This window comes from Haloferula sp. BvORR071, assembly GCF_000739615.1.
GTDB lineage: Bacteria > Verrucomicrobiota > Verrucomicrobiia > Verrucomicrobiales > Akkermansiaceae > Haloferula.
The window spans coordinates 57,672-113,265 of record NZ_BATP01000004.1; the positions used below are offsets into that span (position 1 = coordinate 57,672).

Genomic DNA, 55,594 nt, shown 5'->3' on the forward strand with positions numbered 1-55,594 from the left:
GGAGATCCGTGAGGTCGCCGCAGCCTTTCTAACAGGTGACCGCGCGATGGCGGAGATCCGGCCTTAACAACGGTCCTCTTCGCCTGGCCGATTAAAAAAGCCGGGCCCCTCGCGGAGCCCGGCTTGAGATGATCTACCGATCGGCAGTCCGCGCTTAGCGCACCTTGAAGTGCACCGTGGTGCGGAGCGTGCTGCCTTCGATGCGCTGGTTGATGCCCATGCTGTCGAATTCGCCGAAGGCCTCGAGGCCCTTCTTGATGCGCGGCAGCTCGGCCTTGAACTCCTCGAAGTTCGGGCCCATCACGCCTTCGCCGTTCTTCTCGAGCAGCGCCACCCAGTCGGTGGTGAAGCTGCGCAGGGCGTCGAAGTCCAACTCGAACCAAGCGCCCGTGCGGTCATCCCCGGCACTGTCCGCAGCGGCGGCCAGATCGAGCGCGTGGACCTTGGAGGTCGAGAGCACGAACCACTTGTCGCCCACCGTCACAGACGGCAGGAAGTCGTCATTGAAGAACGGGAACGAGAAGGACCAAGTGGTCAGGCCGTTGCGCTCGGAGCTCATCGGCTTCTGCATCGGGATCTCGGTGCCAGACATCTCGCTGACGGACTTGAGGACATTGCGCAGCGAGCCATCGAGCTTCTTCCACGAATCCTTGAGCTTGGCGCGGTCGGTCACCGGCGAGATCGAGGAGATGCGGATGAACTTGCCGGCATCCACCAGCTCCTGCGGGATCTGCGGAATGGCCGGCATGGAACCCTTCAAGTCGATGACGAAGGCATGCTCGGTGCCCAAGCCGCTCTGCATGGTCTGCAGCGAGTCCCACATCCCGATCGTGTCGGTGCGGAATTTCTCGTTGAAGAGCCCGAAGCCCTGCTGGAACTGCTGCAAGTCCGAGTCGTCCACCTTGAGGCCGGCGATCTTCTCCGCCATGGAATAGGCGGTCTCGATCAGGGCTTCGCCATACTCGTTGGCGCGCTTGGTGTATTCCGGGCTGTTGATCCAGTTGCCGAAGAGCAAGGTGCCCTCGCCGCCACCGAGCTTGGAGAGCTTGTGCTTGGCGGTGAGATCGAAAGCCCCGCGGTCCACGCCGCCGAAGAACTCGAACTTCACGCCTTGATCCAGCACGGCGACCATGCCGCCGGCCTCCGCCTTGCAGAGACCGACCAGGGCATCTTCCTTCTCACCCAGGACATCCAGCAGTTGCGCCAGATCGCGGGTATCGCCGAAGGCAGTGGTCGCGCCGAGGCCATCGCGGATGCCGAGGGCCATATCCTTGAGGCTGCCGGAGATCGTGGCCTTGCCGACTTCCTTGTCAGCATAGACGAAGCCGACGACCTTCTTGCCCTTGAAGCCATCCACATAAGAGATCGCGTCGTTCGCGGCGAGCGAGTCCTCGACCTTCTCGACCAGCGGCACGTTCTCCTCGTTGTCGCCAAGATAGAGCATCAGGTAATTGTCCAAGGCGCCCTGAGCGATGACGATGTCCTTCTTCTTGATCGAGGCAATCACCTTGTCGGCATCTGCCGGAGCCAGCATCTGGTCCAAGCTTTCGCGATTCTGCTCAAGCTGCGCACCGAGGAAGCTGCCGAGGATCTTGACGCCCTTGAAAGCGACACCGCCCTTGGTGAATTCCAGCGGCTTGGCTCCCTCGCCGAGATTGGCGGCGACCATGTCGAGACCAGAGACCAGCTGCTGCTGCGCCATCTCCAGGCTCTCCTTGTCGACAGCCTTGATCCCCGTCAGCACGGGCGGGATAGAGAGCCGATCGATGAGGTCGAGCTCCTTGCCAATGTCCTTGGCCATGGCCGACAGGACATCCGGATTGGTCGCACCCGGATTGAATTCGCCGTTCTTGATCCCTTCCCCGAAGGACTGGGTAAGCATGCGGAACTGATAGTAGTTCGTGCGGCGGCTGAGGTTCATCAGATTCGCCAGTTGCGGGGCGCTGCCCTTGCCGGTCGCGATGAACATTTCCTGGCCAATGAACTTGCCGGCTTCCTCCATGCCCTCGGCGATTTCCGCTTCGGGATCCTCGCCTTCGGCTGCCGCCGTTTCGCGGATGAAGCCCCAAGTTTTCAGGCTGCGCAGGCGCTTCACGATCTCCTTGCCGTCGTAGATTCCCAGCACGCTTTCGGTGTCCTTGGAGAGCCGGCCGACGATGCCGAGCATGGCAGCGCGGTCAGCAGCACTCATGGCGCTAACTGCGGGAGCGGGCGCGCCAGGCGCCGGAGCAACCGCTGCGGAAGGAGTCGGGGAGGGAGCGGGAGGTGCCGACGCTTCCTTCTTGTTATCACAAGCGCCTAGGACCAGCGCGGATGCGGGGAGGACGGACCACCATGTACGGAACGATTTCATTACCCACCCAACCTACGGGAATCCACGAAGCTAGGGCAATTCCAAAGCAGAACCGATTTCACATGCGAAAAAAGAGCCGGGACAGCGCGTCCCGGCTCAGAAAATCCAGTCTGATAGCCCCAAGCCCTAGTTCGGCGCGGCAATCGGGCGGACCCAGATATTCCGGAACTCGATCGGGTCGCCGTGGAATTGCAGGGCGATCGGACCGGTTTCCGGGTGATTGTCCGGATACTTGGCCAGTTGGCGATACTGGGTGGGGCCGATCAGCTTGCGGGCATTCTGGACCACGATCCCATTCACCAGCACGGTCGCCACGGCGGGTTCGGTGACCTTGCCGCCGTCCAGCTTGGGCGGGGTGAAGAGGATCTCGTAGCTCTGCCATTCCCCCTGTGGGCGGATGGCATTCACCAGGGGCGGGCTCTGGCCATAGAGCGCGCCGGCGGTGCCGTCCGCATAGGTCGGGTTATCGTGGCTTTGGAGGATCTGCACCTCGTAGAGGCCCATCAGGAAGATCCCGCTGTTGCCGCCGCCTTGGCCCTTGACCGGGCGCCCCGGGGGCACGCGCCACTCGATGTGAACTTGCACCGGACCGAATTTGTCCTTGGTGGTTAGCATCCCGGGAGACGCCGTGAAACCGCCGTCCTTGACCGGCCACATGGGCTTGCCCTCGCTGTTGACCCACGCATCCAGCGACTTGCCGTCAAAGAGCACCTTGGCGTCCGCTGGCGGCTTGACCTCCACGGCCCCGGCATTTTCCACCACCGGCGGCTGGGGACGGCTGCCGTCATGCACTTTCCACGGCGTACCGGGGATTTGCGGGGTGCCGGGATCAATTCCCGGACCTTCCGCTGCCATTGCCATACCCCCGGCTGCAAAGCAGCCGGCCATCGCCGTCCATCGGAGTGCGCGCATGTTGTGAGAGATCAGGTGGCAGAACGTCTGGAATGGCGCAATCTTTCGCTGTGTCCGTGACATCGGAGTTGCGGACCGGAAGAGATTGTGAAAAATTTCACAAGCGTCCGCGCCATGAGTAACACCACCCTTCCACAGGGCCGCAGCGAGCGGTTCCCATTCGAGCTTGTCCGGCCCCAGTTGGAACGTGTGGAAGCCTCCATCCGCGACCAAATCCGGGCCTTCGACCCGGCGGTGGAGCCCTACGTCAGTTACGTCTGCAATACCTCGGGCAAGCGCATCCGCCCTGCCCTTTCGATTCTGGCCGGCGGGGCCCTCGGCAACGTCGAGGACGGCCACGTGAAGCTCGGGGTGATCCTGGAGCTGATCCACATGGCAACGCTGGTGCACGATGATATCATCGACGGCGCCACCACCCGCCGGATGGTGCCGACCGCGAATGCCAAGTGGGGTGCCGGCCTCTCGGTGCTTCTTGGCGATGCGCTCTTCTCGCACTCGCTGGCCTTGGCCACCGAGTTCAATGACATCGGGATTTGCCGCAAGGTGGGCCTCGCCTCGAAGGAAGTCTGCGAAGGCGAGATCATCCAGACCCAGCGCCGCTTCGACCTGACCCTGACCAAGGCCGACTATTTCCGGATCATCGAGATGAAGACCGGCGCACTCTTCGCCGCCGCTACCGGCATCGCCGCCGCGATCTCGGGTGCCGATGAGCAGACCGAGGCCAAGCTTTATGACTACGGTCTGAAGCTCGGCACCGCCTATCAGATTTACGATGACTGCCTGGATCTCGTCGGCAGCGAGGAGACCGTCGGCAAGACGCTCCGCACTGACCTGGAGAAGGGCAAGCTGACCCTGCCAATCCTCAACCTGCTCGAAAGCGCCAGCGAATCGCAGCGCTCGAAGTTGACCAAGCGGATCGTGGCCCAAGAGCCGCTCGACCTGCCGGTGCTCGTCGGCATCGCCGAGTATGAGGGTGCCGTGGAGTCTGCCGTGGATACCGCGCAGGACATGCTCGCGACTTGCCGGAACCACCTAGTGGGTCTGCCGGGAAGCGAGTATGCCGAGGCGCTCGGGCAGATTACCCGTTTCCTCGGGGCCTTGTTGGAGAAGTGCCGGAAGTAAAACGCAGAATCATCAATCACCCATCTTCCGATCATCAAGCGGAGTGATTGGGAGAGTGAGGCTGTGGCATTTGAACGGCAGCTTCCTCTTGGAGGCGACCCGTGGGCTGCAAAGCCAGATCTCTATCAGACCGCCTCCGCCGTGTAAATGGAGGCCACGCCGCAGCTCAGCGGCTTCGCTTCAGCATCCTTGAAGCCTTGGGCTTCGATCAGATCGCACATGGCCTTGCCCATCGGGAACTCCTCGATCGAGCCGCCGAGGTATTCGTAGGCATCCTTCTGGCCGGTGAGCAGGCCAGCCATCTTCGGCAGGACGTTGTGGAGATACCAGCGGTAGGGCTTTTTCAAGATGCCTTCCGGTAGGGAGAAATCCAGGACCAGCAGGTGGCCACCGGGCTTGAGCACGCGGCGCATCTCGCGGATGGCCTCGCCGTAGTTCACCATGTTGCGCAGGCCGAAGGCAACAGTGACGACGTCGAATTCGGCGTCCTTGAATGGCAAGGCCATCGCATCGGCCACGAGGGTGCGGGACAGGCCGCGGCGGCTGGCGTGGGCCAGCATCTCCGCGCAGAAGTCGCTACCGGTGACTTCCGCTTGCGGGCAGACGTCCTGCATCTCCAAGGCGAGATCACCGGTGCCGGTGGCGACGTCGAGGATGCGCTGCGGCTTCCATGCCTTGACGATCCGGGCGACCTTGCGCCGCCAGAGGATGTCCGTGCCCATGCTGAGCACGTGGTTGGTGGTCACGTAGCGGTCGGCGATGCGGGCGAAGGCATCGCGGACGTAAGAAGGGTCTTGGATTGTTCCGGCTCCCATCGTCTCGCTTGGTCAGGGAAGAATGTCGCCGTAGATGCCGGGATCACTGCCGGGAACCTCAATGGCTCCGCAGGCCTTTTCATAAAACTCGCGCGGGCCGACACCGCCGATGAAGGCGTAGGCGTAGCCCTGCTCGCGGAGGGCTTCAAGCGACTTGAAGAGCAGGGCCTTGCCGATGCCAGTGCCGCGGGCAGCTTCCGAGACACCGGTGGGGCCGAAGAAGCCGCGGGCGGTGGTGTCGTAGCAGGCGAAGCCGAGGACCGCCTTGTCCTTGGTGGCGATGAAGCAGGCGATCGGCTGGCGGCTGAGGGCGACGCCGACCTCGCTGACCCACTTCGGGGAGAAGTGCGTGCGGGCGAAGTCCTCGACGGTGTGCTTCTCGAAGGCCCGCGCCCGGCGCAACACGATCCCCTGCTCTTCCACCTTCCGGTAGATTTCCCCGCTCTCCGGCAGGTCGTAGAGCCGCACCAGCATGTCGATCATTGCGCTCTCCCTAGCGCATGGGGACCAGCGGGCAACCCGAAAAGCCGGGCAGACCATCGTGGGGCCATTTCCCATGGACATTTCCCAGCTGATGGCTGTTGATAGATAGCGGAAATGGCTTCCTATCTGCGCTTCGAGAACGTCACCCGGCGCTTCGGCTCCTTTACTGCCGTCAACAATGTCACGCTCGACATCGAGCATGGCGAGACCTTCTCCCTGCTCGGGCCCTCCGGTTGCGGGAAAACCACCCTACTGCGGATGGCTGCGGGCTTCGACAAGCCGGACGAGGGCCGGGTGCTTTTGGACGGCAAGGACATCACGCCCCTGCCACCCGAGCAACGGCCGGTAAACACGGTCTTCCAGAGCTACGCGCTCTTTCCACACCTCTCCATCCGCGACAACATTGCTTTCGGCCCGAAGATCGCCAAGTGGGCGCCGGAAAAGATCTCCCGCGGCGTGGACGAGATGTTGGAACTGGTGGACCTCAAGGCCCATGCTGACAAGAAGCCATCGCAGCTCTCCGGCGGCCAGAAACAGCGCGTGGCTCTTGCCCGTGCCCTGGTCAACAAGCCGAAAGTCCTACTGCTCGACGAACCGCTGGCCGCGCTGGACCTGAAGCTTCGCCAGCGTCTTCTGGTGGAGCTGGATGCGATCCACGATGAGGTGGGCATCACCTTCATCTACGTGACCCACGATCAGGGCGAGGCGATGTCGATCTCCGACCGGATCGCGGTGATGAACAAGGGTGTGATCGAGCAAGTCGGCCCGCCGGTGCAGATCTACGAAGCTCCGCGCACCTCTTTCGTCGCGGCCTTCATCGGTGACACGAACTTCCTCGACGGCAAGATCATCGATTGCATCGACAGCCGCTTCTCGCGCTGCGAGGTGAAGGGCTTCGGCAGCATCGTGATTGATAACGACAAGCCGGTCAGCAAGGGCGATCGGGTCCATCTATCCCTGAGACCCGAGAAGCTGATCGTTTCGCGAGAACAACCGACGACCAAAGAAACGGACAACGCGATCGCCGGCAAGGTGGAGGATGTGATCTACTACGGCTCCCATACGCGCTACTGGGTCCGCTGTGGGGACTGGAAACTGTGCGCGGAAATGCAGCACCGGCAATATCAACTCGATGAGACACCGCCGAAGTGGGGTGATCAGGTGTGGCTGAAGTGGCACGCGAATGATGGCTTCCTCCTCGAGCAATACCGCGAGGAAGACGAAGGAATGCTCACCTTGCCTGACGCCGTCTGATGAACAAGGAACGCAAAGCAGAGATCCTCTCCACCCTCCCCAGCCTCGGCTGGCTGGTGATGTTCGTGCTGATTCCGGTTATCACCATCTTCGCCATCGCATTTCGCCCCGCGCTGCCGGCGGGTGGGATTGGTGAAGGCTGGAGCTTGGATGCATTGAAGGCCTTGGGCGATCCGAGCTATCCAGCTTTGTTCGCACGCACGATCATTATCAGCGGATTGACGACGCTCGCATGTCTCGCCGCAGGATTACCGGCGGCCTATGCGATGGCGCGGCTCACCCCAGCCTGGCGCTCGCGGATGCTGCTGCTGGTGATTGTCCCGTTTTGGACGAACTTCGTGATCCGCGTCTTCGCCTGGCAGCAGATCCTGCACGCGGAGGGTTACGTGGCGAAGTTCCTGCGTTCACTGCACATCATCGGGGAAAACGACCGTCTGTTAGGGAATACCTTCGCCGTGGTGCTGGTGAGCTTCTACACCTACCTGCCCTTCGCGATCCTGCCGCTCTTTGCCGCTGCGGAGAAGTTCGATTTCGGCCTGCTCGACGCGGCCCGTGATTTGGGGGCGAAGGCAGGCAAGGCATTCTTCGCGGTCTTCGTGCCGGGCATCAAGCAGGGCATCATCACCGCCTTCCTGGTGGTCTTCATCCCCAATCTCGGTTCCTACGTGGTGCCGGACATGGTGGGCGGCACTGGCACCCAGATGATCGGCAACAAGATCGCGCAGCGCAACTTTACCGACCGGAACTTGCCTGAAGCCGCAGCGCTCTCCGGGGCTCTCGCCCTGCTGGTGCTGGCGCCGATGTTCATCCGCCGCCGCGAGAAAACCGCCGCCACCGCCTGACCACTTCCCGCCATGCGACCGAGCAAAGTTCCTCTCATCACCCTGATCCTCGTGCTGGTGTTCTTCTACCTGCCGATCGGATTCCTGGTGATGAACTCCTTCAACAAGTCGCGCTATGCGTCGAATTGGGGTGGCTTCAGCACCTATTGGTATGAGCGCCTCTGGGAGCGCACCGACATTCTGGCCGCGCTTGGCAATTCGGTGAAGATCGCCACCATGGCCAGCCTGCTCTCGATGGTCCTCGGCACAGCCGCTGCCTTCGCCTTGGAGCGCTACAAGTCCAAGCTCCAGGATGCGCACCGGCTGCTCGTGACCGTACCGCTGGTGCTACCAGACATCCTGATGGGCATGAGCCTGCTGCTGCTCTTCGTCTCCTTCGGCGCGCAACTCAGCCTTTACACAATCACCATCGCTCACGTGACCTTCTGCTTGAGCTACGTCGCGCTGGTGGTGCAGGCCCGCTTGCAGGACTTCGACTTCAACGTCGTCGAGGCCGCGCGCGACTTGGGAGCGACCAAAACCCAGGCCTTCATCAAAGTCACCTTGCCCCTGCTGGCCCCGGGCATCTTTGCCGGTGGCTTGCTCGCCTTCACCCTCTCGATCGATGACTACGTCATCACCTATTTCGTCAAGGGCCCGGGCTCGGATACGCTCCCCACGCTGGTGTATTCCATGATCAAGAAGAGCAAGGACCTGCCGGTGATCAACGCGCTCTCCTCCTTGATGCTCTTGGTAACCTTCGCCGTGGTCGCCGTCTCGCAGCGCCTGACCCGGCCACCTGCGACTCCTTCCTGAACCATGCCCCTGAAACTCTCCAAAGACCAACGCCGCCAAGCAGCCCAATCGCTCGAGCGCTATCTCAAGGAAGAACTGGACCTCGAGGTCAGCGAACTCCAGGCCGGCTTCCTGCTCGATTTCTTCCAGACCGAGATCGCACCCATCGCCTACAATCAGGGGGTGGGCGACGCCCGGCGCTTCCTGGAGGAAAAGATGGAAGACCTGGGCGGGGTCTGCTTCGAGCACGAAATGACCTTCTGGGATAGTGGTAAAAAGAAACTATAGCGTGCTCCATAGCCAGCAGACTTACACCGATGCGGACGGCGGACCCGCAGCACTCCCGGGAGCGGCTTGCCGTGCTTTTCGTCACACTCCGCGCGATGGGTTCCGCTTATGCTTATGCTTCCAGCTTTGTACCTTCTGGTGCAGCACGACGAAATGCTCTCTCGCGGCAATCCCTACGCAGTGCCTCCATGATGATACAGCAGCCCGGGCCGCGCGATAAACTATTGGGATGGCGGTGAGCTCCCACGTCTGGCCGCATAAAATCGATCGTCAAGAGTCTTCCACCGGGCTAGATCCTTCATAGCTACTCCTGAATCGCCTTCAATACTGGAATACTCTTCCCCGCGATCATTCACCAGTCTCCACAAAATCGCAGTTTTCCCAGTTTCCGGAATGGCAACATTTCCTAGCTCTATTGCATCCTTACCTCCATTCCTAAGTTGCTTACTAATTAATACTGTTATCACGGACGCCCGCTCACATCCCACAACTGCTTCCAACTCTTTTGATAGACGCAAAAACAAGGATTTCGCAGCCTCCGCGCAGGGATTCACCTTGATATAAAGATCGTCACCATTAGATATCAATTGCGAGTGCTCAGCCTCAATTTGAAGAAAATCCCTGATGACACTGGAAACCAGCTCTTCCACCCGCGGCTTTTCCCTGTAATTCAGAGACAACAGGGAAATTACATCATCACTCAATTGACACGCCTTATCATCAAAGGCTTTAATATTTGACGATTTGATTAAACCTAACGGGATCGCCACGTTATTAATCCCTGTCTTTTTCGCCTCATCTCCGTTAGCGGCATTAATTTCCGCAGCCCCTAACGAAGAGGAAAAAATCTTCTGATTCCCAGTCGGATCTAGTTGTTTAGGAAACGAGAATGCAACCCACCCTCCGCCTACAATCAGCACCAAACATACAGCTCTCCAGTATCTTTTTGACATCGCTTTCATTTGGTCGCTCAGCTCTGTGATCCGCCTTATCCACGGAATTTAGTAGTCTGGAACACCTGGGGCCAAAGTCAAGAAGTTGAATCGCGAATCGCTGTCTTGCTTAAGATTATAAAGAGAACTCTTACGTTCACCATTGCTCTCTGTAGACTCAATTAAGAACCGATGCCTTATAGCACCAGGGATGTTTTTTTCTCCAGCGATCTTCATACTACTGGAAACCAGGGTTACAATAACCGTATCAGAATAGATTCTCTCCAATTGCGATTTCAGCGCAGCATTCACCAATTTTTTTGTATCATCACTCACACTCGGTGAGTATTTTATAGAACTCACTGCCGAGGACACTTCAGTTTTTGCTATTGAGGGCAGCATGAAAGGTTTATTCAGCTCAAATTCGTGCTTCGCAACAGAGTCCGCTTGCTTTTGATGGATTTCATTCTTAACGCGAAGAATTTCCTCAGCCACCCCGCGACGATCCTCACCTTTGATGCCCATTGAGTCTAGGACCGACTCATCGCACCGGCCACTATCATCTGAAAAAATTGGTGGAATTGTAGCTAGGACGGAGGCTGGGAGCTCAATCCTGTCCGCAAGCTCTTTAGCTTCATCGGTTCGTTCATACTTTGTGTTAGTCGTCTTTTGAGGCTTTTTTGCTGAAGGCGAATGGCTCGAAGAGCCATTCGCACCCTCTTTTTCCTCGCAAGCCGGAAAGATCGCAATAAAAGCAATCAGAGCACCTAAACTCCAAAATCTTTTCGAAAGATTCCTCATGGGGTAGGAATAATATATTGCGTAGTATATTTCACTGTCACAGGATCTCCCCCTCCAATATTTGAGGTTACCACCTCCCTTTTCATTTTATCATCTATTGGCCACCCTGCAATTTTTATGTGGAAATCTTGCGTGAAATTTCCAAATCCATCCGCTCCAATCGGGTCATCATACCCCCCAGTGCCGATGAAAGCTAGCGAATCAAATGCCCCGTTGATATCCTCCTCTAAAACCGTACCAGCATAAACCCCTGAAAGGGCCTTTTTATATTGATCCAAGATATTTATTCTAAGCATCGAGAAATTCCAATTGGGGCTACCAGCATCGGAGGTTGCTGGTGGCACAGAACCTTGAGTTAAAGTTGGATCAACCGGAAGCCCCTCCATTCTAGCGTGGAAGGTATGGGGGACAAATGACACAGTTTCGACCTTGATAACCTTCGGGTCTTTATTGATAAATTTCGGCCTTAAAACATAAACATTAGCAGACCCAACCTTTTTCTTGCCTTTCATTGCCACGATTAGGGTACCACCGAGGCGCCTGTCAAATGTCTTTGGCTTGGGAGTAGACGCATCCAAAGCTCTAATCTGGAGCTCCCATTTCCCTTCTCCTTTATCAGTTGATTTTACGATTTTAATTTTGTCAGGAATATCATTTCCTTTTACCAAGAAAGTGATCGCAGGCCAAGGCTCACCTTCCGGTTTCTTAACCGTCGCTGTAATAGTGTAGTGGTTGGGAAATGCTCCACCGCTGAGGGGATCATGAGGCAATGTTTGGGGCTTTGAGGTTGTAGGCGCACCGTACTTCCAGACCCACCCGGCTTGGGTCGCGGGGGAAGTCACTTCTAAAAAGTGACATTCTTCCCTATAGCCATTTTTGTCCAAACCGAGTTCCTGTTCAGGGATATCAACAGTTATCTCGCTGGGATTCGGTTCGGCTTCAGCTTTGGAACGCGCAATAGATGTATTCCAAGCAAGAAAACTTGCTGCCGTCGCCCCACCAGTCCGCTTGAGAAAGCGCCTTCGAGTGATTGACTCTCCTGATGCCTGATGCTCCCGAGTCTTGGAAGAATCCAAAACTGGCAACGAGAGATCAGAGGAAGGTTTGAGATGCATCGTCCTCTGATCTCTGTTCAGCGATTCGACGTCAAACAAAAACACTGGGTAAGTATGTCCATCGCGGACAAATGATCTCACAAACCTTTAATTATTAACGCCTTAGGTCAAATTTAAACCCCTTCTTAATTCCATCTCGGAAATTTGTCTCCTTCTATTTCAGCTTCTAATTTATTCTTGTTATTGACGTCACGAATCCTACTCGAGCGGTCTTACAAAGTTGTATAATCAAACTAGATCAATCCATCGAAGCGGTTCAATCGCTCTGATCTGACATGGCTAAATTCTCTTATCCACAGACCGAAATCCACTAGCCCTCCACTATTATTGATCGAGCTTAGCCGGCTTAACTGCAATTCCCCGACCAATTTCCTGCTTCCCAGTCCCGAAGGAATCTCCATCGTCTCCAATCTGATCACCATGAACCGCCGTCACTTCATCACCGCTTCCTCCGCCGCGCTCGCCGCCACTTCCCTGCCCGCCTGCAAGCCCAAGGAATCGGGCGCCGGTGGTAGTGGCGGCAGTGGCAAGACCCTGACCGTCTTCACCTGGGCGGACTATCTCAGCAAGGAAGCCAAGGAAGGCTTCGAGAAGGCCCAGGGCTGCAAGGTGGTGATCGATACCTTCGACTCCAACGAGTCGATGCTCGCCAAGCTCGAATCGGGAGCAAGCGGCTACGACATCCTCGTGCCCTCTTCCTACGCCGTGCAAGCGCTCAAGCGGAAGGGCATGATCCTCAATCTGGATCACACGAAGATCCCGAATCTCAAGAACATGGACGCGAAGTATCTCGCGATCGCGGCCGACAAAACGATGGAGGTCTCCGTGCCGTATCTGATGGCGCCGACCTGCCTATGCTATCTAGCCTCCAAGGTTCCGAATCCCACCGAGTCCTGGGCGATGCTCGATCGCACCGATCTCAAGGGCCGCATCACCCTGCTAGACGACATGCGCGAAGTGCTGGGCGCCGCGCTCAAGCTGCTCGGCCACTCGCTGAACACCATCGATTCTGCCCAACTCGCAGCAGCCCGTGATGTGGCGATCCGCTGGAAGAAGAACATCGCGAAGTTCGAGAGCGAGCAGTACAAGAGCGGGATCGCTTCCGGCGAATTCCACCTCGTGCAGGGTTACGCCAGCGACCTGATCCAGGCCAGCGCCGAGAACAGCGACATGCACACCTTTGTGCCCAAGGAAGGTGCGGCCTTCTCTTGCGACGACATGTGCATCCCGAAGACCGCCAAGAACGTCGATCTGGCCCACGCCTTCATCAACCACCTGACCGATCCCGAAGTGGCGGCCAAGAACATGGAGGAGATCGGCTCGCGCTCGCCAAATTCCGCGGCCTACCCGCACCTCAGCGAGGACTTCCGCGGTAGTCCCCTGCTCTTCCCGCCGGATGAACTCTTCGCCAAGTGCGAACCGATCGGCGACCTCGGCGACAAGCTGCCGTTGTGGACCGAGGAGTGGGACAAGGTGAAGACAGCCTAAGCGCCGGAACCCGATGCACTGCGTCTGCCATCCCCTCATGGCGCTGCTGTTGGCTTCGACGGTGGCTTCGAGCGCCGTCGCGGCCGACTGGTTGCAACCGGACAAGGCGAAGGAGACGCCTGCTTGGGGACTGAAGCACGGACTCCAATTCGCGCTCTACCCCGCTGGCTTCACGGAAGGTGATGGCGGCCCTCGCGGCTTGATCCGCATCGGCTATCCAAATCTTCCGGACGGCAGCTACGATCTGATTAATTTCATTGCCGTCGAACCCGTGGTCGGCGGCAAGAAGGGCTACAGCGAGCTTGAAAAGAGCTCCATCGATCGCCGCCAAGGCAAGGTCTTCACCGCTGAAGCGGACAAGACGGCGGTCACCGCCCTCGCATCCGGAGCTGAGGAGCTGTCCGTGGAGGTTGCGGTGGAGAAATTCGACAACGGCGCCCACGTCCGGCTCCGCCTGTCGCAGCGCAGCGACTCGCCGGATGAACTGAAAATCACCGTCAACGCCGAGGCCGATAGTGCCCCGATCGAGTCGTGCGTGATCACCGCAACCATGGGCAACAGGGCGCGCACGCGGCTACTCTATCTCGCCGACGGCCCCGTATCGAGCCTTACGCTTTATCCGGATTACCGCAGCAGCGAATTCGCTCCCCATGTCGTCTACGGCATCGAGAAGCTCGCGAAGACAGCGGGCGGCGACGTGCTCGTTGCAATCGCCAACAACGAGGAGGAGCCGGCGAAGATTGCCACCCACGAGCAGCCCTCCTTCTGGGACTTCAAGGGCTCGAAGCTCACCCAGTACTGGCGCAAGCCCGCTCAACAAGTGGGTCCCGGCTTGGAATGTGCCGTGAACGGACGCTTCACCTACTGGATGAGCAGGCAGCCCATCCCCGGCGGCGTGGCCTTTGAGAACTTCGAGCTACGGGAGCCTTTCAAGCCGGATCAATCGGTGATATTCGGGATCAGTCGCAAAACAGCGCCGCTCTTACTCAAACCATGAAGCTCGTCTTCGACCACATCGACTACACCATCGTCGGGCACTTGCAGGGCCTGATGGAGGCAGAGGGCATCAAGACTGAATTGCGCAACCTCGAAGGCTCTTCGGCTGCCGGTGGTGTGCCATTCACCCAAGTCTATCCGGAGATCTGGGTGATCCACAATGCTGACGAAGCGCGGGCGAAGGAGATCGTGAGTCAGTTCCGCAATGCCACTGATGCCGAGAAACCTGGGCCGGACTGGACCTGCCCGGTGTGCAAGGAGCGGATCGAGGGAGTGTTCAGTGAATGCTGGAATTGCGGTGCACCCATGCCCTAGGGATCACCCAAGATGGAAGAATCCTCCCGCTGCTGTCCCGAGTGCAAGAGCGTGAGCTTCGCCGCAGACAATACCCTGCGGGAGCGCCCCAGCATCGTAGCCTTCGCCCTCTTCGGCTGGATCGCACTGCTGTGGTCCCATGCCTTCAGGAAGCGGTACTTCAAGTGCAGCGCTTGCGGTTACCGCTTCCAGCTCCGCTCAAGTGGCTCGCTCCTCTGCATGCTTGTTCTGGTGGTCCTGCTCGCAGGAATCCTGGTCGCAATGTTCAGCAAGTGAGGAGGCCGGGAAAAATGAAACCCGCCGCCCCCGTTTTTCGACGGAGACGGCGGGCCCATGAATTCCATCCAAACAGTTCCCTAGAAATCCGTTAGTCGATCTTCACCTCGATCTGGCGTGGCTTGGCCTTCTCCTGCTTGCCGAGGTGGACGCGTAGCACGCCGTCCTTGAACTCGGCCTCGACCTTCTCTGGGTCGGCGTTCTCGGGCAGGTTGAAGCTACGCAGGAAGCTGCCGTAGGAGCGCTCGACGCGGTGATACTTCGCGCCGTTCTCTTGCTTCTCGAACTTGCGTTCACCACTGATCACGAGGCGGCCGTTCTCGACGACCACGCGGACGTTCTCCTTCGCCACTTCCGGCAGTTCGGCCTTGATGAGGTATTCCTTCTCGTCCTCGAGGACGTCGACGACGGGCACCCATTCGGCGGTAGCGGTGCTGGTGCCGGTTTCACACTTGCCGCCAGCGCAGCCAGCGGTGCCGGGGCGCGGGACGGCGTTGAGAGCGCGGTTGAGTTCGTGCAGCTCGCGAAGCGGGTTCCAATGAGTCAGCAGTTTCATGGTATGATTGTATCTTGAGACGGTTGTTAGAGTTGCTTGGAGGTGCCGCGGTCCGTCTGGCTGCCGCGGCCCATCCGATTGACGGGAACCCTTATCGCAAGCTTGGTGCCAGCCACTACGTCTCCGCAAATAATTGGAGATCAATACACTACCCGTTCACCCCACTAGCCCGAGCGCGACAGCGTGACCCGGAGCGGTGACACTGCGTCACCGCCCTTGCGACAAACTGTCGGCGTAGTGCAGTGCCTAGCCGATCCCGATGCCGTAGCGCAGGAGCACTTCATTCACCGCGGCGCTTCCCTGGCTCTTCTCCGGCCGTGACGAGCCGGCCTCCAGGAGCATCTCGACACAGCGCGGGAAGTTCCCGTCCTCTCGCCAAGAATTGAGGGATCCGAAAATGCAGGCCCCGAGCGGGGTGCCGCCGAACTCGTTCTTGATGGTGAGCGAGGGCTGGTAGCGCAGCACAAGCTCCACGACATCGTCAAAGCCGTGAAAGGCTGCGCGGTCGAGAGCCGAGGAATGATGGACACCGGTGGCATCTGCATCAAAGCCAAGCTCCAGCATCAGCCGCACGACCTCAAGCTTGCGCTCCCAGGCTGCCGCTGGAAGCAGCGCCTGCTCGCGGGCAGTCAGATCCTTCACGTGCGCTGCCAAGGCCCGGGCTGTGTCGGCATCTCCCGACCAACAGGCGATGAGCAATCTCTGGGCTGGTGATGAGCGATCGTAGATCGCTTGGCTTGCCAGGCCTTTCCCGTGCTGCAGAGCCACCTGAAATGGCTGCCCCAGACCGATGGTGTAGGTGTAGATCGGCAAGCCGGGGGCGCGGTGGATCATGGGATTACCGGGATCAGTCGGCATCCGCGAGAGGCACTCCGGATCTTCATCGATCAAGCGATGGAGAAGCGGGATGTCTTCTAACATGACCGCGATGTAGATGTCCGGGCGAGCCCCACGCTCAAGCAGCCTGCGGCAGACCGCGCCATCTTTGATCCGCGTCTGCGCCGCAGTGCTGACGTGATCAAGGTCCCGGGCTTCCAAGTCCGCACCGGCATCGACCAGTAAATCGACAATCTCCGGAGTGCTGGCGTAGTGCAGCGGAAACTGTCCGTCGCCGCCCCGCTGCTGCACCGCGCCGGGGTCCGTGCTGAGGATCTCCTTCAGAGCATCGAGCCACCCCAATCTCGCCGCGGCATGGGCTGTTAGATGCGCTCCCTTGGCGAGCAGGTGCCGGGCGGTTTCCTCTCCCGCGAAATCGAGTGCACCAAAGCCGCCGGCCCACCAGCTGCTCTTGCCATTCACCTCTGCCCCGTGCCCGAGGAGAAGATCGATCATGGCGCAGTCATTCCGTTCCGCGGCCAAGGCGATGGGAACCGCGCCGAAGCACTCCTCCGCGTGGGCATTTGCAAGCGCAGGCTCAGCCTCCAAGAGTCGGAGAAGCTCGCCCAGATCCCCGGACTTGATGGCCCGGAAGAAGGCGGCTTGGTTCTCGTTGCGGCTGTTCATCGGGAAGTGAGCTTGGATTCTCCCCGCAGCGCAGGGGAAATCAATATCCCTGCTTCCGCACCAGATCGGAGAGCTGCTTCTGGAATTCGATCACGTCCTCCTGCGTCGGGCGGTAGCCCGGGGTATCGGGATCGAGGCCGGGGCGGCCGTGCTGGTCGAGCATCCAGATCCCGGTCTCGCCATCGGAGAACGTCACCTTCCCGGAGATCAGGGCCCCGGGCAGGGCGAGACTGTCCATGCTGACGCTGACCGCTCCGGTTGGCACCGGCTTGGACAGCATCTCGTCCTCCGGCTTCTTCTCCTCCTTCGGTGCTTCCTGAAGTTCGATCCCCAGATCCAGCACCAAGAAGCGGGCATCCATGTAGGTGATACCGATGCTAAATTCATCCTTCAGGCGCTTCTGCAGGTCCGCGATCGAAGCTCCTTCGGCGGCCCAGCGTTTCAGGGCGGACTTCTGGTCGTCGGTGAGCTTGCTGGCGCTGAACATGGCCAGACTTTCGCGGAAGCTCCCCTCGCCTTCCAAGCCTCAAATCCGGGAATGTCGGCATCTTGATCCGGACAGCTTGCGCCGCGGCTTGGTTCCGGCCTATCCCTGATCAGTGTCCGCTTTCCCGCAGATAAGACGTAGATACCGGTCCCGGGAGGCGTCCTTGGGGGGCAAGTTTGCTCCGTTCATCCTCGTCGCCTGCTCCGCTGGCCTTGCTGTCGCTTTGGCGTCTTTGAGCGAGGCGCTGCGCTGGACAGAGCCGGGAGGTTTCAAGATCGGGCTGGTATACGGGATGTTTCTCGCAGTTCTGGTGCAGCTGGTGTTTCTGCCCGTTCAAAGCCTGCTTGCACTGGTCTTGATGTCCCGGGGAAGGCGTGCCGGGTGGAGAATCCTGCTGGTCCTTTGCCCCGCCATGATCGTCATGGGCTGGAGCTTGCTGTCGATCGCGGGACTCTATCCCCCCGAAAAGAGAGCACGCCGGGAACTCCCCCATCACCTCGGCGGGTCAATCCCGCCGTCGGCAGCGGACCTCACGATGAAATTCACGGGTGGCATGGATCCGAGCTGGTCGTTCCGCTTCCACCTGAGCCCACAGGACTACGAAGCCATTTGTCACTATCGCGAATACGGGCCCTACGCCTACCGCCCGGACTCTAGTACCAGCTACTCCGAATCGGGCGATATGGTCTGGCTCCAGTCCCCGGAAGATCTCGGCTCCTCACGGGCTTCTAGCATTTATTACCTTGGCTACGATGTCGGGAAATCGCTCTGCGTGCTCACCTCGGTGAACTTCTGAACCCGGCCTGGAGGTCCTTACAGCCCCGCACCCGTCTTCCTAGCCTCCACGGCTAGGCGGAAGGCCTGCTTCTCGCCATAGCGCTTCACGGAGAATTTCACACAGCGGCGCTCGCCCCGGGTGGGGCACCAAGTGGCCTGCCAGAACCAGTAGTTGGCACCATTTGCAGCGATCACGCAGACCTTCGAGACCCCTACCACCCCGGAGGAATTGCGTGGCGAGCGGCGGCAGACACGGGTGGCATTTTCCTGGGCGGTGATCCGGTTGATCAGCTCATCCCGCCAGCCGCGGGCGGCATCATAGGCTTCGGAGACCCCGCCATGGACTCCATCGGCGAAGAACTTGCCATACTTCACCCCGCGCCGCTGGAGGCGCACTTGCCAGCCGTGCGTCCCGGCACGGGGAAGGTCGATCCGCGCGATCGCATAGGTGTCCGGAGCGCTCCACATGAAAAAGCCGCAGGGGACGTTTCGCGCCCCTTGCGGCCTTGTCAAATCGTGTGGGACTAACGGATCGATCGATCCGCAGCCGGATTAGCGGCCACCACCGCGACCGCCGCGACCACCACCGCCTCCGCCGCCACCCCAAGGGCCGCGGTTTTCGAGCAGACGGGTCTTGGCTTCTTCGCTGAGCGAGGTGGAGCTTTGAACGTAAGCGGTCGCGGCCTCGCGATCCTGCTGCATCCAGCGGAAGACCGACATGCCGAGGCTGCGATTGCGGGTGTTTTCGTCGGAGATCGACTCCGCGAGCTGGATCGAAGCCTGCGGATCGCTCTGACTACGCCAAATATAGGTAGAAGTCGCCTCGTCGCGGAGCTCGCCCTGCGGCTGGCTCTGGATGAAGGCGAGCGCGGCCGGGCCGTCAGCCGCAGCCCAGGAAGCGATCACTGGACGAATTGCATTGCCGATATTTTCGGAATCCTGGCCAGCCACGAACTTCGCGGCGGCGGGGGCATCCGTGCGGGCCCAAGGACCGGCGATATCACCGAGAGCTTGGTCACGGCGCTCACCGGCCGGCATGGTGGCCCATTTCGCGGCGGCACCGGCAGGATCGGTGTTTGCGTAGCTTACGAGCGCGGCGGCCATGGCGCGGTCGCGGGACTCGGCGGGCAGGGTGTTGATCCATGCTTCCGCGGAGGCGAAGTCGGTGGCACCCCACTTGCTGGCGATCTCGCCGTAGGCGCGCGGCTGGTCCTCGGCATCGAGGCTAGCGGCCACGGCAGCAGCGTCAGTCGGATTCTTGGCGGCCATCTGGCCGATCACGGAGTTGAGGGCGGTACCCTTGTCACGACCTTCGAGACCCTTGGCCCACTCGAGGGCGGCCTTCGGGTCAAGCTTGGCCCATTCCGTGGCGATCACGCCGGCGGCATTGTCGCCACCGCCGCCGAAGCCACCACCACCCGGGCCGCCGCCGAAGCCGCGCAGCTCATTGGCGTGCTCGCTGTAGTACTTGGCCGCGTTCACGGGATCGCTGGAAGCCCAGCTCTGGAGAATGGTCGGGCGGGCAAAGCCGCCGAAGGGCGTCGAATTGGCGTAGGCCAAGGCACCTTGCGGATCGACTTCACCCCAGCGGCCGAAAAGGAGGAAGGAGGCCATCATGCGCTCGGCACCTTCAAGCTGGTCGAGCTTCTCGGCCTGCTCCTTGAGCTGGTCCGCGCTCATGCCATTGTAGAGGTCCATGAGCTTCTGCATCCGCGTGAGCTGGCTCGGTTCGCTGAGAGCCTGCTTCACATCGCGCGGGGCGCGGCTATTCTCGGAGGCGGCGGGAGCGGAACGCTGGGTCTTGCCAGCGAGCGATTCGGCCTTGGCCTGGGATTGATCTGGCTTGTCGGGAGACCCCGCCTTACCGGCGAGGAAGCCTCCGGCACCACCCACGAGCAGGGCGGCAATTCCGATGGTGGCAGTGTTTTTCATGGCGGGATTGGCGGGAATGATCTCCGCAGCCGTGAACCTTTTCTTGCAAGAAAAGTTGCGCCGAATTTTTACTTCTTCGGTACAGTTTTCGGTTTGATCTCGATCTTGGGCGTCTTGCGCTCGCCCTTGTATTCGGCACTGGCGAAGAACGCGCCCAGCAGGCGGTCATTGAGAAGCTGGCCGTCGAACCAGATTTCCAGGTCCGCCGGCCCGGCCTCGAGATCGATGGGCAGCCGGAACTGGGTCGCGCCCTCCTTGATCTCCACCCGCAGCTCCTCCTGACCGGCGCGGACATGGGCCAGGCCCTTGTGCAGCTTGGCCAGCGCCGTGCGCTCCTCTGGAGTCGCTTCCGGCGGCAGCAGGCCGAAGATCAGCTCGTAATTCCCCTGACGCGCCACCTCCAGCTTCCAGTGACCGGTCGTGGAGGGCAGCGTATTGCGGGTGGCGGCGACCTGGGCGGCCTTCAGGAAGTCCCGGATCTGGGCGTGGGTGACACAAGCTTCCGCGCCGGAGCCATCGGTCTCCTTGGAGGGCCACCAGTCATGGGCGGTCAGCTTCACCAGCGGGCAGGCCTCCGCCCCGATGACCTGGCGCACCGGCTCGCGGACGATCGGCAGGACCTCCTCCCACCACTTGCCGTAGATGCCGAGCAGGCGCTGGGCCTCCGCAGGGTTGTCGGTGAAGACATTCTTGGTTTGGCCCGGGTCCGCCTGCATGTCGAAGAGCTCCAGTCCGACCAGACGCCAGCGGTTGTCCCGCACGGCGAAGTCGCGGGCGCGGAAGCGAGCAGCGGCGTCATCACCCGGCCAGCGGCCCACCTGGGTGATCAGGGTGCGATCCTTCGGGAACTCCCCCTTCCCTAGCAGCGCGGCGGAGAGATCGAGGCCATCACCTTTCCAGTCCGCCGGGCGCTTGACCCCGCAGAGCGTGGTGAGCGTCGGCAACAGGTCGAGGTGGGCGGCGAGTTCCTCCACCTTGCGCGGGGCGATCTTCCCCGGCCAGCGGACGAAGCAGGGCACGTGGGTGCCGCCTTCGTCGGCGCTGCCCTTCTTGCCCTTCATCCCGGCGCTGAACTCGCCCACGGCGGAGCCATTGTCGGTGAGGAAGACGATGATGGTGTCCTGCGCGATGCCTGCCTCATCCACCGCAGCGAGCAGCTTGGCGAAATTGCCATCGATGTTCCCGATCATCGCGTAGAAGGCATCCGGCATCTTGTCCGGGCCGCCGGGTGGCGGGGTGTAGGGCGCGTGCGGGGCATTGGTGGCGAGATGGAGGAGGAAGGGCTGCTTGAGATTCGCCTGCTTCTTCATCCAGCCGATCGCCTCGTCGAAGAAGACATCCGTGCAGTAGCCGTGGGTCTTTTCCCAGCCGCCGCGACGCCGGACCATCGGGTCGTTGTAGGTATTTCCCCAGTAGTCCGGGGTCTGACCGATGCCGCCGCCGCCGTGGACGAAAACCTCATCGAAGCCGCGGTCCTCCGGGCGGCAGGGATAGGCGTCGCCGAGATGCCACTTCCCGAAAATACCGGTGCGGTAGCCAGAGGCGCGAAACATCTCCGGCAGGGTCGGCAGGCCCGGCTTGAGCAGGCTGCGGCCCATGAAGGTGTGGCTGATGCCGCAGCGGAACTCGTGCAGGCCGGTCAGGAGGGCGGCACGGGTGGGCGCGCAGGTCGGGCTGACCTGGAAGTGCTCAAAGGCGGCGGACTCACCGCGGAACTTGTCCAGCGCGGGCGTCTTCACCTGCGGATTGCCGCTGAAGGAGAAATCGCCGTAGCCCTGGTCATCGGTGATCACCACGATGACGTTCGGAGGCGTGTCCGCGGCGTGAAGCAGGACCAAGAAGAAGAGATTTGCGATTGCGGCCAGCGCTGAAACCCGGAGCATCCCGGGCGTTCTCCATCCGATGCCTGCCAACCGCAAGCCGTTCCGTGTCCTGTTTGTCTGCATGGGCAACATCTGTCGTTCGCCGGCGGCCGAAATTGTCTGTAAAAAGATGCTCGGGGAGAGCGATTTAGCGGATTCCGTGGAGATCGATTCCGCCGGGACCATCGGCTACCACAGCGGAAACGGGCCCGATCCGCGGATGGCGGCGACCCTCAAGGCGCGCGGCTACCCGATCTTTGGCCGGGCCCGGCAGATCCGCCGGACGGACCTGGACGACTTCGATCTGATCCTGGTGGCGGACGAGGAGAACCTGGCGGATGTGAAGCGGCTGGATCCCGAGGGCAGCCGGCATGCGAAGATCCGTTTGCTGGTGGAGTATTGCGAGACGCATGACGCGCCGCGGGTGCCGGATCCTTACTATGGCGGGCAGCGGGGCTTCGAGGAAGTGGCGGATCTGGTGGAGGATGCTTGCGGGGGATTGCTGCGGGATTTGGGCAAGCGGCTTGCTTGAGAAGAGATCGAACCGCAGAGGCGCAGAGGTCGCGGAGACTAGAAACGGCGTCAGGCGATCGCTTTCTATCCATGATCCCGGAGGGATCACAGCAGCAGTAGCCGGGGGTTGAGGCGAAGCCGACACCCCCGGTTAGATTGCGGCGAACGGCATCGATCCCGGAGGGATCGCAGCGCTGCTGTAACCACCAACAGACGCACCCCAATTTCGGCTTTGCCCCGTGTAGATGGCTCACGCGCGAATCTCCCCATTCGCTATCGCCTTGCTGCGATCCCTTCGGGATCGAGCATCCTTTGGTGTCGCTTTCCGGGGGTGTCGCTCGTTCCTCGCTCGACCCCCGGCTACTGTTGCTGTGATCCCTTCGGGATCGAGAGAGCGCCGAGACCGGAGGGGAATCCATGCGTGCTAACAATTTCTCCGCGCTCCATCGGCGGGCTCCGCGTCTCCGCGGTTCGTTTCATTGGAGAACGCCGCAGCTATCGCAGGACATGCCAATGTCCGGAATCCACTCGCGGTAATATGATATATCCGGGTATCAGGGTTGGCTTTGTGTGAATGCCAGATCCAGCCATCTCTTTGGCAGAATTCTGGGATTGCTTTTAGGTGTTTTCCTTCCGGGGCGCGCTTAGGGCTGGGAGTGACGCTTTCTGCGGATTGTTCAGCGTAAACCCAATTTTCTGAACAATTCATGGCACACCGGCCCCTGAGCCGGGTCGTGTTGCCGTGCCCGATTTCAACAGGATCTCCTATGAGGTCCGTTGAGCACAACCCAAACAAGAACAACCCAAATCGAATGCAAACTCCTCGCAAGAGATCGTGTCTGTTATTGAGCATCGGGATCGCCGTGCTATCGATGGCGACATCCCTGGCCCAAGTCATATCCGGAACCACATATACCTTGGTCGCGCGACACTCGGGACAATTCCTCGATGTGCTCGGGGCGGCAACCGCCAATGGCTCAGCGGTGGGGCAATCCACCGGCCATGGCGGCAGCAACCAGCAGTGGCTCGTTGAGTCCTTGGGCAGCGGGCAATACCGTCTAACAGGCGTAGGTAGCGGCAGGGCGCTGGACATCAACCAAGCCTCCACCGCTGACAATACCGCCGCGATCATCTCCGACTGGAACAGCGGCAACAACCAGCGGGTGACGCTGCAGGACCGCGGCAATGGCTACTACAGCCTGGTCTTCGTCCACTCCGGCAAGGCGCTCGGCGTGTCCGGCGGATCCACCGCCAGCGGTGCGGCCGTGGTGCAACTGCCGAACGATGGCTCGACCTACACGCAGTGGAAGTTCGCGAAGGGACCGGCGGGTTATATCTTCGCCGGTGATGAAGGTGCATCGCGGACCTTCTCCGGTGGCAAGGTGGACCTGGCCTATGGCGCGGGCAGCTCCTTCCACTTCGTCAACAAGACGGATGGCACCTGGACCTTCAACAACGCAACCTTCCGCGATCCGATCTTCAACACGCTGAAGAACGGCTACTACAAGGCGACCAACACCAGCGGCCCGGCGGGTTATACCTATTGTGCCTCGGAGAATGGTAGCTTCAGCTTCACCCAGCCGGTGGACCTGGCCTATGGTGCGAATGGCAGCTATGCCTACCAGAGCAGCCAGACCGGTGCGGTGACCTTCAACAACGCGCGCTTCGGTGATCCCGCTGCGGGCGTCGTGAAATCGGGTTGGTTCAAGGCACTGGCTCCCCTGCCCCCGACGCCGCCCTCGCTGTCGGCGGCGAACTTGAATGACTTCATCGCCAACCACGCGCGCTACGAAGGCGGCTCTGCGGCGGCTTATTCCGCAGAGTTCCAGTCGCAGCTGACCTACCTCGGTGGGAATGTCTTCTACACGAAGATGTTCGGTCCCGGCCACTGGACGAACTCGATGCTGAGCATCACCTCCAGCTATGGCGGTGCCGCGGCTTCCAGCGGTGGCAATACCACCTATGGCAAAGCCTTCTGGGATTCGAATGTGAGCCAGCGCGTGCCGGTGCTGATCCACGAATACATGCACCACATGGACAATGGCAGCGGCTTGCAGAACTTCTTCAATGCCGAGGCTGCGGATCCGGCGAAGCGTTGGGACGGCAGCGGCTACGCGAATGTCTCGCCCGCCGAGTATCTCGCGTCCGGCTTCCAGTGGATCGTGCAGAACACGAGTGGTCGCCAGATCATCTTCGAGAACCATCCGGCCTTCTACCTCTACATGGTGAACAGCTACGTGCCGACATTCTACACGCCGTGATTTGTTAGGATACTTGAGCCGCGGCGGGAGGGTCTCGCCGCGCCTACGACTACCTCCAAAACCATGACTCCACGCTTACAGAAGCCTTTGCTCTACGGCTCCATCTTGCTGATCGGAGCTGGTGGCATCTATCATTCCATCCACTCGACCAGTGACCCTGAGCCCAGGAAGCCATCAAGCGATGTCCCAATGGCAAATGCCAGCGAACGACGTGAGGGCGCAGCGAAGGACGCGGAGACCGAGACCTTGTTCGCCGAGCTCCATTCACTCGCCACCAGACCTGCGGAAGCACTCGACTTCCAAGCTCTGCAGCGCGCGCTCCAAGCGCTGGTGAGGAAGAACCCGCAGGCCGCGGCAGACTTCGCGAGTTCTCTAACGGATGGCTCAATGCGTGAGATCGCCCTGCAGCGCGTGGCCCAGGCATGGGCCTCACGTCATGCCGAGGCCGCGGCCCAATGGGCGAACGCGATCCGCAATCAGGAAGAGCGCGGCGCCTTGCTCAATGGCATCTTCTGCGAAGTCGCCCAGAGCGATCCGGCGAAGGCAGTGCAGATGGCGGAGCGCTACGACATGCTCAGCTTCTCGGCCGGCATGAGCGGCAATCTGGTCCAACAGTGGGCGACGCGGGACTACGACGCGGCGCGGCACTGGGTGGATACGCTGGGAGCAGGGAAGCCGCGGGATGAGATGTTCCAGCAGCTCGCCCTGATCCGTTCCGCGACCGCTCCAGAGGAAGCTGCACGGATGATCTCCGAGCAGATCGCCGACCGCGGCATCCAGGAGGAAGCCGCCATCACCATCGTCTCACGCTGGGCCGCCAGCGATCCGGAAGCGGCGAAGGAGTGGGCGGGCGGCTTCGACGCCGGGGACTTCCGCGAGCGGGCCCTGAAGGAAATCAGCATCGCCCAGACCAGCTCATCTGGTGCCGGGCAGAAAGATTGAGCGCCCCGTTTAGGTCGCGGGAGCGCCATCCGTCCGTCCGCGTGCCCAGGGGTGCCGCGGGCGGACGGACTCGGCCTGAGTGGCCAAGGCCTGAAAACTTGGACAAAAGTCGTCCGGGGAACCGCTCAAGCCGCAGAGACGCGAGGCTTCGTATGATCCGCCAGGATAAACGATTCTCAAGCGCTCTGGAACCCTCCAAGCTCGTGCGCATGATCCGACGCTTTCTTACATTCCTCGCCGTCCTCGGCCTCGCCTCCGTCATCCACGCAGCTGAGGACGAGACCAAGATCGACCCGAAGGAGGGCGAGTGCTGGTCCTACACCACGCGTCCGGGCGAGGAGGAATCCTTTGCGGTGATCCGCAAGATCGAAACCCTGCCGAAGGTCGGCGAGGTGATCCACATCTCGCTCTTCGGGCTCAAGGTCAAGAACCCCGCCGCCAAGGATGGCTTCACGGCCGAGGTCGGTCACATCCCGATGTCGGGTGCCAGTGCCCGCGCATCCCTGAAGAAAAAACTCGATAAGAAGGTCCCGGACTTCGAGTGGGAGGAAGGCTACCGCCAATGGCGGAAGTCTTATGAAAGCAGCCAGGGCGGAGTCTTCACCAAATCGATCGCCGAATGCATCGGCTTCATCGAGGACGTGGTAACGAAGACGCGGCAGCCGAAGGAGGCACCGAAGGAAGAGAAGTGAGGTGCAGGCTGGAGCGACCGGGTGCCCACTGGGTGCGTGGAATCATCCTTCGTATTGCCGCTTGATCGCGGCTGCGCCGCTTTCATTGGGGTACACGTCCAGGCTTGAGATCCGCCTACCGGTGAGGCCGGCTAAAGCCGGCGCACCCAGTGGGCACCCGGTTCTTCACGCTTTTCCTTTTACCCTTACCAGCAGCTCGCCGTAGCCGGTCCAGCGTTGGTAGGCGGCTTCGCGCTCGATGTGCTTGGTCGCGGAGATCACCTCGATCCCCTCCACCATCGCCGCGAGCTTCTCTAACAAGACGCGCACGATCAGGCGGGCATGCGCGGCGCCGAGGCAGATGTGGGTGCCGAAGCCGAAGGCCAGGTGCGGGTTCGGCTTGCGGTCGAGGCGGATTTCCTGCGGTGCATCGAAGACCGATTCATCGTGGTTCGCAGAGGCCCAGCAGAGCGAGACGCGGCCGCCGGGCTGCACCGGCACTCCGTGGATCTCACCACCCGCAGGGCAGACGCGGCCGATGTGGGTGAGCGGCATGAAGACGCGGAAGAACTCCTCGCTGGCGTGGATGCCGCGCTTCGGGTCCTCGCGCAAGTAGGCCAGCGCTTCGGAATGTTCCGCGATGTAGGCGATGACCGATGAGACCGTGTGGATCACCGTGTCCCGCCCGCCGGCGAAGGTCAGGTTGGCAAAGCCGAGCGCTTCATCGCGAGTGAGGCGGCGGCCTTGGAACTGCGCCTGGCTGAGCGCGCTGAAGAAGTCCTCACCGGGCTGCGCTTCGCCGCGGTCGAGCTGGGCATGGATGTAGCGCTCCAGCTCCGCGCCCTTCACCTCGCCATCATTGCCGTCCTTGAAGACATGCACGCCCCATCCGATCCAGGTGTCCGCTTCTTGCTCCGGGACATTCAGCAGATAGGTCAGCGCCCGCGATTGCAGCGGCAGCGCGAAGTCGCGGACGATCTCGATCGAGTCGCGCGACAGCATCCCCTCTAGCAGCTCCGTGATCAGAGCCTCCACCCGCGCGATGAACTCCGGATCCTTCGGCCGCTTGAAGAAAGGCTCCACGATTTCCCGGTATTCGCCGTGCAGCGGCGGGTCCGTCTCGATCGGCAACTGCCGCACCGTGCGCATCTCCTCCTCGGATGGGATCGGCACGCGTAAGGGCGCATCCGAGCTGTAGGTCTGCCAATCCTTCGCCGTGGCGCGGACCTCGGCATGGCGCAGGATCATCGGCACCAGCTCGCCCTGGAACTCGCAGCCGAGCACGCCGCTCGCAACGCGGGCCTCGCGGAAGGGGTCACGGGGGGCAGGCTTCTCAGTCATGGGTTTCCCGGAAGCCTCTCCAGCGCGGCCTCCCGGCTCAATCCAAAAACCGGGCCCATCTCCCGTGCTCATCGTGCTCCAATCGTCCGTGAGCTTGCATTCCGGCCCGGTCCATGAGAAGCGCCATGCATCATCAAGCCCCCCATCATGTTATCTTCTTGTAGCGCCACCGTCTTCACGTTCATCGCCGCCGCCGCTCTCCTGCTCGGCCCGGACGCGGAAGCCGCCTCCACGATCCCCATTCTCCAAACCTACGCGCTCCATTCGACCGAAGCGGTCACCGGGGCGCAGCTCGATGGCTATGTCACCTTCGATCCCGCGTTGATGAGCTTCACTGGCAGAAGCTACTTCATCCGCTCCGACAAGATCGCGGACTTCAGCTTCGAGATCACCGGCCACCCCAACCAAACGCTCAATGGCTTCTACGACGTGCTGCTCGGCGGTGCCGTCTATTTCCGCTCCGCCACTCCGGGTGAAGGCGTGCCGGTGGCCGGCAACAGCCTGGTGATCTATCATGAGGGGAACACCGGCGTCTATTTTCAAGGGACCGATACCCCTGCAGGCCACTTCATCCGCTACGACCCGGAGGGAGCCACCAACTTCAACGGCACCTGGACCTATCAGGCCGCGCCGGAACCCGGTGCCGCGGCGATGGTGATGCTGCTGGCCCCGGCAGCGCTCTGGAAGCGCCGGCGCAGGGTCTTGGGCTAGCCCTTCTTCGCCTTGTCCCTGCCTGCCATCCCTGACATATCCGGGGCAAGCATGAGCACTGCCGCGCCACGACTGGAATCCTCGATCCGCCAGCATCTCCAGCCGCTCTTGAAGGCGGATGGCTTCACTGGCTCCGGTAGGAACTTCCGGAAGCTCGGCGGCGGTTTCATCCAAGCCCTCAATGTCCAGGGCTCTCGATATGGCGGACAGTTCGCGATCAACTTGGGCCTGCACCCGGTGGGGCTGCCGATGGTCTTCGGGGAGACGCCGGAGCTCAAGAACTTCAAAGAGGTGAACTGCGAATTCCGCCGACGCCTGAACGAAACCGGGAGCGATCAGTGGTGGTCCCACGATAACACGGAGGCGAGTATGGATGCTGCGGTCCAGGCCGCCGCCGAGGTCTATCAGCGGATAGGCCGGCCACACTTGGCGCTCCTGAGCGGAGCAGACTCACCCTTCCACTCGCTGACGCCGGAAGGGATCCCGGGCTTCTTCAAGTCCCACCCGAACTACATCACGACGAATTTCCGCCTGGCACTTGCTCTCGCCCGCTCCAGGAAGCTTCAAGGCCGGGCTTCCGAGGCCAAGGCCTTCGCCGACTACGCCTTGGCGAATATGGGCGCTGCCAAGGGCTTCCACGCGGAACTCGAGGCCTTGTCACGGCTGGAGTGAGGGGCGAGGCGGCTGGTCATTGGTCAATGATCATTTCCCCGGCAAGCCCATCGAGGTTTGAGTGGAGAGCGCCGTAGTTGTGCTGCGGACCTCAAGGGCAGCGGGCAGTCAGGGACCATTCTGCGGGGCGGAGCACCCGGGGGGGGCACTTGGTTGGGCAAGCTGTTAGAACGGCTTCGTCCGCACACGGCGTGTGCGGACTACCTCTTTGCGGACCACCTTTAGACCAGCTCCTCCGCGAGGCCGCTGTCGAGGCGGCGGCGGTAGCTTTCGACGGCCTGGGTCCAGGTGGCGTGGATGCCTTCCGAGGGGCGCAGCCAGACGGCGCGGTGCAGGGAGAGCATGCCGGGTGCGAGATACATGAGCTCGATCATCTCCTCCTTGCTCATGGCGCTGGGGCCCATGGTCAGGCAGCGCTCGATGAGGGCTTCCTCATGCTCGGTGAGTTCAGCAGGCTCCAGCAGGGAGACGTGGACGCCGTTGACGTAGGGATCGACCACTGCGGCGACGAGGCCGTGGCGGCCAGGCACGGTAGCATCGAGAGCGGGATCGATGGAGGCTTGGGCGGTGTCCGCGATCTGGAGGACCTGCGGTGGATTGAGCTCTTCCGGAGTGGAGAGGATCTTGTGGCGCGCGAGGGCCTTGCCGTAGCGGACCCGGCTGGTGAGCACGGAGACCGGGATGCTGAGCACCAGGCCCAGGGTGATCGGCGCCATCCAGGCGGCGAAGGTCGGGCTGATGTGCCAGGCGAGCAGGCCCCAGGCGATGCCGAGGAAGGTCTGCGGCGCGTGGACAGTGAAGGCCTCGCCCCAGCCGGTGCCATCCGCCTCGCGGTTCTGGCTACCCCAGCCGACGGCGGTGCCGAGCACGATGCTGGCGACCATCAGGGTGTGAGCGAGCATCACCGCGGGTGCCAGCAGCATGGAGAGCACGGTCTCGATGCAGACGCCGATGACCAAGGGGAAGAAGCCTCCGAAGGAGCGGCGCACCCGTGGCACCACGATGGCACCGAGCAGGGCGAGGATCTTGGGCAGGAAGAGCAGAAGGAAGATCGCCGCGGTGAGGATCAGGCTCTGCGTGTTCACGTCGATGTGCAGCCAGCGGTAGACCGGCGTGCCGTCGTAGGGCAGGTTGCTGAGCTTGCTGGCACCGCGGTCCCAGGCGAGCCAAGTGCCGAAGATCAGGAAGAGGAACCACAGCGGGCTGCCGAGGTAGGCCATGATGCCCATAAAGAGGTGGGCACGGACGGTGAGCGGCAGCTTGCGGGCAAAGATGAGCCAGAGGTGCTGGAGGTTGCCCTGGCACCAGCGGCGGTCGCGTTTGAGGTGATCGATCAGGGTTGGCGGGGCTTCCTCGTAGGTGCCCTCGATGTCCCAGGCGAGCCAGACTTCCCAGCCCTGGGAGACCATCAGCGCGGCCTCCACGAAGTCGTGCGAAAGGATCTTGCCGCCGAAGGGCTCGCGGCCAGGAAGGTCCGGCAGCTCGCAGAAGTCCGAGAAGGGCTTCACGCGGATCAGCGCATTGTGGCCCCAGTAGCTGCCGCCGCCGAGCTGCCACCAATTCAGCCCGCGGATGAAGAGCGGCCCGTAGAGCCGCATGGCGAACTGCTGCAAGCGGGTGAAGATCGAGGAGCCACGGATCAGCTTGGGCGGAGTCTGGAGGATGCCGAGATTCGGATAGGCCTCCATCACGCGGGTCATCTTCACGATGTCGCCGCCGTCCATCAGGCTGTCCGCATCCAGCACGACCATGGCCTCATAGCCGCCGCCCCAGGTGCGGACGAAGTCGCCGATGTTACCGGCCTTGCGGTTCGAGTTGATCTTACGACGCCTGTAGTAGATGCGGCCGAAGGCATTCAGCTTGCGGCAGAGATTCGTCCACGCGGTTTCCTCCAGCACCCAGAGATCGAGGTCGCGGGTGTCGCTGAGGATGAAGAAATCGTAGGAGTCGATGTTGCCGGTGGCCTCGATCGAGCGGTAGATCGCCTCGATGCGGGCGCAGAAGCGGTTGCAGTCCTCATTGTAGACCGGCATGACCACCGCGTAGCGATGGCCGAGGGGGCCACTGCCGGCTTCCTCCGCCAGCTTGGTGATGCGGACGGCCTGTTTCTTCCCGAGGAGGATATCCCAAGCGCCGAAGAGCGCATGGAAGGAGCCCAGCACCAGCAGGCCATTCAGGATGAAGAAGACGCCGAGCAGCAGCACGTGCGCGCGGTGCGGGCTGAGGCGCTGGAAGAGATCGTAGAGCCAGTAGCAGGCGGCCAGATTGACCAGAATGACGCTCCCGAAGAACACGAAGCGCCGCAGCCATGCACGGACCGGGCTGAAAAAAGGGCGGACCTGCTTGGGGCCGTCTGAAGCACCTGAACTCATGGGGCGAAGTAAATGAACCAGAGGATCGCCCCGATCAGCGCGAGCAGAAAGATGGCGAACATCTTCCGCACGATCGGGCGGCGGTCCATGGTTTCCCACCATTGGGCGGCACCGGTGCCGATGACATTGAACTCAAGCGGCTTCGGCACCATGGTCAGGGTGGCGAAGCGCGGACCGGCGGCGAGGTAGGACTTCCGCATTGATTCCGTGAAGGCCGGGGGCCAGGGCTGCGGGGTGAGGAAGACGCCCTGCCACTTGCCCGGCATGTCCGCCAGCAAGAGCGCGAGGCGGCCACGGGCGGCGAGGCGGTTGTGCTCGAGTTCCTCGTGGAGGACCTCCTGGGTCCAGCGGGCGATCTCGGAGAGGGTCTCCTCCATGGCCAGCACACGGGCAGGCACGCCGGGCTCCTTCGCCCCGCGGGCAGAGGCACGCCAGAGGATGGCGCGGACCAGCTCGGCGACGAGCAGGCGGTTGCGCAGGCGCAGGGCCTGCAGGTAGGCCTCCACCGCGGCGTAGGCTTCCTCCCACTCGGAAAGCTCGGCTTCGCTGAGCGGCCGAAGTGTCTCTAGGGGGTGATGCGGTAGGCCCATGTCTCGGTAAGGAAATCCTCGCCTTTCTTCAGGCAGCAACGCAACTCCTGCGGGCCGGCATCGGCCAATTTGCCGCCCTTTTCCGCCGGGGCGATCTGGAAGGCGACGCGGAAGCGGTTGTCCGGCAGTTTTTGTACGGCCACGCCCTGGATATTGATCTTGGAGCCGGCATCGCCCATCGCGGTGACGACTGCCTGCGGCATGTCGCCTTCCCACTTCTCCAGCGGGCCACCGGCGAACTCGACCACCACGGTGCGCTGCTCCGGCTGCCAATCGTGCAGGCCGGTGCGGGTGGCGACCACGCGGCCGCCGGCGCCGGATGGATCGTCCTTGAGGGTCCAGTGCTGCTTGTAGGTGAACTCGATGCGCTCGCCGGCCTGCGGAGTGTGGGAGGGCTCCCACATCGCCACGATGTTGTCCTTGGTCTCGTTCGTGGTCGGGATCTCCATCAGCATCACCTTGCCGGAGCCCCAGTCGCTGGTCGGCTCGATCCAGAGGGAGGGGCGCTTGTCGTAGGCGGCCTCGCCATCCTCGTAGGCGGCGAAGCGGCGGTCGCGCTGCAGCAGGCCGAAGCCCTCGCACTTGTCCATCGGGAAGAAGCTGAACTCGAGCTTGCCGCTGTCGTTCGAGATCGGGCGCCAGATCCGCTCGCCGCTGTTCATGCGGATCGCCAAGCCGTCGGAATCGTGGACCTCCGGGCGGATGTCGTCGAAGCGCTTGCGGGAGTTCTCGCCGAACCAATACATGCTCGACATGGGGGCCAGGCCGATGCGCTTGACCTCCTTGCGGGCGTAGAGCGCGGCGCGGACGGTCATCACGGTATCCTCGCCCGGCTGGACGATGAAGCCGTAGACGCCGGTGTAGGAGGGCCCATCGAGCAGGGCGAAGAGCATGGCCGCCTTGTCCTCCGGGACCGGCTTGCGCAGCCACATCTCGCGGAAGACGGGGAACTCCTCGGAGACGCCCTCCGCGCCGGTATCCACCGCGATGCCGCGGGCGGAGATACCGTAGTGCTGGCCCTTGCCGAGGGCGCGCCAGTAGCTGGCCCCCTGGAAGGCGACCAGCTCGTCGAAATAGTCGGGGCGATTGAGCGGGGCATGCAGGCGCACGCCGCCGAAGCCGGCCTCCGGCGGCACATCGCCGCGCTGGCCGATCAGGCCGCCGTAGCTGAAAAAGGCATCCGAGAGGCGGATCCGCTGCTGGTGGGTCTCGGTGAATTCATTCACCAGCACCTGCTCGCGCTCGCGCGGGTGGAAGAGCATGGCGCGGAAGGGCAGCTTCTCCGCGGCCCACAGCGCACGCTCCGGCACGAAACGGATGTCCCGGTACTGGTCGTAGTTCAGGTTCTTCATCCAGTCCGGCAGCGGCTCCACATCGGAGGGTGCGTAGGGCTGGGCAGCGAGCTCCTTGGCGCGCTGGTCGATCTTCTCGAAGGTCACGTCTTCCCGCTTCCAGATCTGAGCCTGGGAGGGGAGCGACAGTGCCAGAGCGGCCGCGGTTAGAGGCGCGAAACGGTGAACCACAAGCGAGCGCATATCCGGTCAAGCGATACTGTCAATCCGCGGTAACAAAGAAAGCTGTAAGATTTTGCCATCGCGGTCGTTGGGTAACCCGGTGGGGTGGGCGCCGTGGCCGGTTTTGGCGGTGGCAGGGTGGTAGGTTTCCGTGCTTGGCGTCGCCGGGTGGGTGGGTCGTCTGGAGACGGGGAGATAGGGTGTGGAGGGGCGGGATTTTTGGGGTCATCCGGGATGGGCTGAAGCGTGGTGGCCAAGGGATGAGAGAGGGTGGAGAGGAGGTAATTCCGGGGATTTCCAAGGGCGGGTGGGTTTTTCCCAAGACAGCTGGAGCCATGCCTGCCCACTGGGAGCGCGGAGGCTGTAAAGGCCGGAGACATCGTTTACACCTGTTCGGGGACATCGTTTACGCTTTCCGGACCGCAGGCATGAGCCGCCCGCGGGCGGCCCATGCCTGCGGCGGCCGGCCTACCCGGCGATTCTCCAGCGGCGCGTAACCCTTTTCCCCGCTGGCCCGGTACCGGGCGAAATCCGCCACTCCGATCCGCTTCCAACAGTAGTAGCCCTCGAAGCGTTCTTCTCCGACCCGCCGCAACGCCACATCCTGGCCCTTGAACGCTTCCCCGATGCTCCATAGCACGCTGTGGAAGCAAATGATCCCCTTGTTGAGCACCTTCCGCACCACGTCGTTACCGCCATACCATTCCCCGGCTTCCTGGAGCTTGGCCGGCAACTGACGCGCCGAGATCTCGTGGCGGCTCGCCGGCACCGCGTCGTCCAGTGAGTCGTGCGGACGCTCGTGGTTGTAGATCTCGCGCCATTTCACAAACTCGCGGCGGCAATGGCCGTGGTCCTGCCACACCATCGTGCGCGACAGCACCTCGGCACCGAAGGTGCGGTGGAAGCGCTCCTCCTTGCCTTGTGTCTGGGGATGCCGCGGCCGCCCGTGATAGACCGCCACACCGAGCCGCAGCAGCCATGCCTCGCATTGCGTGAAATGCCCCGAGCTGTCGCCCCACGGCTTGCCGTTGTCGCAGAGGATCGCCTGCGGCAGGCCGTAGGTCCGGAAGGTGCTCTCCAGCAGCGGCTGCAGCTCGGCGAAGGTCTCACCGGCACAAGGCTCAAGCAGCAGGTTGAAGCGCCTGTGGTCGTCGAGCCTCGCCTCAGCCCAGATAGCGCGCACGCTTGATCGCGGCCAGCGCCACTTTCGCCGGACGGGCCACCTGCCCATAGCTCTCAGCCGCCAAATGCTCCGCAAGCGCGAGGTCGTCCTGTGAGGGATTCCTCACCAAGAAATCCGCGAATGACTCCCGGATCAGGAAATCCTCGTGATGCGCAAGTCGTGACTTCAGCTCTGGAGACAAGCCGACGGCAGCTTTCAGATACAGAATGATCAGGAAGTCTGCATCCGCGCTGCCCTCCTCCAGCAGCTCCTCCAAGACGGGCCCAAGCGGCATCGCGATCTCTTCCCCTTCAAGTTCCGACAGGTCACCACCGCACTGCCCGAGCTGGTTCAACGCCTTCACGAAAGCATTCAGCGAAGCGAACTTGATACACTGCTCATCGTCGTGGGCAAAGTGGACGATCATCCCCTTGCAGAGGCCCTTGCTGATGTAGGCAAAGGGATTCGAATCATTGGCATCGTCCAGCACCCACAGCCCAAGCCTCGCGGCAACTTCGATCCCGCTGAATGCGCGATTGTATTCCAGCGCCGCATCAAATTCCAAGCAGTAGACCCGTGAGCCCGGAAACACCGGCAACTCTCCTGCTTGGTAGAAGCTCACCAAATCCTCCGGAGCCTCACCGAGGATGGGCCGTGTCCCGGACAGAATCTCGTGCATGGACCGCCGACAACTAGGCCAAGCCTGCAAGCTCTGTCAATTCAGGCACCTCCCTCTTGATGCCGATTCCGTAGCGAAAACCCGCTTGCCTCCCCGCCCAAATCCGATCCCCTTTTCCCAGCCATGGCACCCACCACTCTCGCCACCATCCTTGCCCTCGCCTCCGCCCTCCTCCCCCTCACCGCAACTGCGGAGGAAGCGGAAACCCAAACCGACTTCCCCCTCACCATCGATGCCGGCGCCTGGCCCGCCGGCCACGTCCAAGGCATCGCCGTCGACCGCCAGCGCTCCTGCGTCTACTTCTCCTTCACCCGCCTGCTGGTGAAGACCGACCTCGAAGGCAAGGTCCTCGGCACCATCGAGGGCTTCACAGGCCACCTCGGCGACCTCGATATCGATGAGACCGACGGCCGCGTCTACGGCTCGCTCGAATACAAGGCCAAGAACGCCTTCTACATCGCCATCATCAATGGCCCGGAGATCGACCACAGCGGCATGCAGGCGCAGGGCAGCGACATCTTCCAGACCGTCTACCTCCCCGAGGTGGTCAGCGACTACAGCGCCGACCTCAACAACGACGGCAAGTTCGACGGCGATACCGCGGACACGCCCGACCACCGCTACGGTTGCAGCGGCATCGATGGCGTCAGCTTCGGCCCGCGCCCCGGCCAGCCCGGCAGCAAGGACTACCTCACCGTCGCCTACGGCATTTATAGTAACTTGGACCGCAGTGACAACGACCACCAGGTCCTGCTCCAATACGACAGCAGCGACTGGCTCACCAAATACGCCCGCCCCCTCCATGAAGCCGAGCCCCACCACAGCGGCCCCGACAAGGTGGACGGCAAGTTCTTCATCCGCACCGGCAATACAACCTACGGCGTGCAAAACCTCGCCTACGACGAAGCCGGCCAGCGCTGGCTGCTGGGCGTTTACCCCGGCAAGAAGCCAGCCTTCCCCAACTACACCCTCTTCGCCGTCGAGGAATCCGCCCAACCCGTCTCCGGCAAAATCACCGGCACCGAGGACACCGGCCTCCTGCTCCCCCTCGCCCCACTGGGCCAGCAGGACAAGAACACCGGCATCCGCGGCTGGAAGGAGAAGGCCGACGTCGGCATCCAATCCCTCGGTGACGGCCTCTTCTACCTCGCCGAGAACGGCAAGACCGATGACGGCAAACAGACAGCCACCCTCACCCTCTACCACTGGACCGGGGACGAGACGACGCCCTTCACGAAGGAGAAGTAGTCCGCCCAAAGGTAGTCCGCACAGTCCTCTGTGCGGGCGAAGCAGTTATCGTGGCCCACCTCACCGAGTGCCCCCGTAGCGTCCCTACCACACTCCCTTCAGCTACAATGACGCTCAATTCAGCACCAAAGTCCCCACGATCGTCCGATAGGTAGGAAAATAGGCCTTCTGTGCGGCATCGAAATCCATCCCCTTCTTCAAAGACGGCTCCAAGATCGAAAACGAGATCGTGATCAGGTGCTTCTTGTGAAAGACATAGAACGCGGTCATCCGCTGCCTCACCTTAATGTCCAGAGTCTCTTCTTCACTATCATAGACCATCATCCAGCCGGGCTGATTGGCGATCTTCATGGCGCGGGATTCGATCTCTTTCGCACCCGGAGGCAGCAGTTCTTTGAAAAATGCCGGCACAAATACCTCCTTCAATTCTTCCGGAGTAGGGCCCGCTTCTCCATCTCCGAGTGCCTTTTTGCAGGAGATGATGGACATCAGCGGCCCGTGCCCCGCGCCACTTCGGAATACCTGCACGAAGTTTGGCCTGCTGCTCTCACGCTTGGTCCAGCACAAGGGGAAGCCGATGGTGATATCGGCACCGTCAGCTTTGGGATGCTTCACCGTCTTGAAGTCTTGGCGCCAACCGGCAGCCAGTTCCGCACCGGGTGAATCGACGAATGCCGGATTGCTTGCCAGGAGCGTGTTGCGGATTCCCTCCGCCATTTGCCCCTTCGCCTGATCCTTCACCCCCTGAAGCCACTCCCGGGCCGTTTCGCGATTGAAGTCTCCCGGATCGCCGACCGTCTCCTCGGCTTTCTTGCGCAGCCCGATACTGACCTTTTCCCAGTCCGCGGCGCTCAGCATCCCTTTCAGCTCACCTTCGAGGGTGGCCGCTCCTTTCCCCAGATCCGAAGATTGGAACGCAAAGCGCGCGCTTCGGATCTCATTGAGCATGTCTGGAAATTTGGTCTCGATGAGCGACGCCGTTCGCTCCTGCACCAGCATATAGCCATAGGCTTGGGCCGCCTGCTCCCAGCGGGGTTGGCGGGTGCGGCCGGCAGCAGGCAGGCGAGCATAAGCAAAAGCGCGGCAGAGGACTTGAGGAGGAATTTCATGGAGAAGGTCACCTCCACTACATCAGACCCGCGAATCTCACAATTCAGATCGTCCTCTCTTCCTGCTTCCTCGCCCTCGAAGCTATCGCCTAACCGCCCGAACCTCTCACCCCACCGCCTTCGCCGTAAACACAACCTTCACCTTCCCCTCCGCCTTCTCCGGCAGCGGCACCAGCATGAAGTCATCCGTGATCACCGGATTCAGCTCCGCTCCCTCCGTGATCTTCACACTCGCCGGGTCGATCCGCGACTCGAAGAACTGCACGATCGGCCGGCCACCGCGCTGCGAGCCGTTCTTGTTCACCGGCTTGAAGCTATCCGCGCCAGCCTGGGGATCGATCGCCAGACTGCCGCCCTCCGCCGTCTGCGCCCATGTCATATTCCACTGCAGCGCACCCGGGGCCATCTTCGCCTCCCAAGCCGGATCGCCATAGAAGGCCACCACATCGCGATCGAAGAGTAGGCCCTGCGCATCCTGCGCGTCGAGCTTCTCGGCCTTCGCCTTCTCACCCACCGGGATCGGCTGGGAGATCTGGCCCATCGGGCTGTCGCTATCCTCATTCGCCACCTCAGGGAAGAGCGTCTGCAAGCGATACACCAACGCCGCCTGGTTCGCGTGGAAGGCCTCTGTTAGAGTGTAGCGCCCCGGCTGCTCGAAGAAGTAATCCAGCATCCCCCAGCCCTGATAGCCATACCATGTCGGCAAGCAGTAGCCCGCCATCTGCCGCACGCCCGCGCTCTTGAAGTAGGCCAGCGCCATCGCATCCTGGCCATCGATGTGGCCCATCAGGCAATTCCCCACCGGCAGATAAACCTTCGGCGTCGGGCTCTTGATCGCATGTTCCTCGCCCTTCAGGTTCACGGCCAGCAGGCTGCCATTCTTGCTCTTCCAGTAGCCGTTCTTGTAAGCGAAGCCGGGCTGCCAATTGCGCTCCGTGGCATGGCCGGAGGTCACGAAGAGCGTGGTCTCCGGATTCTCCAGTTCCTTCGCGATCTCCCATGAGGAATCCGCCTCGCCCTTCTCCTGCACCACCTTGCCACCTGCCTCGCGGTGATTGCGCTCACCCGCCACCAGCTCGCTGAAGGTGTTCGCGCTCTCGCAGCGATCCAAGGCCAGCTCGGTGCCCGACACCGCATGGCGGATCACCAGCGGCTTGCTCTCCTTCGCGATCTCCAGCGCATTTGCCGCATCGTAGCCGGTCAGGATGCCCCAGCGGCAGTCCGTGTAGGGATCGCTATCCAGCTTGCGCGTCAGGCGATGCACCGCGCGCACAAACTCTAGCCCAGCCTCCGCCGGCGGCGCGACGAAGCAAGCGTAGCGCGGGTGCTGCTTGGCCAGCTCCGGCAGGCACTCCTTCACGTCCTTGTCCCACACGACCTTCTTCGCCTCCGGATACTTCGCCGCCAGCGCCGCCGCCACTTCCTTCCAACCCGCATCCGCCTCCGCAGCCTTGGAGATGACGATCGTGTAAGACGGCGCAGCCGCATTGGCGGAAGCAATGGCGAGAATGGGAACGAGGGCCTTGATCATGCCCCACGATGGGATCTCGGCGGCAGGGGTCAAGCGGGCATCCGCTTCAGGCTTGGGTGATCCCCCAGACCCAGGCCCCCCTCGGGATCTCCACTCCTGCAAATTCCTCGCTGATCAAAAGCGCCAGAGCGCGCGGCCGGTGCGGAGACCAACAATTCCGCATCCGCTCCCAATCGACCAGGGTAGTCCTGAGGAGCTCCACCTCACCGTGGCGGATGCTCACGAGCCCAGCCAAAGGCGGTTCGCGGTCCTTCTACTTCTGCAAGGGAACCCCCGTCAGAACGACTCCTTTGCCCAGCAGCACGAAATGATCAAGAACCTCGACGATCCGAACCATGCCGCACTCTTCTCCATCGGGAATCATGCCCGGCTTGGTGGGATCCACCACCACTCCGGTGATGAGGTCCTCGCGCACCAACACCCGCAGGAAGGAGTCTTTCCCACAGCGCTCGCACTCCATGTAGCCCTCGCCATCCGTGGATCCCTGCTCGGGTCTCCCACCGTTCTGCGGCTGCCTCTCGGGAACCCATGGATAGCTGTCGCCGATCCGCAAGCGGCTCATTTCCGAGCGGTCCCCGAAATAGCAATTCACTTCCACCTGACCGCACTCGCCGCAGCGAGGGCAGCTCAGCTCAGTGTGGATGATGTTGTAGGTTCCCATAGATGGTGGACTCTCTGAAGCGGGATAGCCCACAGGCCGGATCTTGGGAAGTCCTGCCAACTTCCCGCTTCCTCCTCGCGGTGCCAGGCTTTAGCCATGGCACGCGATGCCCGCGCCCGTGATCACCCGCTTCGCCCCCAGCCCCACCGGGCTGCTCCACCTCGGCCACGCCTATGCGGCCAAGGTCGCGCGGGATCTCGCGAAGGCTCAGGGCGGACAGTTCCTCCTGCGCTTCGAGGACATCGACCACACCCGCGTCCGCCCCGAATACTACGCCGGCATCGAGGAAGACCTCCACTGGCTCGGCCTCGATTGGGATGGCCCGGCGCTCCGCCAGTCCGCCCGCGCGGATGCCTATGCCGCCGCCCTGACACGCCTCCAGGAAATCGGCGCGGTCTATCCCTGCTTCTGCACCCGCCGCGAGATCGAGGAAGAGATCGCCCGCATGGTCAGCGCCCCGCACGGCCCGGAAGGCGCGCTCTACCCCGGCATCTGCCGCCGCATCTCCCTGGAGGAAGGCGCCCAACGCCTCACCGCCGGCGACCAACCGGCATGGCGACTCGACGCCAGCAAGGCCATCGAAATGGCCGGGGAACTGACCTTCACCGACCTCCGCCACGGCCGCATCCGCGTCGATCCCGGGCTATTGGGCGACGTCGTCCTCGCCCGCAAGGACATCGGCACCTCCTACCACCTCGCCGTGGTCGTGGACGATGCCTTCCAAGGCGTGACCCACATCACCCGCGGCGAGGACCTGCTGCCCTCCACCCACGTCCACCGCGTGCTCCAGACCCTTCTCGGCCTGCCTGAGCCGCAATACCTCCACCACCATCTGATCACTGATAACCAAGGAGTCCGTCTCGCCAAGCGCGCGGACGCGATGGCGATTCGGCGCTTCCGGGAATGCGGCAGGGACGCGAAGGACGTGCTGGAAGACTTGAATCCGGTGGATCCATAGCTTGCCCGGCTTCTCCCAATCCCGCTTGCAAACGCCCGTTTCCGTGGGACAATTCAACTACCTTAAATGCTCGCTGCCTACTTCACCGCATCCAATATCATTGGCGGTTTGTTCTTCAGCATCGTGGGAATCGGGGCATGGCGCTATGGCAGCCAGCTTGATCTCTGGAAGCCCAAGGCCCTCGGGGCACTTCTGATGATCTACCCCCTCTTCACTTTCACCGCGTGGGCAACGTGGGCTGTCGGCACCGCCCTCTGCACCGTGTTGTGGTTCCATCACGACGAGTGAGGCGCGGCCAAATGACGAATGTCGAATTCCCTCCGGCTTCATTCGTCATTCGAAAATTCTGAATTCGTCATTTCGGCGGCACACACCGATTGGTGATTGGAAGATTGGTGATTGGTGATTTCCTCTCCCCACCATGTCCTCCGACATCCGCATCACCATCCACACCGACAAGGGCGATATCGACGGCACCATCTTCGCCTCGAAGGTGCCCATCACCTCGGCCAACTTCCTCAATCTCGCCAAGACCGGCTACTACGACGGCGTCAGCTTCCACCGCGTGATCGCCAACTTCATGATCCAGGGCGGCGATCCTACCGGCACCGGCCGCGGTGGCCCGGGCTACAAGTTCGCCGATGAGATCGACCGCTCGCTCAAGCACACCAAGGCGGGCATCTTCTCGATGGCAAATGCCGGCCCGAACACAAACGGCAGCCAGTTCTTCATCACCCACGGGGCCACCCCGCACCTTGATGGCAAGCACGCCGTCTTCGGCGAAGTCACCCAAGGCCAGGACGTGGTGAACAAGATCGCACAGGGCGACAAGATCAAGTCGATCACCCTCCACGACGACGTGGGCCCGCTCCTCGAGGAGCAGAAGGACCACGTCGAGCACTGGAACTCGATCCTCGCCAAGTGACCAAAATCGGACGCGATTCGCAGAATCGTTAAGTTCCCTTAACTATTAGCGGCCCTCGCTTATCGCCTCATAAGGCAGACGAGCGAGGGCATTTTATTGCACTTTTTTAGCCTATTAGGTGACTTTCCCGATCTAACAGCTCATCCAGGGGCCCCCGACTTCGCCTTCCGTGATCACGTAGATCGTCCGGAGCTTCTTGAATTTCGGATGGGTTGACCGCTTCATGAGCCCGTTCGCAGCCCCTTCCTGCGAACACTGTCATCCCCCAGACATTCCCCCCACATGAAGACCCCCCTGCTGACCGGCAGTGGGCGACTGATGGCCGGCATCTTCGCATGCCTGCTCACCATCGGTAGCTCGCCCGCCGCTGATACCAACGTGCCCACCGGCACCCTCACCGTGGATCGCGATCTCCTGCGGATCGGAACCAAGTCCCAGGTCACCTGGAACATCACCTACCCCACTCCCAACGTGACCAGCGTGATCGACATCGTGACCCCGAACACCGTCAAGCCGAAGCAAGACCTCACCATGAAGGTCCGTGTGCTTGGGGCCTCCTTCCAAGAGTCCGTCACCTCCTTCCTCCCGGTGGAAGTGATGATGAGCAAGAACAACAGCGCTTGGAGCCGCGTCTTCTACGGCCTGCAGAGCTCCGTGCTGCCAAACTTGGTCCTGACCTCCCAGACCGTGAAGAAGGGCGACCTGCTCAACTTCGGCGGCCGCGGCTACCGCGATAACAAGTGGCTGCCCCTCTACAACACCTCCCAGAACACCGACAACCTGGTGATGCTCAAGAACGGCGACCGCGTACCCTCCACAGTCCCGGCGCTGAATGGCAACACCATCGAGAGCTTCCTCAAGCCCTACATGGATACCTCCACCAAGGAGGTGAAGATCGGCGACCGCGACCTGATCCTGCTCATGGAACTTGGCCAGACCGACCCGAACAACTCGGGATTCGACCTTCAGGACCTCGTGGTTCTGGTGACCTTCGAGTGAACACCTCTTCCCCCAGCCGATGAAAAGTACTCTCTCCCTTCTCGCCGTCCTGACCGGGGCCGCACTCGCCGCACCGCCGATGACGGACCGCATCTCCCCGGAGCAAATGGCCCAGCGCCAGTCCTCTAACAACGCCTTCGCCGAGCTCCAGAAGCAGGCGCAGGCCGCGGAAAAGGAAGCCACGGTGGTCCGCCCCGGCGAACAATCCATCATCAATCAATCCGAAATCCTCCACGACGGCCAGCACTGGACCCTCGTTCCGAGGGGCGCGGTCCTCAATGTGCCGGCCCAGATGAAGCCGCGCGTCGGCACCAAGCCGCTCGGCACCTTGCTGTCCTGGACTGACTTCCTCACCGCCAACCGCGCGTGGATCTCCACCGAAGAAGTCAGCTACGACCAAGCCTGCGGCAAGAAGCCCCTGCCCGAAGCCCGCGTCGAATATTGGAAGAATCAAACCAGCGTGATCGTGGCCGTCTATCAGGGCGGGCCGATCTCCGTGAAACAAGTCGAACCCGCCCCCGCAACCACCCCAGCTGTCACCGCCAAATGAAAACATACCTTCTCCTCGGCGCAGTCCTTTGCACCCGTCTCCTTGCCGCGGGAGAAGGATACATGAACTTCGTGCGCCAAACCCAACAAGGCACCGGCGTAGTCTACTCGGTAAACGTGAGCCCCACCGGCAATGCGGCCTCCCAAGGTCTGCTGGAAACCGGCGGGGCCCTGTTCCAGCTCTGGACGATCGAGTCCGCTACCGCCAAGGAGTACCTGCTCGATCAGAAGCTGGTGGGTGCCTACATGCCCTCCGCCGCGATCACGATCAAGACTCAGGACCCCTACACCCTGCGTCCCCGGACCCGCGCCGACAAGCCCTTCACGGTGAGCATCAATGTCGCGGGCCTGGTCACCACCGGCAGCAATCTGCCGGATGCCGCCAAGCGCGTGCTGCTGGAGCAGCATGTGAAGAACTACACGGCAGCCAAGACATCCTACACCCTCGCCGAGGCCACCTCCGGCACCCCGAAGGCGAGTTCATCGATCTATACCAACGGCACCACCACCCTCAACTTCGCCTCCACCAACCTGACTGGTGCCGACCCGACCAAGGTCAGCGGTGAAGAATGGTTCGTGGTCCATGCATTGGCTGACGGCACCGTCGCCCAATCGCAGATCGCCAATGCCAACGTCCAGGTCTGGCCTGTGGCATCCGGCAGCATCGCCGGCATCACGAATGGCGCCAGCCTGCGTGCCAAGCCGCCGCAGCTCACGGTGACCATGAACGACCTCTATCCGCGGAGCTTCACCTATCTCCAGGTCTATCCCGGTGCACCGGTGCTCGGCACCACCGGCACCCGCATCCTCACCTCGCAGAAGGTGATGGACCAAGCCCGCAGCGAAAGCATGGTGCTCACGATCCCCGACTACGAGGAAGTCTTCACCAAAGACGGTGCCTACACCATGGAACTCGTGACCGAGACACCCTTTGGCACGGATCGCCTTGCCTACGTCACCTTCACGGTGAGCCGCCAAATCGAAGTCCGTGCCATGCTCGGCGATCTCGAAGGCACCTGACCCATCTGGAAGCACTGCTGCTTCATCCCTACAATTCCCCCCAATAACAACCGGACCGGCCGATGGTCCCCGGAGGATGTGGTGCTCCCCCCAACGCGTCCTTCCGACTGTCGGCCGGTTCCGATTGTACCAAGGCTCCCACGGCTGAACCGCCGGGAGTTTTTGATTTTGTCACCAGGCTCTGCTTGCTTTGAGGCGCTCCAAGTCGCCCTCAGATCCAAGTGACAAACGATTCACCGCAAGCTCCAGAAAGTCCCTCCAGCCAAGCCCCTTCGTTCTCGGAGGCGCTGCGATTCTGGATCAAGCTCGGCTGGATCAGCTTCGGCGGTCCGGCCGGGCAGATCGCGATCATGCACAAGGAGATCGTCGAGCGCCGCCGCTGGCTGAGCGAAGACCACTTCCTGCACGCGCTGAATTTCTGCATGCTCTTGCCCGGCCCGGAGGCCCAGCAGCTCGCCACCTACCTCGGCTGGCGCTTGCACGGGGCACGCGGTGGGATCGCCGCGGGCGCGCTCTTCGTACTGCCCTCCATCTTCATCCTCTGGTCCCTGAGCTGGCTCTACATGGCGGGTGGCGACGTGAAAGCCATCCAAGGGCTCTTCTATGGACTGATGCCCGCGGTGATCGCGATCGTCATCTCCGCCGTGAAGCGCATCGGATCGAAGGCCCTGCGGACCCCTGCCCTTTGGGCACTGGCAGTCTGCTCCTTCGTGGCGATCTTCCACTTCAAGATCTCCTTCGTCATCATCATCATCAGTGCGGGATTGATCGGCCTGGTCGGCGGCAAGCTCTTCCCCAAACACTTCCCCGCAGCCAAGGGACATGCAAAAGCCGACAGCGGCGAGGGCCCGGTAATCGAGCTCCCGCCAGCGCACCCGGCCAGCTTCCGGCGCAGCGCCAAGATCCTCGTGCTCTGCCTGAGCTTGTGGTGGCTGCCGCTACTGCTTTGCGGCTGGCGGCTTGGCTGGCACAGCGTCCATTTCCAGGAGGGCCTCTTCTTCAGCAAGGCCGCACTCGTCACCGTCGGTGGTGCCTACGCAGTGCTGCCTTACGTTTCCCAGATGGCGGTCGATCACTTCGGCTGGCTGTCGCAGGAGCAAATGATCTCCGGACTCGGCCTTGCCGAGACCACCCCGGGCCCGCTGATCATGGTCCTGCAATTCGTCGGCTTCGTCGCCGGCTGGCAGCATCCGGGCGGCCTCTCTCCACTGCTATCCGCCACCCTCGGTGCACTTATCACCACCTGGGTGACCTTCCTGCCCTGCTTCCTTTTCGTCTTCCTCGGCGCGCCCCACGTCGAAGGCCTCCGCGAGCGCCCCACCATCGCCTCCATTCTAACAGCCATCACCGCCGCCGTGGTAGGCGTCATCCTGAATCTCGCCATCTGGTTCGCCTGGCACGCCCTTCGCCCCACGCCTCACAGCTTCGATTGGTTCGTCCTAGTCGTCGCCATCGCCGCCCTCATCGCCATGGAGCGCTTCAAGGCCGGCGTCGTCCCCACCCTGACAGCCTGCGCCGCCCTCGGTATGGTCTGGCACCTCATCGTCCGCTGACCTACCACCCATCAAGCGTTTCCTTCAAAATCGCATCCACCCTCTTCCGCTCCGACTCCTTCAAATAACTGAAGCTCGAGTCCTCCCCCGAGATCACCGCCTTCATCCCTGCAAATACCGCCTGCTTCACCCGCGGCGGCAGATCGCGGAAGGCCTGCGAGTAGACCATGTAGGAGCACCGGTTCTTGAAGATCCGATCGTAGAGATGGAACTCCACCAGCGAATCACCCGCCTTCGTCTTCGGGTAGCGCGCGGTGAATGCTTTCTGGAACTCCTCGCCGCCCACCAAGTCATCGCCGGGCTTCGCCTCGTCCTTGTAGAAGAGGCACTCCACGATCTTCGCGGCCATCCCATCCGCCACCCGACCCGCCGAACCTTGATCAGGATCAGCCTCGGGATCGATCGTCTTGCCGATGAAGCAGGCCCGCCGGTACTGCAGCGTCGCGGCATTCAGCAGGTTGTGCATCCGGCATTGGTGCTCCAGCACCATCAGCGCCACGATGTCGCTCGTCGGCCGCGGATACTTGCTCACATCGATGACCCCGCGCAGGTCGAGCAGGTCGCTCGGCTTAGGCTGGGCGTCGGCCCCTTCGGTGAAAGTACGGTTGCCTAGATGCCCCTGCGAACTCCGGCCGGTCACATAGTAGCCGCCCCAGCGCTCGGCCAGCGGCGTGTCGTGATTCACGTGCGAAGTCCCCATCGCGAGCAGCGGATGCCCCTCGGAATTCGGAAAGACAGAGCGCACCTGCACGCCCGGGATCCCCTCCGTCCGCGCGGTCCCGTGGCAGGACATGCACAGCGAGGTATCGCGCTCGACCTTCAGCTTCCCGTTCTCCTCGGTCTCAATGACGTAGAAGATGTCACCCAGCACCGGATCCTGCACGATCACCTCGATCGAGCCGCCCGGCACGTAGCCAACATAGGCATCATTCGAGAAAAACAGCGCCCGTGGGTTCTTCGGCTGGATCAGCGCGACCTGCAGGCTGGTCTTGGAGAATACCAGAATTTGGGATTCCTCAGGCACATCCAGCTCCTTGAGCACGAAGCGCAAACGCTCCAAGCCGGTCTTCCCCTCCACCTTCTTCTCCCCGGAGGCCAGCGCCGCCGCCAGCTTGGTCACGGAGTCGTTCGGCTTGGTGTCGGAGTAGCGGATCGGCGGCAAATCCCAGAAATCCGCGTCCCCTGACGCCACTTGCGCCAGCAGCACGGGAACCAAAAGCAGCCACTTCACGGAGAAATCAAACGGCATCGAAAGGCGGTTTCCTACGCGTATTTTTGCGAAGTTTGACCTAAGTCAATTCTCCCCCTCGGCGATTGAATTTCAGCAAGATACGCCACCCAACCCTGGGAAAGTCGTTCGGCCTCAGACGGGTGCGCTTGGATTTCGATGACCCGAGTGGGAAGTTTCATGTTCGGGCTCCGACTTATGCCTCCCACCCTTGACCCGGAGCCTTCTCCCCGCAAGTCTCCGCCCGCCTCATGCTTTCCGTCCACAATCTCCGCGTCGAATACGGCGCCCGCGTCCTGTTCTCGGACCTGACTTTCTCGATCCTGCCTCGGGAGCGCATCGCCTTTGCCGGCCACAACGGCGCGGGCAAGTCCACGCTCATGAAGGCCATCGCCGGGATCGTGGAGACCTCGGGCGGCAAGGTCGTGGTTCCCCGCAATGTCCGCGTCGGCTACCTGCCGCAGGAAGGCATCCACGTAAAAGGCATCAGCCTCTGGGATGAGACCATGCGCGCCTTCGGCGAGGCCCTCGCCCTGCAAGAGAAGATTGACCGCCTCTCCGCCGAGTTGGAGAAGCTCGATCCGCGCTCCTCCCCTTACGGCGACCTCCTGGAAGAAATCGGCACCCTTGAGTTGCAACTTGAGGATAGCGACCCCTCGCGCATGAAGCCGAAGGTCGAGTCCGTGCTCCAGGGCCTCGGCTTCAGCAAGGCCGACTTCGAGCGCGATTGCGCGGAGTTCTCCGGTGGCTGGCAGATGCGTATCGCCATGGCGAAGCTCTTCCTGCAGGAGCCCGAAGTCCTGCTGCTCGACGAACCGACGAACCACCTCGACATCGGCACCCAGCGCTGGGTGGAGCAGTACTTGGTGAACTACCCCGGTGCCATCCTCCTGATCTCGCACGATCGTGCACTGCTGGACATGCTCTGCACCCGCACCCTCGCCTTCCACCACGGCCGCTGCGAGGAATACGCGGGCAACTACACTTACTACGAGACGGAGTCCGTGATCCGCCGCGACATCCACGAAAAGCGCTACATCGCCCAGCAGCGCGAGATCGCGGATGTCCAGCGCTTCATCGATCGCTTCCGTGCCTCGGCCAATAAGGCCACGCTGGTGCAGTCGCGCGTCAAGATGCTGGAGAAGATCGAGCGCATTCCGCCGCCAGAGGCCGCGGATTCCGTGATGAACTTCAAGTTCCCGCCGCCGCCCGCCAGCGGCAATCTGGTCGCGAAGCTGGAGAATGTCTCGAAGGCTTACGGCAAGCTGCAGGTCTTCAAGAAATTCGGCTTCGAGATCAACCGCGGCGAACGCATGGCCATCGTCGGCCCGAACGGCGCGGGCAAGTCCACCTTCTGCCGGGTCATCACCGGCCAGGAAGAGCCGGACGATGGCACCCATGAGTTCGGCCTGCGTGTCGCCACCTCCTTCTTCTCGCAGAACCACGCCGATGAACTCGACCCGAACAAGAGCGTGCTCGAAACGGTGGAGGAAGTCGCCAGCCGCGAGTCCGGCCCCTATTGCCGGAATCTGTTAGGCTGCTTTCTCTTCCGCGGTGACGACGTCTTCAAGAAGGTCGGCGTGCTCTCCGGTGGTGAGCGCTCACGCGTCGCACTGGTGCGCATGCTCGTGGCACCCGCGAACTTCCTGATTCTCGACGAACCGACGAACCACCTCGACATGCAATCGCAGGAGGTGCTGCAACGTGCCTTGGCCGACTACGCGGGCACCGTGATGATCGTCTCGCACAACCGCGCCTTCCTCGATCCCGTCGTGCACAAGACCCTCGAGTTCCGTCCCGGCGAGGACCCGCGCTTGTTCCAAGGCAACATCACCTACTATCTGGAAAAGACCGCCGACGAGAAGTCCGGCCCGGTGCTCTCGACCCGCAGCCACGTTGCCACCGACGTCAAGGCTGGAGCCGCCACTTCAAGCGCTGCACCGAGCCGCAAGGACCAGAAGCGCATTGAGGCCGAGCAGCGCAAGATCCGCACCCAAGTGCTCAAGCCCTTGGAAGACGAACTCGCCACCGTCGAGAAGCGCATCGCCGACCTCGAAGCTGCCCAAGCCACCGCCACCGCCGACCTCTCCAAGCCCGAAGTCGTGGCATCGCCCGCCAAGTTCCGCCTCGTCAGCAATACCGTCGAGCAAGTCACGCAACGCCTCGAAGCCTCGATCTCGCGCTGGGAGCAGCTGAGTGAGGAGATCGAAGGCGTGAAGGCGAAGCTGGGGTAGCAGCGAATCGCCCCCAGATGCCCTGTGGAGAGCGGACACTCTTGTCCGCTCTTCTTTTGGGCCCCATCAGCTTCACGGATGGGGAACCCAAGAAAACCCGGTTGGGCTCGTTATCACCATCATGAAGCGACTGCCGCGAAAGGTCTGGGGTTATCTGCTCCTTTGCTTGGCAGTAGTTGCAGTCCTCGGCTGGGCAAGCCTACCGCCCAAGCCGCCTTACTCTGATGAGGCTGTCGACTTCAAAGCAGAACTGCTGCGGGCCATCTCCGAGTCCGAGCAGATCGAGGTAGTTGAGCACTCGTGGCCCTTCGACTTTGAGCATGCGGAAGGTGAGTTCATGGAAAACCCACCCAATACCGAATACCGCCGGGTTTCACTCGACGCAAATCAAAGGCAAGAGTTGCTCCATGTCTTCGATACCATGGCAGACGCCCCCAAGAATTCGTTCTCTGTCTGCCCTTTCGATCCCCATCATCGACTGGACCTTCAGACAAGGAGTGGCAAGAGGATTGCCATTCTCGTTTGCTTCAGTTGTGGGGACACGGAGTGGTATTCAGCACCAGCAGACGCGCCCGGGGAATTCCATGAGGTGAAAAAATTCCGGATTCCTCCCGAAGCATTCCAAGGGGTCTTGAAGCGCTACATCAAAGAGCTTGGATTCGAGGCTACCCGTGACTGGCACCAGCTTGCGAAAAGCGGAGCAGGGCAGATCGTAACTCCCGTCCCCTCGTATCGTCCGATCCTCGTCAGGAGTCTCCCAGAGGCGCCCCCATGAGGGCCGCTTCCTTCGTTGTCAGGTGGTCTTTCCCAAGGTTGACAGCCTCGCCCGTCATCGTCTTGGGGCTACGAAGAACAAGGCGGTCACCCCTAGGCTTCAAGAGGTGACCTCTTCCAGGTCTTGGGAGTTTGGAAGTGCACCGGGATTCACCTTCTCCCGAATCCTCCGGCACAGCTCGGTCAATTCCGCCCAACTCTCCGGCGGCATGGAGTCAGCCTCGGCCGTAAACTCATTCCCCATTTGCCCCGGACGATACACGCGAATCCGGATCATGTGGTCTTGGATGATCACCGAGTCCACATCCGCCAATCGCCATGCACCTCCGCTATTCCCGCTGAAGTCCAGTCGCTCGCCATCAAACGCGACGTATCCCGAACGGAAGGGGAACTTGAGCCGCTTGGATATCACCAAGCATCCCAAGACAAAGACGACTTGGAATCCGCCGACGCCCCACAATTCGGGCCGCCGCGCGATATGCGCGATGTATAAGGGCAAGGCCAAGGCCCAGAAACCGTACATCCACCGCGGAGTCGGCGGGCCTGTGATCTTCCACTCAACCCTCACTCCCCCACGCTGCCACAATCGCCGCGCCCTCGCGAGCGGATTTCAAGAGCTCCGCCCATCTAGGACAATGCCTAGGTAGGCAGGAGCCAATCGATCATCTAGTGTGCATGAGACCCGTTCCTCTCGGCCTAACCCAAGATGATCCAAGCCCCCTCACCGTCCCCGGCGAAGCCGTCGCTGCCTGCCAAGCCCAAGCGCTCGGTCTGGAAACGCATGGGCGGCGGTGCCCTGTCTATCTCCATCATCTTCCACATCATCCTTCTGGTCATCGGAATCTTTTGGGTGCTGAGAGTGATTAAGCCTCCGGACAAGGTCGTGGACTTCATGCCGCCGTCAGGCGGTGGCGGCGCACCCGATGCCCAGAAGGAAGCCAAGCAACGGCGGGTGCAGATAATGAAGCCGGACTTGGCCCGCATCGCAGCAGTCGGTACCAACTCCCAGCTGACCCTACCCGAGCCGGATCCCAGCGTGGAAATGAGCTCACTCCAAAGCCTGAGCTCAAGCCTCTCCTCCGGTATGGGTGGACACGGTAGCGGCGGTGGCCGGGGCGATGGCAATGGTAAAGGAGTAGGTAACGGCAGCGGCCTCGGGAATGGCATGGGCAGTGGCATGCAGAATCCCTTCGGCATGATCGGAGCCGCGGGCAATGCCCTCGTCGGAAACTTCTACGACCTGAAGCAGACCAAGGACGGCAAGCCCACCGGCGTCGACGAAGCGGGAGCCCTGAAGATCCTCTCCGAGTTCGTCAACTCCAGCCGCTGGAACGCCAAAGTCCTGGAGGAATACTACAAGGCTCCGAATACCCTCTATCAGACCAAGATCTACATCCCCATCATCAGCGCCGCGCTGGCACCGGAAGCTTTCGGCTGCGGCAAGGAAGTCCAGCCGGTCAACTGGGTGGCCCACTATCGCGGCATGGTCTCACCGCCGAAGTCGGGAAGGTTCCGCCTGGTCGGCCGTGCCGACAACGTGATGGTCGTGCGCTTCAACGGCAAGGTGGTGCTCGATGGCGGCGACTACTCGGCCGCGCTCGGCAGGATCATCTGGGACCCCACTTCCATCGCAACGCTAGCCGGCGGCTCTAACAACCGCGACATGGAAAAGGAGATGCGCCGCGGCGGATACGACATCCCGGTGAAGAGCTACCAATATCCGGACACCGGCCAATACAACGAGCGCGGCGGCGTGATGGTCGGCAAGGAGTTCACGGTGCGGGCAGGCCAGAGGTATCCCGTGGAGATCATCCTCAGCGAGCTGGGCGGCCTCTTCGGCGCATCACTCTTGATCGAAGAATCCGGCGCGAAGTACGAGAAGGCACCAAGCGGCGATCCCATCCTGCCGCTGTTTCAGTTCGACTCGAACCTTCCCAACGTTCCCAAGGAGGTCCGCGGGTCCCCGCCCTTCGATCCGAATGGACCGGTATGGAAAGTGGTGCTGGGAGAGGCACCTAACAGCATTTGATGAACTGTTAGACTGCAGGTCGGCATCAATGGCTCACCTTCCGTGCAAGGCAGCGCATTCGCGCCAACCCACTGACTGATCATTTTTCACCACCAGATTCCGACCAGCCGCTGATTCGGTGCAGATGAATTTGAGATCGCTCCCGGCTGCCTCAGCCTTGATCCAACGGGATTGAATTCTCAAACCCTGCTGCGCTTCGATCTCAGCGCATAGAGTGTCCAACTCAGGGCTGACTTTTTCTCCCCCGCTATATCGGGCCAGCCAGGTGCCTTCCATTTCGATCCGGCCTTCGAGCGCCTTCCGCTCGATGTGCCTGCCGGCCACGTAACCCATCGCGAGGAAAGCAAGCGCTCCCAAAAGCAATAACAGGAAACGGAGAAGGCCCCGCTTCACTTCCGCGGCCGCATCCCCATCACCAATCGCATCAAGCAAATCGGTACCAAGGAAATCCCCACCGCAGCCAAGGCGATCTTCAAGCCGGGATAAACCCGCGGCTTGTCGCACAGCAATCCTTCAAGAGCTTCCGCCACCACCTGCTCCTGCGGCACGAAGAACCATTCCCGCGCGCCGAAATTTTCGTCCTTGTTAGGATCGCGCCGCGCCACTTCACCGAACTCGGTATGCACCGGTCCGGGGCAAAGCGCCGTCACGGTGATCCCGTGCTCCTTGGCCTCAATCCGCAGCGCCTCGGAGAAGCTGGTCACATAAGCCTTGGTCGCCGCATAGACCGCGAAGTCCGGCATCGGCAACAAGCTCGCCAGCGAACTCACGTTGAGGATCGCGCCGCGCTTCTGCTCGATCATTGTCGGCAGGATCGCGTGGCTCAGGTGCGTCAACGCCTCGATGTTCAGGCGCAGCATCGCTTCCACCTTCATCCAGTCGGAGGTCGCGAATTCACCGTAATCCCCGAGACCGGCATTGTTCACCAGCAGATCTGGAACGAGCCCCTTTGAAAGCAAATGTCCCACCGCCTGCAAGCGTGCGGAGGGATCGGTGAGATCCGCCTCAAGCGGCATCACCCGCAGGCCGGGATGAGCCTTCTCCAGCTCACCGGCCAATTCGACCATGCGTGCCGAACGCCGCGCCACCAGTACCAGCACCGCACAATGCGGCGCCAGTTGGCGGGCAAACTCGGCTCCGATGCCGGCGGAAGCGCCGGTCACCAGAGCACAGGAATAGCGGACGTCAGGCACGCGTCAGTCAGTCAGTCAAACAGACACTAAGTCTCAGGCGACAGGCTCGGCCTGGGGCTGCTGGACCTGCACGATGCGCAGCGGCAAGCGCATCAGCAGCTCGCCATCGCAGCCGAGGTCGATCGAGTAGATGCCGCCCTTCGGGAAGCGCAGGCCCTGCAGGTTCATGATCACGTTGCGGGTCAGGAAGGGCGTGCCCGGCGGCAGTTGCACTTCGAACTCCGGCTCGATCGGCATGTTCTGCGGGTCGAGGGACTCGCCGTCTTCGTTGATGATGTTGATGGAAAGCTTGTGACGGCCGGCGTCTTCCTGCGTGAAGCAGAAGCGCAGGGCGAGGCTGCACATGGGGTGCACCACCGGGAGAGCGCGGGCGGCCAGCGTGTCGAAGGTTCCGGAAACCACGAGCTTGCCGTTGTAGTCAGCGGCGAAGTCGCAAAGGGTGGCGATTTGAATGTCCATGATCGGAAGGCTTGGGTCGTTTTGAATTTGCCCCCGTCATCGAGGGCAGGGGCTATGTGCCGCCAAAGTGACCTCGCGTCCAGTCCTGAAAAGGCGGGGACCGCTGAATTAGATGAGTTAGTCGTCCACCGGGACGGACTCGGTGGAATCCTCCATCTCCTCCTCATCCACCGGCAGGGCCTTCGGGGCGACCTTTCCTTCGCCTTCGTCAACGGGCTCCACCTTCTTGGGCTTCTTCTCCTCCTTCTTGTCGGCCTTTTGGGTACCCTCGGATTTCTCGTCGGAGTGCAGCGGTTTGACTTCCTGAGCCTTCAGGACACCGTCCTCGTTGACCTCCAGCGCCTTGCCTTCGCCTTCAGCGGGCGCGCCATCTTCCTCAACCACTTCCACCGCCTTGGGTGCCGGGGCCAGGATGTCCTTGAACTCATCCTTGAGAGGCTCAAAGAAGGATTTCACGATCGGCGCGGCGTTCTTGCCGCCGCTCGGCTTCTCGCCCTTGCTGCCTTCATACACGGCGGCGAAGGCGAAGCGCGGTTCATCGTAGGGCAGGAAGCCCGCGAACCACGCGAGGTTGCGATCGTTGTTCCACTGCGCCGTGCCAGTTTTGCCACAGAGCTCGGCGAAGCTCAGTTCCGCTGCCTTGCCCGTGCCGCCATCGACCACCGCGCGCATCCCCTTGCGAACGACAAGGATATCTTCGAGCTTGATGCCAAGCCAGTTGCGCTTGTCAGGAACCGCCTGATTGATCACCCGGCCATAGGGATCCTGAACCTGCATCACGAGGTGCAGTTTCGGCAGCACGCCGCCGTTCGCGATCCCCGCCATCGCTTGCGCGACTTGCAGCGGTGAGACTTCCAGTGAGCCTTGGCCGATCGAAAGGTTGAAGTCGTCGCCGTCCTTGAAGGGGCGCTTGTGGACCTTCATCATCCACTCGTTGGTCGGCACCGTGCCCTCGGTCTCGCCGATCAGGTCCAGGCCGGTCTTCGTGCCGAAGCCGAAGCGCCGCGCCGTGCCGAGGAAGGCATTGGCCCCTAGGTTCATCCCCACCTTGCCGAACCAAATGTTGTTCGATGAGGCCAGCGCCTGGATCACATTGATCGACCCCGCCGCCCTCTTGTTGTGGTTGTGGAAGGTGTGGTTCCCGAGCGTGATCGCCGCCGGACAGTCGATGGTCGTATCCTCGTCGATCTTCCCACTGTTGAGCGCGGTAAGCGCCACCATCGGCTTGAAGCAGGAGCCCGGCGGATACTTCGACTGGAAGGCACGGCCGAAGCGCGGTGCCGAGGGATCCTCGTCGAGAGCCTTCAACTCCTTGTCGGAAATGCTCGGGATGAACTGATTCAGGTCGAAGGACGGCCTCGACGCCATCACCAGCACCTCGCCGGTGTTCACGTCGATCAGCACGAAGGCACCGCGCTTGGACTTCTCCTTCAGCACCTGCTCCGCGTGCTTCTGCCACGCCATGTTCAGGGTGGAGACCACGGTGCCACCCGGCCGGGGGCGTCTCGGTTGTTCCTCCGGGAATTTCCGCCCGAACTCGTCGTAGAGCAGCTTCTTGATCCCGGGCTGGCCGGTCAGGTTCTTGTTGTAGAGTTCCTCCAGGCCACCGCGGCCCTCGGTCTCCTCCCACATCGGCTCCTCGAAATTGATCGGGCCGGTGGGCAGCTTGCCCATGCTCCCGGCGTAGCCGATGATGTGCGCAGCGGAATCACCGCCCGGATAGTAGCGTTGATAAACCGGATGCAGGATCAGGCCCTTCGGCAGCCCCGGCTCGATCTTTTTCTTCTCCGCTTCGTGAAGATGGGTGCTGATC

56 protein-coding genes (2 of these 56 only partly in view) are annotated in these 55,594 nt (G+C 61.7%); 28 read left to right on the forward strand and 28 right to left on the reverse strand.

The features are described 5' to 3' along the window. Window positions 1–67, forward strand: the final stretch of a protein-coding gene (locus tag BV071_RS03495) for a pitrilysin family protein (RefSeq protein WP_035602258.1). 1,157 nt of this gene lie to the left of the window's left edge; the window shows 67 of its 1,224 coding nt (coding positions 1,158–1,224); the start codon falls outside the window, past its left edge; its stop codon occupies window positions 65–67. 87 nt (window positions 68–154) lie between these two features. Here BV071_RS03495 and BV071_RS03500 read toward each other — a convergent pair whose 3' ends face one another. Beyond that, complete coding sequence (locus BV071_RS03500) at window positions 155–2,191, reverse strand: hypothetical protein (RefSeq protein ID WP_265594032.1); 2,037 nt, start codon at window positions 2,189–2,191, stop codon at window positions 155–157. A gap of 288 nt (window positions 2,192–2,479) precedes the next feature. Next, entirely contained in the window at window positions 2,480–3,265 is a 786-nt protein-coding gene (locus BV071_RS03505; protein WP_035602263.1) for a DUF1080 domain-containing protein, read from the reverse strand. 114 nt (window positions 3,266–3,379) lie between these two features. Here BV071_RS03505 and BV071_RS03510 point away from each other — a divergent pair, with 114 nt between their 5' ends. After that, window positions 3,380–4,387: a polyprenyl synthetase family protein gene (locus BV071_RS03510; protein WP_035602265.1), complete on the forward strand. Its 1,008-nt coding sequence runs from the start codon at window positions 3,380–3,382 to the stop codon at window positions 4,385–4,387. A 125-nt stretch (window positions 4,388–4,512) separates the two neighbouring features. On the opposite strand, the gene ubiE is transcribed toward BV071_RS03510, so the two are convergent. Both ubiE and BV071_RS03520 read right to left on the reverse strand, forming a co-directional pair. Continuing rightward, a complete protein-coding gene (gene ubiE / locus BV071_RS03515; protein ID WP_052572824.1) occupies window positions 4,513–5,202 on the reverse strand; it encodes a bifunctional demethylmenaquinone methyltransferase/2-methoxy-6-polyprenyl-1,4-benzoquinol methylase UbiE in 690 nt (229 codons plus the stop codon). A gap of 12 nt (window positions 5,203–5,214) precedes the next feature. Beyond that, window positions 5,215–5,685, reverse strand: a complete 471-nt coding sequence (locus tag BV071_RS03520) for a GNAT family N-acetyltransferase (protein WP_035602267.1) — start codon at window positions 5,683–5,685, stop codon at window positions 5,215–5,217. A gap of 114 nt (window positions 5,686–5,799) precedes the next feature. Between BV071_RS03520 and BV071_RS03525 the strand changes: the two genes are divergently transcribed. From BV071_RS03525 to BV071_RS03540, 4 genes are read left to right on the forward strand one after another with little or no spacing between them, the layout of a single operon-like run. Continuing rightward, a complete protein-coding gene (locus BV071_RS03525) occupies window positions 5,800–6,939 on the forward strand; it encodes an ABC transporter ATP-binding protein (RefSeq protein ID WP_035602269.1) in 1,140 nt (379 codons plus the stop codon). Beyond that, window positions 6,939–7,781, forward strand: a complete 843-nt coding sequence (locus BV071_RS03530; RefSeq protein ID WP_035602272.1) for an ABC transporter permease — start codon at window positions 6,939–6,941, stop codon at window positions 7,779–7,781. The genes BV071_RS03525 and BV071_RS03530 overlap by 1 nt, the downstream gene beginning before the upstream one ends. A 12-nt stretch (window positions 7,782–7,793) precedes the next feature. Further along, window positions 7,794–8,576 (forward strand): ABC transporter permease, encoded by a 783-nt coding sequence (locus BV071_RS03535; RefSeq protein ID WP_035602276.1) that lies wholly within the window; start codon window positions 7,794–7,796, stop codon window positions 8,574–8,576. A gap of 3 nt (window positions 8,577–8,579) precedes the next feature. Next, a complete protein-coding gene (locus BV071_RS03540) occupies window positions 8,580–8,843 on the forward strand; it encodes a DUF2164 domain-containing protein (protein WP_035602279.1) in 264 nt (87 codons plus the stop codon). A 221-nt stretch (window positions 8,844–9,064) separates the two neighbouring features. On the opposite strand, the gene BV071_RS35125 is transcribed toward BV071_RS03540, so the two are convergent. From BV071_RS35125 to BV071_RS35135, 3 genes are read right to left on the reverse strand one after another with little or no spacing between them, the layout of a single operon-like run. Beyond that, entirely contained in the window at window positions 9,065–9,805 is a 741-nt protein-coding gene (locus tag BV071_RS35125) for a hypothetical protein (protein WP_265594033.1), read from the reverse strand. A 39-nt stretch (window positions 9,806–9,844) separates the two neighbouring features. Continuing rightward, window positions 9,845–10,576 carry a hypothetical protein gene (locus BV071_RS35130; protein WP_265594034.1) on the reverse strand — a complete coding sequence of 244 codons (732 nt, stop codon included), beginning with the start codon at window positions 10,574–10,576 and terminating at the stop codon, window positions 9,845–9,847. Beyond that, on the reverse strand, window positions 10,573–11,691 hold the full coding sequence (locus BV071_RS35135) for a hypothetical protein (RefSeq protein WP_265594035.1): 1,119 nt from the start codon (window positions 11,689–11,691) through the stop codon (window positions 10,573–10,575). Before BV071_RS35135 ends, BV071_RS35130 begins: the two co-directional genes overlap by 4 nt. A gap of 420 nt (window positions 11,692–12,111) precedes the next feature. Between BV071_RS35135 and BV071_RS03550 the strand changes: the two genes are divergently transcribed. From BV071_RS03550 to BV071_RS03565, 4 genes are read left to right on the forward strand one after another with little or no spacing between them, the layout of a single operon-like run. After that, a complete protein-coding gene (locus BV071_RS03550) occupies window positions 12,112–13,179 on the forward strand; it encodes a spermidine/putrescine ABC transporter substrate-binding protein (protein WP_265594036.1) in 1,068 nt (355 codons plus the stop codon). 37 nt (window positions 13,180–13,216) lie between these two features. Further along, a complete protein-coding gene (locus BV071_RS03555; RefSeq protein WP_052572826.1) occupies window positions 13,217–14,176 on the forward strand; it encodes a hypothetical protein in 960 nt (319 codons plus the stop codon). Further along, window positions 14,173–14,490 (forward strand): DUF2007 domain-containing protein, encoded by a 318-nt coding sequence (locus BV071_RS03560; RefSeq protein ID WP_035602285.1) that lies wholly within the window; start codon window positions 14,173–14,175, stop codon window positions 14,488–14,490. The genes BV071_RS03555 and BV071_RS03560 overlap by 4 nt, the downstream gene beginning before the upstream one ends. A 12-nt stretch (window positions 14,491–14,502) precedes the next feature. Beyond that, window positions 14,503–14,766, forward strand: a complete 264-nt coding sequence (locus BV071_RS03565) for a hypothetical protein (RefSeq protein ID WP_035602288.1) — start codon at window positions 14,503–14,505, stop codon at window positions 14,764–14,766. Window positions 14,767–14,857: 91 nt separating this feature from the next. Here BV071_RS03565 and BV071_RS03570 read toward each other — a convergent pair whose 3' ends face one another. From BV071_RS03570 to BV071_RS03580, 3 genes are all read right to left on the reverse strand, one after another. Next, window positions 14,858–15,322 (reverse strand): Hsp20/alpha crystallin family protein, encoded by a 465-nt coding sequence (locus BV071_RS03570; protein ID WP_035602290.1) that lies wholly within the window; start codon window positions 15,320–15,322, stop codon window positions 14,858–14,860. Window positions 15,323–15,568: 246 nt separating this feature from the next. Next, window positions 15,569–16,825 carry an ankyrin repeat domain-containing protein gene (locus BV071_RS03575; RefSeq protein WP_035602292.1) on the reverse strand — a complete coding sequence of 419 codons (1,257 nt, stop codon included), beginning with the start codon at window positions 16,823–16,825 and terminating at the stop codon, window positions 15,569–15,571. Between the two features lie 40 nt (window positions 16,826–16,865). Then, window positions 16,866–17,312: a hypothetical protein gene (locus BV071_RS03580; protein WP_035602515.1), complete on the reverse strand. Its 447-nt coding sequence runs from the start codon at window positions 17,310–17,312 to the stop codon at window positions 16,866–16,868. 553 nt (window positions 17,313–17,865) lie between these two features. On the opposite strand from BV071_RS03580, the gene BV071_RS35140 reads away from it, so the two are divergent. Continuing rightward, complete coding sequence (locus BV071_RS35140; RefSeq protein ID WP_265594037.1) at window positions 17,866–18,108, forward strand: hypothetical protein; 243 nt, start codon at window positions 17,866–17,868, stop codon at window positions 18,106–18,108. 17 nt (window positions 18,109–18,125) lie between these two features. Here the strand turns inward: BV071_RS35140 and BV071_RS03590 are convergent, their stop codons facing one another. From BV071_RS03590 to BV071_RS03600, 3 genes are all read right to left on the reverse strand, one after another. Further along, a complete protein-coding gene (locus BV071_RS03590) occupies window positions 18,126–18,557 on the reverse strand; it encodes an AP2 domain-containing protein (RefSeq protein WP_075090834.1) in 432 nt (143 codons plus the stop codon). Window positions 18,558–18,641: 84 nt separating this feature from the next. Further along, window positions 18,642–20,021 carry a hypothetical protein gene (locus BV071_RS03595; RefSeq protein WP_035602296.1) on the reverse strand — a complete coding sequence of 460 codons (1,380 nt, stop codon included), beginning with the start codon at window positions 20,019–20,021 and terminating at the stop codon, window positions 18,642–18,644. A 68-nt stretch (window positions 20,022–20,089) separates the two neighbouring features. Beyond that, window positions 20,090–21,904: an arylsulfatase gene (locus tag BV071_RS03600; protein WP_052572828.1), complete on the reverse strand. Its 1,815-nt coding sequence runs from the start codon at window positions 21,902–21,904 to the stop codon at window positions 20,090–20,092. Between the two features lie 19 nt (window positions 21,905–21,923). Here BV071_RS03600 and BV071_RS03605 point away from each other — a divergent pair, with 19 nt between their 5' ends. From BV071_RS03605 to BV071_RS03620, 4 genes are all read left to right on the forward strand, one after another. After that, a complete protein-coding gene (locus BV071_RS03605; protein ID WP_035602298.1) occupies window positions 21,924–22,415 on the forward strand; it encodes a low molecular weight protein-tyrosine-phosphatase in 492 nt (163 codons plus the stop codon). Window positions 22,416–23,268: 853 nt separating this feature from the next. Beyond that, entirely contained in the window at window positions 23,269–24,657 is a 1,389-nt protein-coding gene (locus BV071_RS32440) for an RICIN domain-containing protein (RefSeq protein ID WP_265594038.1), read from the forward strand. 63 nt (window positions 24,658–24,720) lie between these two features. Continuing rightward, window positions 24,721–25,599 (forward strand): hypothetical protein, encoded by an 879-nt coding sequence (locus BV071_RS03615; RefSeq protein WP_265594039.1) that lies wholly within the window; start codon window positions 24,721–24,723, stop codon window positions 25,597–25,599. Between the two features lie 209 nt (window positions 25,600–25,808). After that, window positions 25,809–26,291: a hypothetical protein gene (locus tag BV071_RS03620; protein WP_265594040.1), complete on the forward strand. Its 483-nt coding sequence runs from the start codon at window positions 25,809–25,811 to the stop codon at window positions 26,289–26,291. 165 nt (window positions 26,292–26,456) lie between these two features. On the opposite strand, the gene BV071_RS03625 is transcribed toward BV071_RS03620, so the two are convergent. Next, a complete protein-coding gene (locus BV071_RS03625) occupies window positions 26,457–27,611 on the reverse strand; it encodes a cytochrome P450 (RefSeq protein ID WP_035602304.1) in 1,155 nt (384 codons plus the stop codon). A 147-nt stretch (window positions 27,612–27,758) separates the two neighbouring features. Between BV071_RS03625 and BV071_RS03630 the strand changes: the two genes are divergently transcribed. Continuing rightward, window positions 27,759–28,322 carry a hypothetical protein gene (locus tag BV071_RS03630; protein WP_035602306.1) on the forward strand — a complete coding sequence of 188 codons (564 nt, stop codon included), beginning with the start codon at window positions 27,759–27,761 and terminating at the stop codon, window positions 28,320–28,322. A 51-nt stretch (window positions 28,323–28,373) separates the two neighbouring features. Next, window positions 28,374–28,994, forward strand: a complete 621-nt coding sequence (locus tag BV071_RS03635) for a DUF4304 domain-containing protein (protein WP_035602308.1) — start codon at window positions 28,374–28,376, stop codon at window positions 28,992–28,994. 221 nt (window positions 28,995–29,215) lie between these two features. Here BV071_RS03635 and mdoH read toward each other — a convergent pair whose 3' ends face one another. The 5 genes from mdoH to BV071_RS03660 all read right to left on the reverse strand — a co-directional run bounded on the left by mdoH (window position 29,216) and on the right by BV071_RS03660 (window position 35,311). After that, a complete protein-coding gene (mdoH, locus tag BV071_RS03640; protein ID WP_052572832.1) occupies window positions 29,216–31,366 on the reverse strand; it encodes a glucans biosynthesis glucosyltransferase MdoH in 2,151 nt (716 codons plus the stop codon). Continuing rightward, window positions 31,363–31,956: a hypothetical protein gene (locus BV071_RS03645; RefSeq protein WP_052572834.1), complete on the reverse strand. Its 594-nt coding sequence runs from the start codon at window positions 31,954–31,956 to the stop codon at window positions 31,363–31,365. Before BV071_RS03645 ends, mdoH begins: the two co-directional genes overlap by 4 nt. Next, window positions 31,932–33,491 carry a glucan biosynthesis protein gene (locus tag BV071_RS03650; protein ID WP_052572838.1) on the reverse strand — a complete coding sequence of 520 codons (1,560 nt, stop codon included), beginning with the start codon at window positions 33,489–33,491 and terminating at the stop codon, window positions 31,932–31,934. The genes BV071_RS03645 and BV071_RS03650 overlap by 25 nt, the downstream gene beginning before the upstream one ends. A 385-nt stretch (window positions 33,492–33,876) precedes the next feature. Further along, complete coding sequence (locus tag BV071_RS03655; protein WP_052572840.1) at window positions 33,877–34,653, reverse strand: integrase core domain-containing protein; 777 nt, start codon at window positions 34,651–34,653, stop codon at window positions 33,877–33,879. Then, window positions 34,634–35,311 carry a hypothetical protein gene (locus BV071_RS03660; protein WP_035602310.1) on the reverse strand — a complete coding sequence of 226 codons (678 nt, stop codon included), beginning with the start codon at window positions 35,309–35,311 and terminating at the stop codon, window positions 34,634–34,636. The genes BV071_RS03655 and BV071_RS03660 overlap by 20 nt, the downstream gene beginning before the upstream one ends. Window positions 35,312–35,434: 123 nt before the next feature. On the opposite strand from BV071_RS03660, the gene BV071_RS03665 reads away from it, so the two are divergent. Further along, entirely contained in the window at window positions 35,435–36,559 is a 1,125-nt protein-coding gene (locus BV071_RS03665; protein WP_035602313.1) for a hypothetical protein, read from the forward strand. A 114-nt stretch (window positions 36,560–36,673) separates the two neighbouring features. On the opposite strand, the gene BV071_RS03670 is transcribed toward BV071_RS03665, so the two are convergent. The 3 genes from BV071_RS03670 to BV071_RS03685 all read right to left on the reverse strand — a co-directional run bounded on the left by BV071_RS03670 (window position 36,674) and on the right by BV071_RS03685 (window position 39,860). Further along, complete coding sequence (locus BV071_RS03670; protein WP_265594041.1) at window positions 36,674–37,507, reverse strand: hypothetical protein; 834 nt, start codon at window positions 37,505–37,507, stop codon at window positions 36,674–36,676. A gap of 267 nt (window positions 37,508–37,774) precedes the next feature. Continuing rightward, complete coding sequence (locus BV071_RS03675; protein ID WP_035602320.1) at window positions 37,775–39,199, reverse strand: hypothetical protein; 1,425 nt, start codon at window positions 39,197–39,199, stop codon at window positions 37,775–37,777. Window positions 39,200–39,452: 253 nt separating this feature from the next. After that, window positions 39,453–39,860 (reverse strand): hypothetical protein, encoded by a 408-nt coding sequence (locus BV071_RS03685; RefSeq protein WP_052572841.1) that lies wholly within the window; start codon window positions 39,858–39,860, stop codon window positions 39,453–39,455. 106 nt (window positions 39,861–39,966) lie between these two features. Between BV071_RS03685 and gluQRS the strand changes: the two genes are divergently transcribed. The 7 genes from gluQRS to chrA all read left to right on the forward strand — a co-directional run bounded on the left by gluQRS (window position 39,967) and on the right by chrA (window position 45,864). Continuing rightward, a complete protein-coding gene (gene gluQRS / locus BV071_RS03690; RefSeq protein WP_035602326.1) occupies window positions 39,967–40,818 on the forward strand; it encodes a tRNA glutamyl-Q(34) synthetase GluQRS in 852 nt (283 codons plus the stop codon). A 66-nt stretch (window positions 40,819–40,884) separates the two neighbouring features. Next, window positions 40,885–41,106 (forward strand): hypothetical protein, encoded by a 222-nt coding sequence (locus BV071_RS03695; protein WP_035602329.1) that lies wholly within the window; start codon window positions 40,885–40,887, stop codon window positions 41,104–41,106. A 133-nt stretch (window positions 41,107–41,239) separates the two neighbouring features. After that, the gene (locus tag BV071_RS03700) at window positions 41,240–41,743 is read left to right on the forward strand and encodes a peptidylprolyl isomerase (RefSeq protein WP_035602331.1); all 504 of its coding nucleotides are present in this window, start codon (window positions 41,240–41,242) and stop codon (window positions 41,741–41,743) included. 282 nt (window positions 41,744–42,025) lie between these two features. After that, window positions 42,026–42,742 (forward strand): hypothetical protein, encoded by a 717-nt coding sequence (locus BV071_RS03705; RefSeq protein ID WP_035602334.1) that lies wholly within the window; start codon window positions 42,026–42,028, stop codon window positions 42,740–42,742. 19 nt (window positions 42,743–42,761) lie between these two features. Next, window positions 42,762–43,292, forward strand: coding sequence for a hypothetical protein (locus BV071_RS03710; RefSeq protein WP_035602337.1), 531 nt, complete (start codon window positions 42,762–42,764; stop codon window positions 43,290–43,292). Then, window positions 43,289–44,311 carry a hypothetical protein gene (locus BV071_RS03715; protein WP_035602342.1) on the forward strand — a complete coding sequence of 341 codons (1,023 nt, stop codon included), beginning with the start codon at window positions 43,289–43,291 and terminating at the stop codon, window positions 44,309–44,311. The genes BV071_RS03710 and BV071_RS03715 overlap by 4 nt, the downstream gene beginning before the upstream one ends. Before the next feature lie 221 nt (window positions 44,312–44,532). Continuing rightward, complete coding sequence (gene chrA / locus BV071_RS03720) at window positions 44,533–45,864, forward strand: chromate efflux transporter (protein ID WP_035602345.1); 1,332 nt, start codon at window positions 44,533–44,535, stop codon at window positions 45,862–45,864. 1 nt (window position 45,865) lies between these two features. Here the strand turns inward: chrA and BV071_RS03725 are convergent, their stop codons facing one another. After that, window positions 45,866–47,095 carry a hypothetical protein gene (locus BV071_RS03725; protein ID WP_075090837.1) on the reverse strand — a complete coding sequence of 410 codons (1,230 nt, stop codon included), beginning with the start codon at window positions 47,093–47,095 and terminating at the stop codon, window positions 45,866–45,868. A gap of 248 nt (window positions 47,096–47,343) precedes the next feature. Here BV071_RS03725 and BV071_RS03730 point away from each other — a divergent pair, with 248 nt between their 5' ends. Then, window positions 47,344–49,326: an ABC-F family ATP-binding cassette domain-containing protein gene (locus BV071_RS03730; protein ID WP_035602348.1), complete on the forward strand. Its 1,983-nt coding sequence runs from the start codon at window positions 47,344–47,346 to the stop codon at window positions 49,324–49,326. Between the two features lie 121 nt (window positions 49,327–49,447). Further along, window positions 49,448–50,101 (forward strand): hypothetical protein, encoded by a 654-nt coding sequence (locus BV071_RS03735; protein ID WP_035602351.1) that lies wholly within the window; start codon window positions 49,448–49,450, stop codon window positions 50,099–50,101. Between the two features lie 99 nt (window positions 50,102–50,200). Here the strand turns inward: BV071_RS03735 and BV071_RS03740 are convergent, their stop codons facing one another. After that, window positions 50,201–50,605, reverse strand: coding sequence for a hypothetical protein (locus BV071_RS03740; RefSeq protein ID WP_265594042.1), 405 nt, complete (start codon window positions 50,603–50,605; stop codon window positions 50,201–50,203). A gap of 201 nt (window positions 50,606–50,806) precedes the next feature. Between BV071_RS03740 and BV071_RS32445 the strand changes: the two genes are divergently transcribed. Then, window positions 50,807–52,129, forward strand: a complete 1,323-nt coding sequence (locus BV071_RS32445; RefSeq protein ID WP_265594043.1) for a hypothetical protein — start codon at window positions 50,807–50,809, stop codon at window positions 52,127–52,129. Window positions 52,130–52,162: 33 nt separating this feature from the next. On the opposite strand, the gene BV071_RS03750 is transcribed toward BV071_RS32445, so the two are convergent. From BV071_RS03750 to BV071_RS03765, 4 genes are all read right to left on the reverse strand, one after another. Beyond that, window positions 52,163–52,561, reverse strand: a complete 399-nt coding sequence (locus BV071_RS03750) for a hypothetical protein (RefSeq protein ID WP_035602357.1) — start codon at window positions 52,559–52,561, stop codon at window positions 52,163–52,165. Beyond that, complete coding sequence (locus BV071_RS03755; protein WP_035602360.1) at window positions 52,519–53,322, reverse strand: SDR family oxidoreductase; 804 nt, start codon at window positions 53,320–53,322, stop codon at window positions 52,519–52,521. The genes BV071_RS03750 and BV071_RS03755 overlap by 43 nt, the downstream gene beginning before the upstream one ends. 33 nt (window positions 53,323–53,355) lie before the next feature. Then, on the reverse strand, window positions 53,356–53,781 hold the full coding sequence (locus tag BV071_RS03760; RefSeq protein WP_035602363.1) for a hypothetical protein: 426 nt from the start codon (window positions 53,779–53,781) through the stop codon (window positions 53,356–53,358). A gap of 117 nt (window positions 53,782–53,898) precedes the next feature. Next, window positions 53,899–55,594, reverse strand: the 3' portion of a protein-coding gene (locus BV071_RS03765) for a penicillin-binding transpeptidase domain-containing protein (RefSeq protein WP_265594044.1). It continues 398 nt past the right edge of the window; 1,696 of the gene's 2,094 nt are visible here — the last part of the coding sequence; its start codon lies off the right edge, out of view; the stop codon is at window positions 53,899–53,901.

Bases quoted from the DNA above. Each gene is read 5' to 3' on its own strand.
- BV071_RS03500 (WP_265594032.1), bottom strand. From the start codon at position 2,191: ATGAGTGCTGCTGACCGCGCTGCCATGCTCGGCATCGTCGGCCGGCTC.
- BV071_RS03505 (WP_035602263.1), bottom strand. From the start codon at position 3,265: ATGCGCGCACTCCGATGGACGGCGATGGCCGGCTGCTTTGCAGCCGGG.
- BV071_RS03510 (WP_035602265.1), top strand. From the start codon at position 3,380: ATGAGTAACACCACCCTTCCACAGGGCCGCAGCGAGCGGTTCCCATTC.
- ubiE (WP_052572824.1), bottom strand. From the start codon at position 5,202: ATGGGAGCCGGAACAATCCAAGACCCTTCTTACGTCCGCGATGCCTTC.
- BV071_RS03520 (WP_035602267.1), bottom strand. From the start codon at position 5,685: ATGATCGACATGCTGGTGCGGCTCTACGACCTGCCGGAGAGCGGGGAA.
- BV071_RS03525 (WP_035602269.1), top strand. From the start codon at position 5,800: ATGGCTTCCTATCTGCGCTTCGAGAACGTCACCCGGCGCTTCGGCTCC.
- BV071_RS03530 (WP_035602272.1), top strand. From the start codon at position 6,939: ATGAACAAGGAACGCAAAGCAGAGATCCTCTCCACCCTCCCCAGCCTC.
- BV071_RS03535 (WP_035602276.1), top strand. From the start codon at position 7,794: ATGCGACCGAGCAAAGTTCCTCTCATCACCCTGATCCTCGTGCTGGTG.
- BV071_RS03540 (WP_035602279.1), top strand. From the start codon at position 8,580: ATGCCCCTGAAACTCTCCAAAGACCAACGCCGCCAAGCAGCCCAATCG.
- BV071_RS35125 (WP_265594033.1), bottom strand. From the start codon at position 9,805: ATGAAAGCGATGTCAAAAAGATACTGGAGAGCTGTATGTTTGGTGCTG.
- BV071_RS35130 (WP_265594034.1), bottom strand. From the start codon at position 10,576: ATGAGGAATCTTTCGAAAAGATTTTGGAGTTTAGGTGCTCTGATTGCT.
- BV071_RS35135 (WP_265594035.1), bottom strand. From the start codon at position 11,691: ATGCATCTCAAACCTTCCTCTGATCTCTCGTTGCCAGTTTTGGATTCT.
- BV071_RS03550 (WP_265594036.1), top strand. From the start codon at position 12,112: ATGAACCGCCGTCACTTCATCACCGCTTCCTCCGCCGCGCTCGCCGCC.
- BV071_RS03555 (WP_052572826.1), top strand. From the start codon at position 13,217: ATGGCGCTGCTGTTGGCTTCGACGGTGGCTTCGAGCGCCGTCGCGGCC.
- BV071_RS03560 (WP_035602285.1), top strand. From the start codon at position 14,173: ATGAAGCTCGTCTTCGACCACATCGACTACACCATCGTCGGGCACTTG.
- BV071_RS03565 (WP_035602288.1), top strand. From the start codon at position 14,503: ATGGAAGAATCCTCCCGCTGCTGTCCCGAGTGCAAGAGCGTGAGCTTC.
- BV071_RS03570 (WP_035602290.1), bottom strand. From the start codon at position 15,322: ATGAAACTGCTGACTCATTGGAACCCGCTTCGCGAGCTGCACGAACTC.
- BV071_RS03575 (WP_035602292.1), bottom strand. From the start codon at position 16,825: ATGAACAGCCGCAACGAGAACCAAGCCGCCTTCTTCCGGGCCATCAAG.
- BV071_RS03580 (WP_035602515.1), bottom strand. From the start codon at position 17,312: ATGTTCAGCGCCAGCAAGCTCACCGACGACCAGAAGTCCGCCCTGAAA.
- BV071_RS35140 (WP_265594037.1), top strand. From the start codon at position 17,866: ATGGATCCGAGCTGGTCGTTCCGCTTCCACCTGAGCCCACAGGACTAC.
- BV071_RS03590 (WP_075090834.1), bottom strand. From the start codon at position 18,557: ATGTGGAGCGCTCCGGACACCTATGCGATCGCGCGGATCGACCTTCCC.
- BV071_RS03595 (WP_035602296.1), bottom strand. From the start codon at position 20,021: ATGAAAAACACTGCCACCATCGGAATTGCCGCCCTGCTCGTGGGTGGT.
- BV071_RS03600 (WP_052572828.1), bottom strand. From the start codon at position 21,904: ATGCTCCGGGTTTCAGCGCTGGCCGCAATCGCAAATCTCTTCTTCTTG.
- BV071_RS03605 (WP_035602298.1), top strand. From the start codon at position 21,924: ATGCCTGCCAACCGCAAGCCGTTCCGTGTCCTGTTTGTCTGCATGGGC.
- BV071_RS32440 (WP_265594038.1), top strand. From the start codon at position 23,269: ATGGCGACATCCCTGGCCCAAGTCATATCCGGAACCACATATACCTTG.
- BV071_RS03615 (WP_265594039.1), top strand. From the start codon at position 24,721: ATGACTCCACGCTTACAGAAGCCTTTGCTCTACGGCTCCATCTTGCTG.
- BV071_RS03620 (WP_265594040.1), top strand. From the start codon at position 25,809: ATGATCCGACGCTTTCTTACATTCCTCGCCGTCCTCGGCCTCGCCTCC.
- BV071_RS03625 (WP_035602304.1), bottom strand. From the start codon at position 27,611: ATGACTGAGAAGCCTGCCCCCCGTGACCCCTTCCGCGAGGCCCGCGTT.
- BV071_RS03630 (WP_035602306.1), top strand. From the start codon at position 27,759: ATGTTATCTTCTTGTAGCGCCACCGTCTTCACGTTCATCGCCGCCGCC.
- BV071_RS03635 (WP_035602308.1), top strand. From the start codon at position 28,374: ATGAGCACTGCCGCGCCACGACTGGAATCCTCGATCCGCCAGCATCTC.
- mdoH (WP_052572832.1), bottom strand. From the start codon at position 31,366: ATGAGTTCAGGTGCTTCAGACGGCCCCAAGCAGGTCCGCCCTTTTTTC.
- BV071_RS03645 (WP_052572834.1), bottom strand. From the start codon at position 31,956: ATGGGCCTACCGCATCACCCCCTAGAGACACTTCGGCCGCTCAGCGAA.
- BV071_RS03650 (WP_052572838.1), bottom strand. From the start codon at position 33,491: ATGCGCTCGCTTGTGGTTCACCGTTTCGCGCCTCTAACCGCGGCCGCT.
- BV071_RS03660 (WP_035602310.1), bottom strand. From the start codon at position 35,311: ATGCACGAGATTCTGTCCGGGACACGGCCCATCCTCGGTGAGGCTCCG.
- BV071_RS03665 (WP_035602313.1), top strand. From the start codon at position 35,435: ATGGCACCCACCACTCTCGCCACCATCCTTGCCCTCGCCTCCGCCCTC.
- BV071_RS03670 (WP_265594041.1), bottom strand. From the start codon at position 37,507: ATGCTCAATGAGATCCGAAGCGCGCGCTTTGCGTTCCAATCTTCGGAT.
- BV071_RS03675 (WP_035602320.1), bottom strand. From the start codon at position 39,199: ATGATCAAGGCCCTCGTTCCCATTCTCGCCATTGCTTCCGCCAATGCG.
- BV071_RS03685 (WP_052572841.1), bottom strand. From the start codon at position 39,860: ATGGGAACCTACAACATCATCCACACTGAGCTGAGCTGCCCTCGCTGC.
- gluQRS (WP_035602326.1), top strand. From the start codon at position 39,967: ATGCCCGCGCCCGTGATCACCCGCTTCGCCCCCAGCCCCACCGGGCTG.
- BV071_RS03695 (WP_035602329.1), top strand. From the start codon at position 40,885: ATGCTCGCTGCCTACTTCACCGCATCCAATATCATTGGCGGTTTGTTC.
- BV071_RS03700 (WP_035602331.1), top strand. From the start codon at position 41,240: ATGTCCTCCGACATCCGCATCACCATCCACACCGACAAGGGCGATATC.
- BV071_RS03705 (WP_035602334.1), top strand. From the start codon at position 42,026: ATGAAGACCCCCCTGCTGACCGGCAGTGGGCGACTGATGGCCGGCATC.
- BV071_RS03710 (WP_035602337.1), top strand. From the start codon at position 42,762: ATGAAAAGTACTCTCTCCCTTCTCGCCGTCCTGACCGGGGCCGCACTC.
- BV071_RS03715 (WP_035602342.1), top strand. From the start codon at position 43,289: ATGAAAACATACCTTCTCCTCGGCGCAGTCCTTTGCACCCGTCTCCTT.
- BV071_RS03730 (WP_035602348.1), top strand. From the start codon at position 47,344: ATGCTTTCCGTCCACAATCTCCGCGTCGAATACGGCGCCCGCGTCCTG.
- BV071_RS03735 (WP_035602351.1), top strand. From the start codon at position 49,448: ATGAAGCGACTGCCGCGAAAGGTCTGGGGTTATCTGCTCCTTTGCTTG.
- BV071_RS32445 (WP_265594043.1), top strand. From the start codon at position 50,807: ATGATCCAAGCCCCCTCACCGTCCCCGGCGAAGCCGTCGCTGCCTGCC.
- BV071_RS03760 (WP_035602363.1), bottom strand. From the start codon at position 53,781: ATGGACATTCAAATCGCCACCCTTTGCGACTTCGCCGCTGACTACAAC.